The 56924-nt window shown below is 73.4% G+C and carries 51 protein-coding genes (2 of these 51 cut by a window edge); 17 read left to right on the top strand and 34 right to left on the bottom strand.

Annotation, left to right across the window (positions count from 1 at the left end; genetic code table 11):
• The 3 genes from M1P99_RS03715 to M1P99_RS03705 all read right to left on the bottom strand — a co-directional run.
• Window positions 1-374: the 5' portion of a CHAT domain-containing protein gene (locus M1P99_RS03715; RefSeq protein WP_304451275.1), read on the bottom strand. Its footprint begins 2008 nt before the window's first position; the window shows 374 of its 2382 coding nt (coding positions 1-374); the start codon lies at window positions 372-374; its stop codon lies beyond the left edge, outside the window.
• 252 nt (window positions 375-626) lie between these two features.
• A complete protein-coding gene (locus M1P99_RS03710; protein ID WP_304451274.1) occupies window positions 627-1061 on the bottom strand; it encodes a hypothetical protein in 435 nt (144 codons plus the stop codon).
• Window positions 1058-1636 (bottom strand): RNA polymerase sigma factor, encoded by a 579-nt coding sequence (locus M1P99_RS03705; protein WP_304451273.1) that lies wholly within the window; start codon window positions 1634-1636, stop codon window positions 1058-1060. The genes M1P99_RS03710 and M1P99_RS03705 overlap by 4 nt, the downstream gene beginning before the upstream one ends.
• A 312-nt stretch (window positions 1637-1948) precedes the next feature.
• Between M1P99_RS03705 and M1P99_RS03700 the strand changes: the two genes are divergently transcribed.
• Window positions 1949-2443: a DUF3145 domain-containing protein gene (locus tag M1P99_RS03700; protein WP_304451272.1), complete on the top strand. Its 495-nt coding sequence runs from the start codon at window positions 1949-1951 to the stop codon at window positions 2441-2443.
• 103 nt (window positions 2444-2546) lie between these two features.
• Here M1P99_RS03700 and M1P99_RS03695 read toward each other — a convergent pair whose 3' ends face one another.
• The 4 genes from M1P99_RS03695 to M1P99_RS03680 all read right to left on the bottom strand — a co-directional run bounded on the left by M1P99_RS03695 (window position 2547) and on the right by M1P99_RS03680 (window position 5762).
• Window positions 2547-3023: a DUF1707 domain-containing protein gene (locus M1P99_RS03695; RefSeq protein ID WP_304451271.1), complete on the bottom strand. Its 477-nt coding sequence runs from the start codon at window positions 3021-3023 to the stop codon at window positions 2547-2549.
• A gap of 89 nt (window positions 3024-3112) precedes the next feature.
• On the bottom strand, window positions 3113-3901 hold the full coding sequence (locus M1P99_RS03690) for a 3'(2'),5'-bisphosphate nucleotidase CysQ (protein WP_304451270.1): 789 nt from the start codon (window positions 3899-3901) through the stop codon (window positions 3113-3115).
• Complete coding sequence (locus tag M1P99_RS03685) at window positions 3898-4962, bottom strand: ATP-grasp domain-containing protein (protein ID WP_304451269.1); 1065 nt, start codon at window positions 4960-4962, stop codon at window positions 3898-3900. Before M1P99_RS03685 ends, M1P99_RS03690 begins: the two co-directional genes overlap by 4 nt.
• 269 nt (window positions 4963-5231) lie before the next feature.
• On the bottom strand, window positions 5232-5762 hold the full coding sequence (locus M1P99_RS03680) for a YbhB/YbcL family Raf kinase inhibitor-like protein (protein ID WP_304451268.1): 531 nt from the start codon (window positions 5760-5762) through the stop codon (window positions 5232-5234).
• A gap of 188 nt (window positions 5763-5950) precedes the next feature.
• On the opposite strand from M1P99_RS03680, the gene M1P99_RS03675 reads away from it, so the two are divergent.
• Window positions 5951-6916, top strand: a complete 966-nt coding sequence (locus M1P99_RS03675; protein ID WP_304451267.1) for an LLM class F420-dependent oxidoreductase — start codon at window positions 5951-5953, stop codon at window positions 6914-6916.
• Between the two features lie 110 nt (window positions 6917-7026).
• On the opposite strand, the gene M1P99_RS03670 is transcribed toward M1P99_RS03675, so the two are convergent.
• Window positions 7027-7842: an SAM-dependent methyltransferase gene (locus M1P99_RS03670; RefSeq protein ID WP_304451266.1), complete on the bottom strand. Its 816-nt coding sequence runs from the start codon at window positions 7840-7842 to the stop codon at window positions 7027-7029.
• Between the two features lie 112 nt (window positions 7843-7954).
• Entirely contained in the window at window positions 7955-8851 is an 897-nt protein-coding gene (locus M1P99_RS03665) for a LysR family transcriptional regulator ArgP (protein WP_304451265.1), read from the bottom strand.
• Between the two features lie 72 nt (window positions 8852-8923).
• Between M1P99_RS03665 and M1P99_RS03660 the strand changes: the two genes are divergently transcribed.
• The gene (locus M1P99_RS03660) at window positions 8924-9547 is read left to right on the top strand and encodes a LysE/ArgO family amino acid transporter (protein ID WP_304451264.1); all 624 of its coding nucleotides are present in this window, start codon (window positions 8924-8926) and stop codon (window positions 9545-9547) included.
• Between the two features lie 165 nt (window positions 9548-9712).
• Here M1P99_RS03660 and M1P99_RS03655 read toward each other — a convergent pair whose 3' ends face one another.
• From M1P99_RS03655 to M1P99_RS03625, 7 genes are all read right to left on the bottom strand, one after another.
• Complete coding sequence (locus M1P99_RS03655) at window positions 9713-10675, bottom strand: PDR/VanB family oxidoreductase (RefSeq protein ID WP_304451263.1); 963 nt, start codon at window positions 10673-10675, stop codon at window positions 9713-9715.
• On the bottom strand, window positions 10672-11460 hold the full coding sequence (locus M1P99_RS03650; protein WP_304451262.1) for an MOSC domain-containing protein: 789 nt from the start codon (window positions 11458-11460) through the stop codon (window positions 10672-10674). Before M1P99_RS03650 ends, M1P99_RS03655 begins: the two co-directional genes overlap by 4 nt.
• 156 nt (window positions 11461-11616) lie before the next feature.
• Complete coding sequence (gene rpsN, locus M1P99_RS03645) at window positions 11617-11922, bottom strand: 30S ribosomal protein S14 (RefSeq protein ID WP_304451261.1); 306 nt, start codon at window positions 11920-11922, stop codon at window positions 11617-11619.
• A gap of 1 nt (window position 11923) precedes the next feature.
• Entirely contained in the window at window positions 11924-12160 is a 237-nt protein-coding gene (gene rpmB / locus M1P99_RS03640; protein ID WP_053617711.1) for a 50S ribosomal protein L28, read from the bottom strand.
• A 31-nt stretch (window positions 12161-12191) separates the two neighbouring features.
• Window positions 12192-12449: a 30S ribosomal protein S18 gene (gene rpsR / locus M1P99_RS03635; RefSeq protein WP_304451260.1), complete on the bottom strand. Its 258-nt coding sequence runs from the start codon at window positions 12447-12449 to the stop codon at window positions 12192-12194.
• A gap of 11 nt (window positions 12450-12460) precedes the next feature.
• Window positions 12461-13555: a GTP-binding protein gene (locus M1P99_RS03630; RefSeq protein ID WP_304455560.1), complete on the bottom strand. Its 1095-nt coding sequence runs from the start codon at window positions 13553-13555 to the stop codon at window positions 12461-12463.
• A 140-nt stretch (window positions 13556-13695) separates the two neighbouring features.
• The gene (locus M1P99_RS03625) at window positions 13696-16053 is read right to left on the bottom strand and encodes a rhamnogalacturonan lyase (RefSeq protein WP_304451259.1); all 2358 of its coding nucleotides are present in this window, start codon (window positions 16051-16053) and stop codon (window positions 13696-13698) included.
• Between the two features lie 90 nt (window positions 16054-16143).
• Here M1P99_RS03625 and M1P99_RS03620 point away from each other — a divergent pair, with 90 nt between their 5' ends.
• The 4 genes from M1P99_RS03620 to M1P99_RS03605 all read left to right on the top strand — a co-directional run bounded on the left by M1P99_RS03620 (window position 16144) and on the right by M1P99_RS03605 (window position 19540).
• Window positions 16144-16338: a cyclophilin-like family protein gene (locus M1P99_RS03620; RefSeq protein ID WP_304451258.1), complete on the top strand. Its 195-nt coding sequence runs from the start codon at window positions 16144-16146 to the stop codon at window positions 16336-16338.
• 164 nt (window positions 16339-16502) lie between these two features.
• The gene (locus tag M1P99_RS03615; protein WP_304451257.1) at window positions 16503-17390 is read left to right on the top strand and encodes a hypothetical protein; all 888 of its coding nucleotides are present in this window, start codon (window positions 16503-16505) and stop codon (window positions 17388-17390) included.
• Between the two features lie 157 nt (window positions 17391-17547).
• Complete coding sequence (locus M1P99_RS03610) at window positions 17548-19203, top strand: glycoside hydrolase family 13 protein (RefSeq protein ID WP_304451256.1); 1656 nt, start codon at window positions 17548-17550, stop codon at window positions 19201-19203.
• A 130-nt stretch (window positions 19204-19333) separates the two neighbouring features.
• Entirely contained in the window at window positions 19334-19540 is a 207-nt protein-coding gene (locus M1P99_RS03605; RefSeq protein ID WP_304451255.1) for a DUF5988 family protein, read from the top strand.
• 190 nt (window positions 19541-19730) lie between these two features.
• Here M1P99_RS03605 and M1P99_RS03600 read toward each other — a convergent pair whose 3' ends face one another.
• Window positions 19731-20591 carry a PhzF family phenazine biosynthesis isomerase gene (locus M1P99_RS03600; protein WP_304451254.1) on the bottom strand — a complete coding sequence of 287 codons (861 nt, stop codon included), beginning with the start codon at window positions 20589-20591 and terminating at the stop codon, window positions 19731-19733.
• A gap of 92 nt (window positions 20592-20683) precedes the next feature.
• Between M1P99_RS03600 and M1P99_RS03595 the strand changes: the two genes are divergently transcribed.
• Window positions 20684-21607 carry a LysR family transcriptional regulator gene (locus M1P99_RS03595; protein ID WP_304451253.1) on the top strand — a complete coding sequence of 308 codons (924 nt, stop codon included), beginning with the start codon at window positions 20684-20686 and terminating at the stop codon, window positions 21605-21607.
• On the opposite strand, the gene M1P99_RS03590 is transcribed toward M1P99_RS03595, so the two are convergent.
• The 5 genes from M1P99_RS03590 to M1P99_RS03570 form a co-directional block, all read right to left on the bottom strand.
• Complete coding sequence (locus tag M1P99_RS03590; RefSeq protein WP_304451252.1) at window positions 21594-22607, bottom strand: NADP-dependent oxidoreductase; 1014 nt, start codon at window positions 22605-22607, stop codon at window positions 21594-21596. The genes M1P99_RS03595 and M1P99_RS03590 overlap by 14 nt on opposite strands.
• A 95-nt stretch (window positions 22608-22702) precedes the next feature.
• A complete protein-coding gene (locus tag M1P99_RS03585; RefSeq protein WP_304451251.1) occupies window positions 22703-23263 on the bottom strand; it encodes a TetR/AcrR family transcriptional regulator in 561 nt (186 codons plus the stop codon).
• Window positions 23264-23265: 2 nt separating this feature from the next.
• Window positions 23266-23961: a type 1 glutamine amidotransferase domain-containing protein gene (locus M1P99_RS03580; RefSeq protein ID WP_304451250.1), complete on the bottom strand. Its 696-nt coding sequence runs from the start codon at window positions 23959-23961 to the stop codon at window positions 23266-23268.
• 294 nt (window positions 23962-24255) lie between these two features.
• Complete coding sequence (locus M1P99_RS03575; RefSeq protein WP_304451249.1) at window positions 24256-24543, bottom strand: MerR family transcriptional regulator; 288 nt, start codon at window positions 24541-24543, stop codon at window positions 24256-24258.
• A complete protein-coding gene (locus tag M1P99_RS03570; protein WP_304451248.1) occupies window positions 24540-25337 on the bottom strand; it encodes a DnaJ C-terminal domain-containing protein in 798 nt (265 codons plus the stop codon). The genes M1P99_RS03575 and M1P99_RS03570 overlap by 4 nt, the downstream gene beginning before the upstream one ends.
• Before the next feature lie 121 nt (window positions 25338-25458).
• On the opposite strand from M1P99_RS03570, the gene M1P99_RS03565 reads away from it, so the two are divergent.
• Both M1P99_RS03565 and M1P99_RS03560 read left to right on the top strand, forming a co-directional pair.
• Window positions 25459-25887 (top strand): Hsp20/alpha crystallin family protein, encoded by a 429-nt coding sequence (locus tag M1P99_RS03565; RefSeq protein ID WP_304451247.1) that lies wholly within the window; start codon window positions 25459-25461, stop codon window positions 25885-25887.
• A 139-nt stretch (window positions 25888-26026) separates the two neighbouring features.
• The gene (locus tag M1P99_RS03560) at window positions 26027-26338 is read left to right on the top strand and encodes a hypothetical protein (RefSeq protein WP_304451246.1); all 312 of its coding nucleotides are present in this window, start codon (window positions 26027-26029) and stop codon (window positions 26336-26338) included.
• A 121-nt stretch (window positions 26339-26459) separates the two neighbouring features.
• On the opposite strand, the gene M1P99_RS03555 is transcribed toward M1P99_RS03560, so the two are convergent.
• Together M1P99_RS03555 and M1P99_RS03550 are read right to left on the bottom strand one after the other, a co-directional pair.
• Entirely contained in the window at window positions 26460-28091 is a 1632-nt protein-coding gene (locus M1P99_RS03555) for a right-handed parallel beta-helix repeat-containing protein (RefSeq protein ID WP_304451245.1), read from the bottom strand.
• A gap of 164 nt (window positions 28092-28255) precedes the next feature.
• Entirely contained in the window at window positions 28256-29902 is a 1647-nt protein-coding gene (locus M1P99_RS03550) for a right-handed parallel beta-helix repeat-containing protein (protein WP_304451244.1), read from the bottom strand.
• A gap of 391 nt (window positions 29903-30293) precedes the next feature.
• On the opposite strand from M1P99_RS03550, the gene ctaD reads away from it, so the two are divergent.
• Window positions 30294-31958, top strand: a complete 1665-nt coding sequence (ctaD, locus tag M1P99_RS03545; RefSeq protein WP_304451243.1) for a cytochrome c oxidase subunit I — start codon at window positions 30294-30296, stop codon at window positions 31956-31958.
• Window positions 31959-31981: 23 nt separating this feature from the next.
• Here ctaD and M1P99_RS03540 read toward each other — a convergent pair whose 3' ends face one another.
• The 6 genes from M1P99_RS03540 to M1P99_RS03515 form a co-directional block, all read right to left on the bottom strand.
• A complete protein-coding gene (locus M1P99_RS03540) occupies window positions 31982-33148 on the bottom strand; it encodes an AI-2E family transporter (RefSeq protein ID WP_304455559.1) in 1167 nt (388 codons plus the stop codon).
• Window positions 33149-33382: 234 nt separating this feature from the next.
• Window positions 33383-34165, bottom strand: coding sequence for an ABC transporter ATP-binding protein (locus M1P99_RS03535; RefSeq protein ID WP_304451242.1), 783 nt, complete (start codon window positions 34163-34165; stop codon window positions 33383-33385).
• Complete coding sequence (locus M1P99_RS03530; RefSeq protein WP_304455558.1) at window positions 34162-35169, bottom strand: iron ABC transporter permease; 1008 nt, start codon at window positions 35167-35169, stop codon at window positions 34162-34164. The genes M1P99_RS03535 and M1P99_RS03530 overlap by 4 nt, the downstream gene beginning before the upstream one ends.
• Before the next feature lie 83 nt (window positions 35170-35252).
• The gene (locus tag M1P99_RS03525; protein WP_304451241.1) at window positions 35253-36299 is read right to left on the bottom strand and encodes an ABC transporter substrate-binding protein; all 1047 of its coding nucleotides are present in this window, start codon (window positions 36297-36299) and stop codon (window positions 35253-35255) included.
• 195 nt (window positions 36300-36494) lie between these two features.
• Entirely contained in the window at window positions 36495-37328 is an 834-nt protein-coding gene (locus M1P99_RS03520; RefSeq protein ID WP_304451240.1) for an ABC transporter permease, read from the bottom strand.
• The gene (locus M1P99_RS03515) at window positions 37325-38332 is read right to left on the bottom strand and encodes an ATP-binding cassette domain-containing protein (protein WP_304451239.1); all 1008 of its coding nucleotides are present in this window, start codon (window positions 38330-38332) and stop codon (window positions 37325-37327) included. The genes M1P99_RS03520 and M1P99_RS03515 overlap by 4 nt, the downstream gene beginning before the upstream one ends.
• 227 nt (window positions 38333-38559) lie before the next feature.
• Between M1P99_RS03515 and M1P99_RS03510 the strand changes: the two genes are divergently transcribed.
• On the top strand, window positions 38560-41673 hold the full coding sequence (locus tag M1P99_RS03510) for a BTAD domain-containing putative transcriptional regulator (protein ID WP_304451238.1): 3114 nt from the start codon (window positions 38560-38562) through the stop codon (window positions 41671-41673).
• Here M1P99_RS03510 and M1P99_RS03505 read toward each other — a convergent pair.
• The gene (locus M1P99_RS03505) at window positions 41631-42299 is read right to left on the bottom strand and encodes a response regulator transcription factor (protein WP_304451237.1); all 669 of its coding nucleotides are present in this window, start codon (window positions 42297-42299) and stop codon (window positions 41631-41633) included. The genes M1P99_RS03510 and M1P99_RS03505 overlap by 43 nt on opposite strands.
• Entirely contained in the window at window positions 42287-43504 is a 1218-nt protein-coding gene (locus M1P99_RS03500) for a sensor histidine kinase (protein WP_304451236.1), read from the bottom strand. Before M1P99_RS03500 ends, M1P99_RS03505 begins: the two co-directional genes overlap by 13 nt.
• 174 nt (window positions 43505-43678) lie before the next feature.
• Here M1P99_RS03500 and M1P99_RS03495 point away from each other — a divergent pair, with 174 nt between their 5' ends.
• From M1P99_RS03495 to M1P99_RS03475, 5 genes are all read left to right on the top strand, one after another.
• Window positions 43679-44389 carry an ABC transporter ATP-binding protein gene (locus tag M1P99_RS03495; protein ID WP_304451235.1) on the top strand — a complete coding sequence of 237 codons (711 nt, stop codon included), beginning with the start codon at window positions 43679-43681 and terminating at the stop codon, window positions 44387-44389.
• Window positions 44389-46935, top strand: a complete 2547-nt coding sequence (locus M1P99_RS03490) for an ABC transporter permease (RefSeq protein ID WP_304451234.1) — start codon at window positions 44389-44391, stop codon at window positions 46933-46935. The genes M1P99_RS03495 and M1P99_RS03490 overlap by 1 nt, the downstream gene beginning before the upstream one ends.
• A gap of 96 nt (window positions 46936-47031) precedes the next feature.
• On the top strand, window positions 47032-47997 hold the full coding sequence (locus tag M1P99_RS03485; RefSeq protein WP_304451233.1) for an ATP-binding cassette domain-containing protein: 966 nt from the start codon (window positions 47032-47034) through the stop codon (window positions 47995-47997).
• Window positions 47994-48821, top strand: coding sequence for an ABC transporter permease (locus tag M1P99_RS03480; RefSeq protein WP_304451232.1), 828 nt, complete (start codon window positions 47994-47996; stop codon window positions 48819-48821). Before M1P99_RS03485 ends, M1P99_RS03480 begins: the two co-directional genes overlap by 4 nt.
• A 48-nt stretch (window positions 48822-48869) precedes the next feature.
• The gene (locus M1P99_RS03475) at window positions 48870-49820 is read left to right on the top strand and encodes a helix-turn-helix domain-containing protein (protein ID WP_304451231.1); all 951 of its coding nucleotides are present in this window, start codon (window positions 48870-48872) and stop codon (window positions 49818-49820) included.
• Window positions 49821-49912: 92 nt separating this feature from the next.
• Here M1P99_RS03475 and M1P99_RS03470 read toward each other — a convergent pair whose 3' ends face one another.
• The gene (locus M1P99_RS03470; protein WP_304451230.1) at window positions 49913-50125 is read right to left on the bottom strand and encodes an MbtH family protein; all 213 of its coding nucleotides are present in this window, start codon (window positions 50123-50125) and stop codon (window positions 49913-49915) included.
• Window positions 50126-50185: 60 nt separating this feature from the next.
• Window positions 50186-56924: the 3' portion of a non-ribosomal peptide synthetase gene (locus M1P99_RS03465; RefSeq protein ID WP_304451229.1), read on the bottom strand. Its footprint extends 1097 nt past the window's final position; only the last 6739 of its 7836 coding nucleotides appear in the window; its start codon lies beyond the right edge, outside the window — the gene reads right to left on this strand; it ends in the stop codon at window positions 50186-50188.

The following is a 56924-nucleotide window of genomic DNA, read 5'->3' as shown; positions in this document are numbered from 1 at the left end:
CCCTGGTTCTGCCGGACGACCAGGTCCATGAGCGGCAGGCGTCGCTCCTGGGCCAGGGCGCGCGCCTCGCTCAGGTGGTCGTCGGCCGGTCCGTAGTGCCCGCACAGGGTCTGGGCCAGGCCGAGGTTGGCCAGCACGCCGGGCACGACCGGGGCCGACGCGGCGACGGGGTGGCCGCGGAGCCGGGCACGCGCGTCGGTGAGCAGTGAGACGGTCTCCTCGAACCGGCCGTACTGGGCGAGTCGGACGCCGCGGATCACCCGGCGCATCAGGACGTGTCCCGATCCCGTGTCGGGGCCGGGACGTGCGGAGCGGTGGACGGGGCGCCCGCGGGTGCGGGGCGCCGGGGAGCCGGGCTGGGGGGTGGGTGGCACGTCCGGCGGCCTTTCGGAGGTGGGTCGGTCCTCGGCGGGCTCCGGTGGGCGCTCCGCGCCTGGGAGCGGCTCCCACCGGCCAGATCCCAGTGAACAGCAGTGACCGGGGCCGGCGGCAGCGTCGAGCACGGATTCGGGTCCGATCCGTGGGCACGAAGCGGGGCGAAACCCGGCAAAGCCGGGTGGGCGCGACCGGGTTCGGGGAGGACCCGAATACGCGATGGGCACAGCCGCATCTGTGACTCGGACGGATCAGACCGTGAACCACGCAGTGATGACCGGGGCGCGGCCCGGTCGGCGCACCTCCAGGCTGAGCGGGCCCCGGCCGAGGCCCGTGACCACGAAGCGCCCGTCGGGCCCCACGCGCACGCCGAACGAGCGGCCGGGCCGCCGCACCCGCAGGTCGGCCTCGTCCACGTGGCCGGTCAGCTGGCCGTGCACGCTGCGGGCCGCCGCACCCTCCGGGCCGCGCGCGGGCGCGAGGACGCGCACGGCCAGCCCGAGGTCGTCGTGTTCGAAGCGCAGGGACGCCGTGACCGGCTCGTCGTCCGCGCGGGGCACGGCGGCCCGGGCAGGAGCGTGCTCGGTGAGACCGGCCAGGTCGGCACCGTCGTCGCGGCGGTCGAAGGCCGCCAGGGCGGCGGCTCTGCCGTCGGTGTCCCTCGGGGAGTCGGTGCGGTCCTTCACTCGGTGCCCTTCATGATGCGGCGGAGGCTGCGGATGATCCGGCGCCGGTGGTTGGCGGCGGCCCGCGGACCGGCGCCGTGGACCCAGGCCGGTGCGGGCGTCTCGTCCAGGTAGTGCAGGACGGCGACCCGGTCGCGGGTGTCGGTGAGTCGGCGGATCGCGCGGTGGAGTTCCTCGTGCCTCTCGCGTTCCAGGTAGGCGGACTCGGGGTCCGGGCCGTCCGCCGGCGCCAGGTCGGCCAGCAGGTGCGGGTCGACGGTCCGCTGCCGCAGCGCGTGGCGGCGCTGGCGGCCACAGGCGTCGTTGGTGACCCGGCGCAGCCAGGCCCGGAGCCGGTCCGGGGCGCGCAGTCGCGTCAGGTGCTGGTTGAGGGTGAGCCAGACGTTCTGCACCGCGTCCTCCCGGTCCGGGACGGAGAGGCGGTAGGAGCGCGCGATCGCGTTCACGAGCGGTAGGTGGCGGTCGACGATGAGTTCCCAGGCGCGGGCGTCACCCGCGCACGCGCGCCGGACGAGTTCGGCGTCACCGGGTTCGGGGCCATCAGAATGCGGGCCGGTTGTGGCCGAAATCGGCAAGAGATCGGGCGATTGATGCCCGTTTTGAGAAGGAAGTACGGTTTCTGGGGAGGGGATGACCGTGTGGATGGTCTCGTGTGACTGGTCTGGCAATCCCGCCCCCACTATGATCGGACTCCCTGTCCGTTCTGGGGCTCACGCTAGTCTCTGGGGGTTCCGGTTACGGGGGGAACGCTGCAAAATACCAGCGTGAACGATGATTCCCGGGGTGTCCTTGGGGCACAATGGGGCAAAAGGTATCCAGGCGGGTATGCAACCTTCTCGTGATACGAGGGCGTCGGGGAAGCGCACTCGTTCGTATCAGGAGGTTCGGTGTCCGCACGTGGCGTCTTGTACGTCCACTCCGCGCCCGCGGCGCTGTGCCCACATGTCGAGTGGGCGGTCGCGGGCGTCGTTGGAGTACCCGTGAAACTCGATTGGGTCGCTCAGCCGGCGGCACCGGGCCATCACCGTGCCGAACTGAACTGGCAGGGCAGGCCCGGAACCTCCGGGGAGATGGCCTCGGCGCTGAACTCGTGGCAGCGCCTGCGCTTCGAGGTGACCGAGGAGGGATCGCCCGGATTCGACGGTGTGCGCTACAGCTACACCCCGGCCCTGGGCATGTTCACCGCCGTCACCAGTGCGGCCGGCGAGGTCCTGGTCCCCGAGGCACGCCTGCGCCGCGCCATGGAGGAGTCGGCCGCGGGCGGCACCGACCTGGCCGAGGAGATCCACCGACTCACGGGGCGCCGCTGGGACGAGGAGCTCGAACCGTTCCGCTACGCGGGTGACGGCGCGCCCGTGCGGTGGCTGCACGCCGTGGGCTGACCCACGCCCGCGGCGCTCCTCCGGGCGCTGGGCCGACCCCGGCCCGCGGTGGCCTCGTCGGGAGCGGCCACGCGCGTGGCCGCGCTCACGCGGACCGGAGCGCTCACCCGGGCGGGGGCTCGCCCTCGCTCGGCCAGATCGCCGAGGCCAGCAGGACCGCCGCCCAGATGCCCAGGGGGACCAGCGGCCAGTACGGCACCAGCTCCCCGCTCATCACGCTGACCACGCCCCACACGGTGGTCAGGACCACCGCGATCCCCGACCACCAGCGCCACTCGTCCGTCCACTCGCTCCAGGACACCGCGATCGCGGGCGCCTGCCACCGCGGCCCGGGGTCGTCCGCCGCTGCGGACGGCTCGGGGACGGGTACGGGGGTGCGCACGGGACGGGCCGGCAGGTCGTCGGTCAGGACCTCCAGATCGCCGACGAAGACCGATCGCAGGGCGAGGCCGACCCGCAGCTCGTACTCGTCGTGCTTCAACCGACCCTCCACGAAGGCCGTGGCCAGGTGCTCCAGGGTCGCCTCGCGTTCGGCGTCCGAGGCGCGTACGCGGTGCAGCGGCAGACGTCCGTCGTTCACGTCCCCACCCCCAAGGCGGCGTCGGTGACCACACGCTACGCCTCACACCACGCGCACGGAAGGGGAACGCGAAACCCGTCGCGCGGCGGTCAGCCTGCCAGCCAGCGGGCCACCGTCCGACCGGTCGCCGGGTCGGCCGCGCCCACCAGACCCGTGTGCTCGTAACCGTCCCGGTACCCGAATCCCGTGCCGTCCAACCGGGTGAGCCGGCCTCCCGCCTCCTCCAGGACGAGCCCGGGGGCGGCCACGTCCCAGTCGCGTACGGGCACGTCCTTGACGAACAGGTGCGCCGAGCCCTCGGCGATCAGGCAGAGCTTGAGGGAGATGCTCCCGCTCTCCAGGTACTCGCCGTAGCCGAAGTGCTCGTACACGCGCCGGGCGATCCCGTCCGGCGCGGGCGTGTTGTCGGTGAGCACGCCCCGCCCGGGCGGGGCCGCCTCGCACACCGGGAGCGCCATCCCGTTCCTGCGCGCGCCCTGTCCGCGCACCGCCGTGTACAGGGTGCCGCTCTCCGGGGCGAAGACCGCCGCCACCTCCGGCCGCCCGCCGATGACCAGTGCGGCCTGGGTCACGTAGCCGGGGAAGCCGTGCACGTAGCTGGCCGTGCCGTCGATGGGGTCGATCAGCCAGTACCGCGTGGGCCGCTCCCGCGTCAACGACCCGGCGTCCTCCTCGCTGATCACGGGGATGTGCCCGTCGATCGCGGCCAACCGCTCCGACAGTGCCCGGTGGGCCATCGCGTCCGCCCGTGCCTTGAACTGGCTGCCCTCCCAGACGCCGCTGCGCGCGCCGGCGCTGGGCCGCCACTCGCGCAGCAGGCCGCCGACCTCGATGACCGCCTCGGCCACCGCGTCACGCAGGGGGTGCGCGCGGCTCATTGGACACGCACCGCGACACCGGACGCCGGATCCGTGGAGCCGACCGGCTCGCCGGGGTCCTTGCCCCGCGTGGCCAGCGGTACCGCCGGGGCGGGGGTGAGTCCGTGGGAGGTGAACTCCTCCTCGCTGATGAACTCGTCGGCCCACCGCCGCACCATCGCCACGCCCTCGCGCCAGGCGTCGGTGAGGCGGGGGCCGTCGGCCACCGCCTGCCGGAGCAGCCCGGCCACCTCGTCGACTCCGGCCGCCACGGTCAGTGCGGCGGTGGAGGAGAAACGCGGGTTGATCTCGAAGACGCGCGGACGACCCTCCGCGTCCAGGCACAGCTGCACGTTGAAGGGCCCGTCGGCGCGCAGCGCCGACTGCACAGCGCGGCAGGTGTGCTCGACCTCCGCATGGCGCCGGGTCACGGCGTACTTGGTGACGCCCTGCTTGAGCAGGACCTCCTTGGGGACCACGGTCTGGACCCGGCCGTCCCGCCAGACGACGACCGAGACCGTGAACTCCGGTCCGGTGACGCGTTCCTGGACGATCAGTTCGTCGGTGGGGTAGCCGCTCGCTGCCACCGCGGCGGGCACGTCCGCCAGGTGTGCGGCGAACTGGACGCCGCGGCTGCCGCGCCCGCTGCGCGGCTTGACCACGAACCCGCCGGTGTCCTCGGCCACGAGGTCGGCCGGTGGGGGCTCCGTGGCCCGCCAGGTCCGAGGGGTCCCGATCCCCGCGGCGTCCAGCTCGCGCATGAGGACGTACTTGTCCAGACAGGAGGCGACGAAGCCCGGCCGGGGGAGCATGACGCTCAGTCCGTCCCGGGCCAGATCGCCCACCGGCACCAGTTCCTCGTCCACCAGCGGGACGATCGCGACGGCGCCCTCGCTCGCGCACAGGGCGCGCATCCGGGGTGCGAACGCCTCGCTGTCACCGGCGGGCACGAGGTACCCGCGGTCCGCGAGGTACAGGCCGGGGGCGGCGGGGTCGATGTCCGTGGCCACGACACGGAATCCCTGCTCGCGCAGGTGCAGGATGATGCCGGGGGTAGGAGCCGAACCCGCCGTCGTCACCACTACGGTCGGTTTCCTCGCAGGCTGATGTGACACCAGTGAACCCTTCCAGACGGGGGAGCGGGCCGGTTCGGTCGTATGGACCGAGCCTAGACGCCGATGCGCCGCCACGCTGGGTCTTGGCCGATTCCGGCTGCCCGGTGAACCGGATGGTGGTGCCACGCGTGGGGTTCGGGCCTGCGCTCGTGCCTCGCTCTGGATGGCCGACCCGACGGGGCGGGCAGGACTGGAGGGGGCGGCCCCCGGGGCGGGCGCCCCAGGGGCCGGAACGGCTACTTCTGCTCGTGCAGGCCGGTGATGACGGCGCGGCCCAGCGCGTGCTGGAACAGGTTGAAGCCCAGGAAGGCCGGGCTCGCCGAGGCGTCGATGCCCAGGCTGGGGACGTCGACGGCGTGCACCGCGAACATGTAGCGGTGCGGGCCGTGCCCGGGCGGCGGGGCGGCGCCGACGTAGCGGTGGCCCCCGGCGTCGTTGCGCAGAGTGACGGCGGACGCGGGCAGGCCGGAACCGTCGCCGGCGCCCGACGGCAGCGAGGTCACGTCCGCGGGGATGTCGGCCACCGCCCAGTGCCAGAACCCGCTGGCGGTCGGGGCGTCCGGGTCGAAGCAGGTGACCGCGAAGCTGCGCGTGCCCTCGGGGAAGCCCGACCAGGACAGCTGCGGGGAGACGTCCTGGCCGCCGGCGCCCATGATCCCGCTGACCTGGGGGGTGGGAAGGGCCTGGCCGTCGGTCAGGTCGTCGCTGGTCACGGTGAACGACGCGACCTCGGGCAGGAAGTCGTAGGGGGAGGGTGGCGTGGCCACGGAAGGGCCCTCCTTCGTGTGTCGGATGTGCACTGCCCTACGAACATATGCCGCTGTGGCCCCGTGTGTCTCGCAGGCACGGCCCGGATCGGGACGCACCCGTGGGCACGGAGAGGCCGGGACGGTACGGTCGTGCCGACAGCGAACACGAACCGGATTCGGTATCCGGGCCGACGACAGGAGCCGACATGACCACGCGCTGGGGTATCACCATCCCGCTGGACGGCGTTCCGCTCTCCGAACAGAGGCCGCTCATCGAGAGCCTTCCCGATCTCGGCTACACCGACGCCTGGTCGGCCGAGGCCAACGGGACCGACGCCTTCACCCCGCTCGCCCTGGCCAGTGTGTGGGCGCCGAGCCTGCGCCTGGGCACCGCGATCGTCCCCGTCTACACGCGGGGGCCCGCGACCCTGGCGATGTGCGCGGCCACCCTGGCCGCCGCCGCCCCGGGCCGCTTCAGCCTGGGTGTGGGCACCTCGTCCAACGTCATCGTCGAGCGCTGGAACTCCATCCCCTTCGAGGAACCCTTCAAGCGCACGCGCGACACGGTGCGCTTCCTGCGCGAGGCGCTCACCGGGGCCAAGGTCAAGGCCGACTACGACACCTTCTCCGTGCAGGGCTTCACCCTCGGGGCCGTGCCCGAGCAGGCCCCGCCGCTGTTCGTGGCGGCGCTGCGCCCGGGCATGCTGCGCCTGGCCGGGCGCGAGGGGGACGGCGCGATCATCAACTGGCTCTCCTCCGAGGACGTGCGCACGGTCGCGCCCATCGTCCGCGAGTTCGGCGAGGACAAGGAGATCGTGGCGCGCATCTTCGCCCTGCCCGACACCGACGCGGAGACGGCCCGGGGGATCGGCCGGTGGGCGATCTCGGCCTACATGAACGTGCCCGTCTACCGGGCCTTCCACGAGTGGCTGGGCCGGGACGAGCTGACCCCGATGTGGAAGGCCTGGGACGAGGGCGACCGCAAGGGCGCGGTCGCGGCGATCCCGGACTCGGTGGTCGACGACCTGATCATTCACGGCCCCGCCGAGTACTGCCGCGAGCGGATCCGCGCCTACGCGGAGGCGGGGGTGACCACGCCCGTGCTCGCCCCGCTGCCGCGGCCCGGACAGAACCCCGCCGACGTCGTGCGCGCGCTGGCACCGAAGGGCTGATCCGTCCCGGGCGGCCCCGGATCGTTGCGCACCCAACATCCCGACCGTCCGGTATGTGCCGTCGAGTCGTGGCGGCCCCGGCCCCGCGACGGGGCCAGGGCCGCCGGGCGTCAGGGCTTGTGGGCCACGGCGCCGTACTCGTCCATCGCGCGCGGTGCGCCGATCCGGCCCTCGTCGGGCCGCCACAGGGTGATGGAGACCACGCCCGGGTCCACGGGTTCGAGCCCGTCCAGGAACCGCGCGAACTGCTCGGGCGTGCGCAGCGAGATCGGGGCGGAGGAGGCCGCGTTCCACTGCCGGACCGCCTCGTCCATGGCCTCGCCCGTCACGGCGTTCGTGGCGTGCGTGACCACCAGGTGGCTGCCCCGTGGCAGCGCGCCCATGAGCCGGGCGACGATCCCGTAGGCGGAGTCGTCGGGGATGTGGAAGAGCACCCCCAACAGGATCAGGGCCACCGGCCGGTCGAAGTCCAGGGTCCGGCGCGCCTCGCGCAGGATGGTGTCCGGGTCGCGCAGGTCGGCGTCGACGTAGTCGGTCCGGCCCTCGGGTGTGCTGGTCAGCAGAGCCCTGGCGTGGGTGAGCACCAGAGGGTCGTTGTCGACGTAGACGATCCGGGAGTCCGGCGCCGCCGCCTGGGCGACCTCGTGGGTGTTGTTCGCGGTCGGCAGCCCCGTGCCCACGTCCAGGAACTGGCGGATGCCGCGTTCGGCGGCCAGGTAGTGGACCGTGCGGCGCAGGAAGGCCCGGTTCTGTACGGCCATCTCGCCGATCATCGGCAGGACGGAGAGGATCTGCTCGCCCATGGCGCGGTCGGCGGGGTAGTGGTCCTTCCCGCCCAGCCAGTAGTCGTAGACGCGGGCGGAGTGGGGCTCGCCCGTGTCGAGGAGGCGGTCGAGCTCGGAGGGGTCCTGGGGAGTCGTCGGCATGATCGCCTCTCTGGAGGGATGAGGGGGCACCAGCATAGGGGGCGGGAATCCCCCCAGTGGCAGGGGTTCCGGCTCCGACCGGCGGTTCCTGGTCGAGAATCCGCGGAACGCGCTAGAGCGGGCGCAGCCGGTCCGCCGCCGCCGCGCGCAGCCCTGACGTGAGCCCGTCCAGCAGCGGCGAGCGCAGGTTCCACCGCTGCCAGTACAGCCGGACGTCGACGGGGCGTTGCGGGGCCAGGCTGACCAGCGCGCCCCGTTCGATCTCGGCCAGGCACTGCTCCTCGGGGACCATGCCCCACCCGAAGCCCAACAGGATGGTCTTGGCGAAGTCCGACGAGGCCGGGATGTAGTGCCGGGGCGCCTGTGGCTCCCTGCCGGTGACCGAGCGCACGAAGGTGTTCTGCAGATCGTCCTTGCGGTCGAAGTTGACGACGGGCGCGCGGTCCAGGTGTGCCAGGCCGGCCCGGCCGCCCATGTGCCTGTCGGCGAAGCCGGGGCTGCACACCGCGAGGTAGCGCATGGTGCCCAGGCCCTCGACCACGCACCCCTGTACGGCCTCCGGCGTGGACGTGACCGCCGCCATCACCGTCCCCGAGCGCAGCAGGGACGTGGTGTGCTCCTCGTCCTCGCGGTGGATCTCGTAGACCGCGCCGAGGTCGTCGGGCAGCTCCGCCAACGCCTCCAGGAACCAGGTCGAGAGGCTGTCGGCGTTGACCGCGAGCGGGAGCGCGACCCGCCCGCCGTCGCCGTCCCCGCGCCGGAGCTCGGCCGCGGCGTCCTCGTCGAGCAGCAGTACCTGGCGCGCCAGGCGCAGCACCACGTCCCCGGCCGCGGTGGGGACGACGGGATTGGTGCGCTGGACCAGCACCTTGCCGGCGGACTGCTCCATCGTGCGGATCCGCTGGGAGACCGCCGAGGCGGTCACGTGCAGGCGCCGCGCGGCGGCGTCGAAGGTCCCCTCGTCCACGAGGGCGGTCAGTGTGCGCAGGTGGTCGAACTGGAAGGCCATATTAAGCCCTGCTTCATAGATCTTAGAAACTTTAGCTTTACTGTAAATGCTGCCGCTCCTAGTGTTCTGGGCGTGAACGACTCCCTCCTGCCCGCGCTGCTCGGCCTCGGAACGGGCCTCGCCCTCATCGTGGCCATCGGCTCCCAGAACGCCTTCCTGCTCCGCCTGGGCATCGACGGCCGCCCGCGCACCGTCCTGGCGGTGGTGATGGTCTGCGCACTGTCCGACGCGGTGCTGATCGGGGCGGGTGTGCTGGGGGTCGGCGCGGTCATCGAGGCGGCGCCCGCCGCCGTGACCGCGGTCCGGTTCCTGGGCGCCGGCTTCCTCGTCGTCTACGGACTGTTCGCCGCGCAGCGCGCGCTGCGGCCGGGGAGCATGACCGTCGAGGGCGGCGGCCAGGGGATCGGCACCAAGGCGGCCGTCGCCACCGCCGTCGCCCTGACCTGGCTCAACCCGCACGTGTACCTGGACACCGTGGTCTTCCTCGGCTCCGTGGCCAACCAGCAGGACGGCGACGCGCGCTGGTGGTGGGTGCGGGGCGCCGTGACGGCGAGCTTCCTGTGGTTCTTCGCCCTGGGCTTCGGAGCGCGTCTGCTGCGCCCGCTGTTCGCGCGTCCCGGCGCCTGGCGGGTTCTGGACGCGTGCATCGCCGCCGTCATGCTGGGCCTGGGCGCGCGCCTGGCGCTCGGCCGCTGAGCCCCGGCTACGCCGTGCGGCGTCCCCGGACGCGACCGCGGGCGTAGACGGGGGAGCGCGCGGGGCCGCGCTGGTCAGCAGCCTGGTCACGGGCACGGTCGTCGGCGCGCTGAGCGGCCTGGCCGCCCTGGCCCTGGACCGGGCCGCCCGGCCCGGGACCAGCGTTCAGGGCCGCTGCCCGGGGACCTCCTCCACCGGGCCCACGGTGACCGTGTCGGACTCGGCACGGGACACGCACGGCATGACGAACGAGGCGCGCTCGTCCTCGGACAGGTACAGGTCCCGGTGCTGGGCGGTCCCCGACACCAGGCGCAGCCGGCAGGTGCCGCAGGTTCCGCTGCGGCACGAGCTGGGGACGTCGGCGCCCTGGGCGCGCAGCGCGTCGAGCAGGGTCTCTCCGGCGCCCACCTCCACGGTCCGCCCGGTCGGAGCCCACGTGGCGCGGAACGGACGGGCGTTCCTCGTGGCGTCCACGCCGGCGAAGTCCTCGAAGTGGATCCGGCTCGGGCGCCAGTGCATCGTCAGGGCCCGGACCTCCTCCATGAGCGGACGCGAACCGCAGCAGTACACCCGGGCGCCGTCGTCCGGCTCGGCCAGGTACGGCCACAGGTCCAGGCGCCCGGCCGCCGCGCTGTGGTGCAGCACGACCTGGTCGGCCAGCTCCGGGGAACCCAGCTCGGAGAGGTAGGCGGTCTCCTCCTCGGTGCGGGTCAGGTAGAGCAGCCGAACGGACCCGCCCTCGGCCCGCAGGCGGTGGAACATGGCGCGCATCGGCGTGATCCCGATACCGCCCGCGATCAGCAGGTGGCGCTTGGCCGGGAGCAGCGCGAAGTCGTTGCGGGGCGCACTGACGGTGAGCGTGTCGCCCACCGCGGTGCCGTCCACCAGGGCGACCGACCCGCCGCGTCCGGCGGGGTCGCGGGCGACGCTGATGGCGTAGACGTGCTCGTCGCCGTCGGTCAGTGAGTAGCTCCGGACGGTGCCGCCGGGCCCGCGGACGTTGACGTGCGCGCCGGGCGTGAACGGCGGCAGCGCGCCGCCGTCGGCCGGGCACAGCTCGAAACGGCAGATCGACGGCGTGAGCATCTCCTTGGCGCGGATCCGCACGGCCAGGTCGGTTCGGCTCATCGCGACTCCTCCGGAATCGTCACGGTGTCTCCGGGCCGGATGGTGCCGCCCGCCACGACCTCGGCGTACACGCCCATCTCCGAGTGCCCGTACTCGGCCATCAGCAGGCGGGGGACGCTCAGGTCGCGCCGGGCGTGCGCCGGGTCGACCTCGGTGGCCGCGCAGCGCTTGGTGCGCAGGACGCCGCGCAGCCGGACCCCGCCGACCGTGAACTCCCGGCCGACCAGGTCGCGCTCGGCGAACGGTGCCAGGCCGTCCACGTACAGGTTCGCGCGGAACCGCCGGGGGTCGACCTCGGCGCCGACGCGCTCGCCCAGGTCGCGCACCGAGGCCAGGTTGATCAGCGACACCGCGTTCATCATCGCGTCGGAGGACACCGACACGTCGGTGAACCGGCGCCCCTCCTCCCGGGCCAGCACCGGCCGGGTCCCCTCGGGCAGGTCCAGGACACGGGCGAAGAACGCCGTGGCGTCGGCCACCCCCTCCGGCTCGCCCAGGTCCGCGGCCAGCACCTCGTGGCCGCGCACGCTCACCCGCAGCACCCCGGTCGCGGTGTCCAGCCGGGTCTCCAGACCCGCCAGCCGCTCGTCGACGGCCAGCATGTAGAAGCGGTCCTTGGGCAGGGGTGTGCGCAGGCCCGGCGTGTACCCGCCCTCCGGGCGGGCCAGCGCGAGGACGCGGTCGTGGGGGAACCCGTGTCCGGCCGTCAGCACGACCTCGTCCAGGGGCTGCGCGCTCAGTCCCTTGACGGGATGGACGTCCAGTCCGGTGACGTGTCCGGGCACCGTGCCTCCTCGGGCTGCCGTTCGACCGGTGGGGTGTCCAAAGCGCCCACCGCGGGGATCGAGCCTACCGAGGCCGCGGGCGGCCCCTCCCGCGCGGGGTGGGGACCGGGGTGCGCGGCCGACCGCGGACCCCGGCCCCGCCGACGGGGCGGGCCGCTACCAGCTGGACTTGGTCACACCCGGCAGCTCGCCGCGGTGCGCCATCTCCCGGAAGCGGATCCGGGACAGCCCGAAGCGGCGCAGGTGGCCGCGGGGCCGGCCGTCGACCGCGTCCCGGTTGCGCAGGCGCGTCGCGCTGGCGTCCCGGGGCTGGCGGCGCAGCTCGGCGGTGGCGGCGTCGCGCTCCTCGTCGCCGGTGTGCGGACTCCTGATGATCCGCTTGAGCTCGGCTCGGCGCTCGGCGTAGCGGGCCACCACGGCCCGCCGCTGACGGTCGCGCGCGATCTTGCTCTTCTTCGCCATGTCAGACCTTCTCTCCACGGGCACGGATCTCGGCGACGACGCGTTCGATGCCGCGGGCGTCGATGACGCGCATGCCCTTGGTGCTCAGCTTGAGCCGGACGAAGCGGTTCTCGCTGGGCAGCCAGTAGCGCTTCGACTGGATGTTGGGATCGAACCGGCGGCGCGTCCTGCGGTGGGAGTGCGAGACCGCGTTCCCGAAGGACGGGGCCTTGCCCGTCACCTGGCAGACACGGGACACGTGTTCCTCCTTCTCGGTGGTGTGGCCTCGGTCAGGGTTTCCTGGACGAGGCGGTGGACGGGTAGGGGAGCAGGGCCATCTCGCGGGCGTTCTTGACGGCCTCGGCGATCAGCCGCTGCTGCCGTGCGGTGACCCGGGTGACCCGGCGGCTGCGGATCTTGCCCTTCTCGGAGATGAACTTGCGGAGCAGGGCGATGTCCTTGTAGTCGACGTGGTCGGCGTCGCCCAAGGGGTTGGCGAACGTGCGCGGTGCCGAGCGCTTGCTCGCGCGGCGGGGTGCGGCGGACATGGCGGAACCTCTCAGAGTGCGTCGGCGAACGGGTCGGAGTGCAGGGGCTCACCGGCTTCGTCGTCGGTGAGCAGGCACGAGTCCAGGAGGGCGACCAGGCGTTCCGCGTCCAGGTCGACCCCGGTGAAGGCCAGGTGCTGGCGGCGGTCGCCGACGGCGGGGTCCCAGTCGAGCTGCGCGCACGCGCGGCGCGACTCCGAGACCATCTCCATGGCGGCCTCCGGCAGGGCGTCCAGCCACGGGCCGCCGCTCTCCAACAGGAGGGCGTCGTTGTAGGCGTCCCACACCAGCAGGGTGTCGGCCCGGCCGGCGAGCCAGATCCGGCCGCGGCTGCGCAGTCCGGCCGCGACGATGTGCTCCAGGGCCTCGTGGAAGCGTGCGGGGTGGAGGGGCCGCTTGCGGGTCCAGGTGAGCGTGCGCACCCGGGCGTCGTGGCGGTCGGAGTACTGGGCCCAGGCCGGGTTGAGGCGGTTGGCGGCGTGCTCGGGGTCGAAGCGGCCGCGGGTGAGGTCGGCCAGTCCCGCGTCGGGGAAGGCGACCAGCGCGGCGGGGTTGAGGTGCTCAAGCAGGGAACGGGCCTCGTCCCGGTAGAGATCCCCGTGCAGGGCGAGCACCGTGGGGTACTCGATCTGGTGCGCCAGGACCTCGGCGACGGTGCGCTCGTCCTCGACCGCGATGTCCAGCCCCCGGTCGCACAGGTCGTCGTGCCCGGCCAGGTCGGGCAGGAGGCGCTCCGAGTCCACGGCCGTGATGACCGAGGCGAGGCGGAGCGCGGGCTCGGAGGCGACGGCGTCGGCGACCGACCGGGGCTCGACGCCCTCCCAGGTCTCCACCACGCACAGCGTGTGCTCGCCCGACTCGGTCAGGCGCAGCAGGGTCGGCACCAGGTCCTCCCGCAGGGTGCAGGAGGCGCACAGGTGGTCGAGCTCGACCTGGCTGTGGTCGACGGGACCCCACCGGTCCCGGGTGAGGCGGTGGACGACGCCCTCACCGATGCGGTCGAAGTCGTGGTGGACCGCCACCGATCCCGGTACCGCCGTGATCAGTTCGTTCACCGTGCGGGCGCGTGCGGCGCGGTGCAGTCCGGAGACCACGACCACGCGCATGGAGCTCGGCGGTTCCATCGGCCATCCTCCCAAGATCGAAAACGATAATCATTATCGTAACCCATGTGAGGAGGTCCCCCGGAACGGCGGCGGCCCGCCCCCTCGGAGGGGAGCGGGCCGCGTGCGGGCGTGGGTGCCGGTCAGCGCCTGGGGTAGCGCGGCCTCGGCACCTCCACGGTCGACCAGTCGGTGTCCGACCCCAGGTAGAAGCCGGGGTAGGCCGGCTGGTTGTACGCCGTCTGCTGCCAGGCGACGCCGGTCCGGTACTGCGGGTCGTGCATGAGGGTGTGCAGCTTGCGGTCGGTGACCTCGGTCGAGGAGTACATCCGCAGCGCCGAGCCGTCCTCGGTGCGTACCAGCAGCTCCTCGCGCCAGTCGCCGAAGACGTCGGCGACCAGGGCGGGGTTGCCCTTGGTCCAGTTGTTGGTCCGCGTGCCCTCGGCGGTCAGCAGCGTTCCGCGCCGCCGGTCGTCGATGGTCGGGGTGGTCGGGTCGGTGGCGTCGGACCCGTTGACGATCTGGGTGGTCATGTCGGCCGCCCAGCGGATGCTCATGTTCGTGCCCGGGGTGTCGGTGCCCAGGTACCGTCCGTCGGCGGTCCACAGCCCCGCCTCGACGTCGTCACCGGGCGGCATCGAGGACCACACCTCGTAGCCGGGGTGGTCCGGGTCGATGTCGCCGACCATGCCGCGCCCGGTGTCCACGCCGGTGTACCCGCCGAAGAGCACCTCGCCGGTGGCGGCGTCGCGCATCGCGAACCCGTACGGGGCCCACGCGCCGCCCTCGTGCACCGACCAGATCTGCGTGCCCTCGCGGCTGGGGTCGAACACGCCCACGTGCAGGGCGTCGCCGTGGCCGAGCTTGGCCCGGTCCCCGGGTGCGGCGCTGCCCGGAGGCAGTTCGTCGTAGGACGAGTACAGCAGCGAGCCGTCGTGGTCCAGCGTCGCGCCGCCGTAGACGATCTCCTGGCGGCCGTCCCCGTCGACGTCGGCCGTGCTCAGGGAGTGGAAGCCCTGCGTGGTGAGCGTGCCGTACTCGGGGTCGGTGCCCTCCACTCCGTGCGGCGCGTCGTTGAACGGGTTGTCCATGGGCGCGTGCCCGCTGTCGGCCGTCCAGCGCTCGGTGATCCTGCGGCCGTTGAAGTCGTAGGCCACCACGGCCGCGCGGGTGTAGTAGCCGCGGGCGAAGACGGCGGAGGGTCTGCGGCCGTCCAGGTAGGCCACACCCGCCAGGAAGCGGTCGACGCGGTTGCCCGGCTCGATGCGGCTCATGGCGTAGTCGCCCCACAGGAGGCCGTCGTCGCCGCGTGCGGGCGTGTAGCGGACGGTGTCCAACTCGGCGCCGGTGGCCCCGTCGAACACGGTCAGGTACTCGGGGCCGTCCACGACGAAGCCCTCGAACTCGCGCAGCCGGTTGCGCCCGCTGCGGCCGGGGGCGTACTCGTCCATGAAGTGGTCGGCGAGGGCCTCGGCGTCGGCGCGAGAGAGGGGGTAGTCGTAGGCGGGTTCGAGGCCGAAGGCCTCCTCCAGGGTCGCGGGCCAGTTCCCGGCGCTCACCTCGGGGTGCTCGTGCCACTCCTGGAACATTCCGACCACGTGCTCGTAGTAGTCGTCGGCGCTCATCCGGAAGTCGTCCTGGTGCGTGTACCCGGCCCGGACGTCCCCCCTGGGCATGGTCACGTACTCCTCGGAGACGACCTCGCCGTCGGGGCCGTAGGTCATGGAGCGCGTGCCGGGCGCGGTCTTGAACATCAGCTCCGACCGCCCGTCGCCGTCGAGGTCGTAGACGAGGAACTGCGTGTAGTGGGCACCCGAGCGGATGTTGACGCCCAGGTCGATCCGGTGGAGCAGCGTGCCGTCGAGGGCGTAGGTGTCGACGTAGGTGTTGCCGGTGTAGCCGACCTGGGAGACGTCCTTGGAGTTGGTCGGGTCCCACTTGACGACGTACTCGTAGGAGCCGTCACCGGTGACGTCGCCGACGGAGACGTCGTTGGCGCGGTACTCGTACTCCTCGCCCGCGGGGGTCGTGCCGCCCTCGGGTTTGCTGAGCGGCAGGTCGAGGTGGCCCTCCGCCCAGGGGGAGGCCGCGGCCGAGGGCTCCCGCTCGTTCCCGTCCACGACCGCCGCGACCCGGTACTCGGAGTCGGCGCCGCCGTCGGGGTCGAGCATGTTGGTGCTGTCGGTGACGGTCGCGACGCGGGTGCCGTCGCGGTAGACGTGGAAGTCCGGGCCGTCCAGGCCGGTGGCGGTGTGGCCGGTGACCTCGTGGGCGAGAAGGCGCCAGCTGAGGAAGACGCCGTCCTCGGCCGCGACGGCGATCAGGCCGCGGTCGAGCTCCTCGAGCTGGACTCCGGGCCCGCCGCGGCCCGGGGCGGTCGGGGCGGTCGCCGCCGAGGCGGAGGTGGTGGCGCCGGTGAGGATCAAAACGATCGAAGCGACAGCCGCGGCGACGGGTGTGGCGAACGAGGTCTGACGATGGGTCGAAGTGCGGGGGGTCAACGTTCAACCTCCTGTATCAGGGGAGACAAACCTGACATGGCAAGCGCTTTCCGTCAAGGTAAAACGTTCGCATTGAGTGGGGCCCGCTCCATGGTGAGGTGGCGAGAGCGGCACTACTGGCTGGCCGGGGCCGCCCTCGCCCTGCCCTTCGGAGCCACACCGCTGTCCCGAGGGGCGGAGAGCAGGCTGGCCAGCGCCGCCAACGTGCTCGGGCGGGTGGTCGGCGACCACCGCGCGCTGGCCGCCGTCCGCGACGGCGACACCGTCCGGGTGGACCGCGCCTAGGGTGCGGGTTCCCGCGGAGCTTCGGGCCCGCGGTCGAAGGCCGTCCGAACACTCGTCCCAGGTCCGGGCCGGCCATGGCCGGGCGCGACATTGACGCCGTACCTGCCGGTCGGTAACTTCGGGGGGCGCGAACCCCCGTCCGCGCTGAGAGGAAGGGTCTGCCCATGCCCCGGATCGACACGGTCCATGACGAGGTCACCCCCGCCGCCGCCCGCCGGGCGTGGGCACACGTCGAGCCCTATCACAGCATGATCTACTTCGCCCCGGAGGCGTCCGAGGCCTACGCGGACCTGGGGCTGAAGGGCTGGGCGCACTACTTCGCGCCCCGCGCCGCGGCCCTGGGGGCGGCCTCGGCCGAGGTCGTCACCGCCGCCTTCTTCAACTTCAACCCCGACGCGGTCCGCGCCGCCCTCCCCGGTGCCTGGGAGGTGGCCACCCCCGAACAGGTGCTGGCCGCGCGCCTGTCCGCCGCCGACGCGGCCCTGCGCCGGATCCTGGGCGCGGCCGTGGAGTCGCCCGAGGTCGAGCGCGCCGCCGGGCTGGCCCGCCGCGCCGCCGAGGCGGTCGGCGACGATCTCGGCGGGCGTCCGCTCTACGCGGCGCACGCGGCCCTGCCCTGGCCCGAGGAGCCCCACCTCGTGCTGTGGCACGCCCAGACCCTGCTGCGCGAGTACCGCGGGGACGGTCACGTCGCGGCGCTGCTCACCGCCGGACTGAGCGGGCTCGACGCGCTGGTCACGCACGCGGCGGCGGGCGAGGGCATGCCCGCCGACAAGCTCCGCACGACCCGCAAGTGGTCGCAGGAGGAGTGGGACGCGGCCGCGGACGGACTGCGGGAACGCGGGTGGCTGGCCGAGGGGCCCGATCTGGCCCTGACCTCCGTGGGCGCCCAGCGCCGTGCCCGGATCGAGGAGATCACCGACGACCTGGCGCTGGCCCCCTACACCGCGCTGGGGACCGAGGGCTGCGCCGAACTGGCCGAACTGGGCCGCCCGCTGTCGAAGCCGCTGGTCCAGGAACTGATGCCGTGGGCGGCCAGGCGGCTGAAGTAGCTCCGGGCCGGGGAACCGGGGCGCGCCGGCCCCCACCGCGGTGCGGCGGTCGGGTTCGGCGGCCCGCGCGGGTCGACAGCGTGCCCATCCCGGGTAGACCACGGTGTGCGCCGTCGCGGTCGGGTGACCGCACGGGACCCCACGAAACGGAGCTTCGATGACCCACAGCACCGCGTCCCCGGGCGGGGAGTGGTGGCGCAACGCCGCCGTGTACCAGATCTACATCCGCAGCTTCGCCGACGGGAACGGTGACGGTGTCGGCGACGTCGCGGGCCTGCGCGCCCGCCTGCCCTACCTGCGCGACCTGGGCGTGGACGCGGTGTGGATCAACCCGTGGTACGAGTCGCCCATGGCCGACGGCGGGTACGACGTCGCCGACTTCCGCCGTGTCGATCCCGTCCTGGGAACCCTGGAGGAGGGCACCGCGTTCGTCGCCGAGGCGCACGAGCACGGCATCCGCGTCATCCTCGACATCGTGCCCAACCACGTCTCGGACCGGCACGCCTGGTTCCGGGCGGCACTCGCGGCGGGCCCCGGCTCGCCCGAGCGGGAGCGGTTCCTGTTCCGCGACGGCCGGGGGCCGGGGGGCGACGAACCGCCCAACGACTGGCGCGCGGCCTTCGGCGGCCCGGCCTGGACCCGCACGACCGACCCCGACGGCACGCCCGGCCAGTGGTACCTGCACCTGTTCGCGCCCGAACAGCCGGACCTGAACTGGGACCACCCCGGGGTGCGCGCCGAGTTCGAGTCCATCCTGCGGTTCTGGTTCGACCGGGGAGTGGACGGCTTCCGCATCGACGTCGCGCACGGCCTGGTCAAGCACCCGGACCTGCCCGACTTCGCGGTCCACGAGCACGACCAGCACCTGACCGCGGACGGCGGCGAGCACCCGCACGCCGACCGCGAAGGGGTGCACGACATCTACCGGGCCTGGCGCGCGATCGCCGACGAGTACGACGGGGACAGGGTGTTCGCGGCCGAGGCGTGGGTGTCCGACCCCGGCCGCCTGGCGCGCTACCTGCGCTCCGACGAGCTGCACACGGCGTTCAACTTCCACTACCTGGAGGCGCCCTGGAAGGCCAAGGCCATGCGCGAGGCCATCGACGACTCCTTCACGGCGCTGGGGCCGATCGGCGCCCCGGTGACGTGGGTGCTGTCCAACCACGACGTCGTACGCCACGTCTCGCGCTTCGGCCGCCCGGGGCACGCCCAGAGCAAGAGCCTGGGGATGGTCCGGGACGTTCCGGTCGACCTGGAGCTCGGCACCCGGCGGGCGCGGGCGTCGGCGCTACTCACCCTGGGCCTGCCCGGCAGTGCGTACCTGTACCAGGGGGAGGAACTGGGACTGTGGGAAGTGGAGGACCTGCCGCCGGAGGTGTTGAGGGACCCCACGTGGGAGCGGTCCGGCCACACCGACCCGGGCCGTGACGGCTGCCGGGTGCCGCTGCCGTGGTCGGGGCAGGAACCCCCGTTCGGGTTCGGCGGGGACCGGCCGTGGCTGCCGCAGCCGGCCGCCTGGCGGGACCTGACCGTGGAGCACGAGGCCGCACGGCCGGACTCGATGCTGAACCTGTACCGTGAGGCGCTGCGCATCCGGAGGACCGAGCCGGGTCTGGCCGGCGCGGAGATGTCCTGGGTGGACACCCCGGAGGGCGTGCTCGCCTTCGACCGTGGCGACGGACTCCGATGCGTGGTCAACTTCGCCGGCGACCCGCATCCGCTGCCGGAGGGCGCCGAGGTGCTGTTGTCCAGTGCGCCGATCCAGGACGGCCGCCTGCCCGCGGACGCCGCGGTGTGGCTGCGTCGGCGGTGAGGGCGCGCTCCCGGTGACCGGGCGGTGGCGGGGCGCGGGGCGTCCCGCCACCGCCCGGGCACCGTGTCCCGTCGTCCACAGTCGGTCATCCCCCCTGGCCAGGGGCGTCCCATCGTGAGAACCTGCGGATATGGGTACCGAAGGCAAGGCACTGCTGGAGGGCGGACCCGAGGAGCTCCACGAGCGGATCGTGTCCGTCGAACGCCCCGGGGACGAGCTCAAGCTGCCGTTCCACAACGGGTACGAGCACTTCGTTCCGACACCGAGACAGGCTCACACGTCCGAGGGACGGGTGCCCGTCTACGAATGGACGGCGCGCACGGAGATGGCGAGCTGACTCCGGTCGTCCGCGGCTGACGGCCGGAACGGATCCAGCGCCGCGGGGGCGAGGGGCCGCGCGTTCGCGCGCCTCGGTCGCCGGGGCGGGCGGCCGGGGAGGCCGTGCGCCTTCGTCGGCATGCCGTGACGACGACCCGCCCCGGCCGCGGTGATGGCAGGCGCGGGAGGCGCAGGCGGCGCGGGGGCGGTCAGGCCGGGAGGGGGACCGCGTGGCCGGAGACCCGTACCCGGGCGTCGTCGGGGCCGACCGCCACCGTCAGCGCGCTGGGTCGGCCCATGTCCTCGCCCTGGCGGACCGCGACCACCGTCGGCTCGGAGACCAGGCCCAGGTCGCGCAGGTAGCCGCCGAGCGCGGCCGCCGCCGCGCCGGTCGCCGGGTCCTCCACCACGCCGCCCACGGGGAAGGGGTCGCGGGCGTGGAACAGGTCGGGGCTCTCGCGCCACACCAGCTGCACCGTCGTCCACCCGGCCCGCCGCATGACCTCGGCCAGCGCGTCGAAGTCGTAGTCCAGGTCGGCCAGGCGGCCGCGGGTCGCGGCGGCCAGGACGAGGTGGTGCACACCGCCGAAGGCGACCCGGGGCGGCAGAGCGGGGTCGAGGTCCTCGTGGCGCCAGCCCAGCGCGGCCAGGGCCGTGTCCAGTTCGACCGCCTCGGCCGGTCGCGAGCTGGTCGGGACGCTGGTCAGCGTCGCGACCACCGCCCCGTCGGCGCCGGCTCCGGTGTCCACGGGCACTTCTCCGACCGGGGTGTCGAACACCAGCGGGCCCGCGCCCAGGCCCTCGGCCAGCGCCACCGCCGCGGCCACGGTCGCGTGTCCGCAGAAGGGCACCTCGGCCAGCGGGCTGAAGTAGCGCACCGTGAAACGCCGCCGCCGCTCGTCGCGCGCGGTGACGAAGGCGGTCTCGGAGTAGCCCAGGTCCGCGGCGATGGTCAGCATCGCGTCGTCGTCGAGCTCCGCGGCGTCCAGGACGACACCGGCGGGGTTGCCGCCGGACGGGTCCGTGGTGAAAGCGGTGTAGCGCAGAATCTGTGTCGTGCTGGTGTCCATGCCTCCACCCTGGCACCGGACGGCTATGAAGAGAAACGATGATGTGTCATCGCGGCGATCGAGGATTCCGATGAGTCGGCTACGGTCGGGGTATGGACACCCGGCTGCTGCGTACCTTCGCCACCCTGGCCCGCACCGCGAACTTCACCGGCGCGGCCGAGGAACTCCATCTGGCCCAGTCCACGGTCACCGTGCACATCCGCGACCTGGAGAAGGAGCTGGGCACCCGGCTCTTCGACCGCCTGCCGCGCGGCGCCCGCCTCACCTCGCACGGGCACCGGCTGCTGGCCCGGGCCGAGGAGGTGCTCGACGCGGAGGCGCGGCTGCGGGCCGCCGTCGACGACGCCTCGCCGCTCAGCGGGCGGATCGTCGTCGCCGCCGGGGAGACGCTGTGCGCGTCGCTGCTGCCCGGGGTGGTCGCCGAACTGCGGGCCGCCGAACCGGGCATCGACGTCCGGATCCACGCGGCGGGCACGGTCGAGGCCGTCGAGGGGCTGCGCTCGGGGCGCGTGGACGTGGCACTGCTGCTGGAGGAGGAGGCGGGCGCGGCGGACGTGACCGCCCGCGTCGTGGCCCGGCTGCCCCTGGTGCTGGTGGCCGCGCCCGGGCATCCGCTGGCCGTCCTCGACCGCCCGGCACGGCCGGCGGACCTGGCCGGGACCGAGGTCTTCCTGCTGGAGGAGGGCTGCTCCTACAGCGACGCCCTCGCACGCGAACTGGCCGCGCTTCCGGGGGACAGGCCCCGGACCACCCGGTTCGGCAGCGCCGAGGCGGCCCGGACGTGTGTGGAGGCCGGGCTCGGCGTCGCCCTGCTGCCGAGGGTCGGTGTCGACCAGGCACTGGCCGACGGCCGCCTGACCGTCCTGGAGGGTCCAGGGGCCCCCGACGTCGCGGTGCTGCTCGCCCGCCATCGCGCGCGGTGGGCCTCCCCGGCGGCGCACGCCGTCACCGACGCGCTGGAGCGTCGGCTGCTCCGCGGATCCGCCGGGGTGGGCCCCGCGCTCACTCCTGGGTGAGGCGGACCAGCATCTTGCCGGTGTTGGCGCCGCGCATCATCGCGGTGAAGGCCTCGAAGGCGTTCTCGATGCCGTCCACCACGGTCTCCTCGGTGCGCAGGGAGCCGTCGGCCAGCCAGGCCGCGGCCCGGCCGACGTACTCGGGCACCAGGTGGTAGTGGTCGGCCACGTTCATGCCGCGCAGGGTGATGCGTTTGCCGATGGCCAGCGGCAGCGTGCGCGGCCCGGCGGGCGCCTCGGTGGCGTTGTAGACCGAGATCGCCCCGACCATGCCCACGCGCCCGCGCAGGTTCATCACGCCCAGCACGGCCTCCAGGTGGTCGCCGCCGACGTTGTCGAGGTAGACGTCGATGCCCTCGGGTGCGGCCTTGGCGAGCTGCCCGGGCAGGTCGCCCTCGCGGTAGTCGATCGCGGTGTCGAAGCCGAAGTCCTCGACGAGCCGCCGAGCCTTCTCCGGGCCGCCGGCGGAACCGATGACCTTGGCCGCGCCGAGGTGGCGGGCGATCTGCCCGGCCACCGAGCCCACCGCTCCGGCCGCGCCGGACACGAACACGACGTCGCCCTCACGGACGGGGGAGACCTCCACCAGCGTGGCGTAGGCGGTCAGCCCCGTGGTGCCCAGGACGCCCAGATAGGCCTGGGCGGGGGCCAGGCCGGTGTCCACGACCTGGAGACCCTCGGCGTTCAGCAGGGCGTACTCGCGCCAGCCCTGGAAGTGGCTGACGGTCGTGCCGACGGGCACGTCGTCGGACCCGGAGGCGACGACGGTGCCCACGGCGCTGCCGGTCATCGCCTCGCCGAGCTCGAACGGCGGGATGTAGGACTCCCCCTCGTTCATCCGCCCGCGCATGTACGGGTCGACCGACAGCCAGTCGTTGCGGACCAGGACCTGCCCCGCGGCGGGGTCGGGCACCGTGGCCTCGGTGAACCTGACGTCGCTGTCGCGGGGCTCGCCGACGGGGCGGGCGGCCAGCTGCCATTCGCGGCTGGTGACGGGCATGGTGGACCTCCGTGTGGATGGTTGGTGTGCGGGTGGATGGTTGGTGTGCGGGCGGCGGTGCGGCGGGTGTGCCGGCGCCGGAGAACGTGGATGGATCAGGGGCGGGCGCCGGGCGGGGCGAGCAGTGCCTCGGCGAGCACCCGGACGGCCGGACGCAGCAGGTCTTCGCCGCCGGGGGCCGACTCCAGCCCCTTGACCAGGGCGAGGCAGATATCGGCCGCCTCGCCGGGGTCCAGGCCCGGCCGCGTCCCGGCCTCGGCGAACACGCCGCTGAGCAGGGCGCGCAGGTCGGCGGTGAAGGCCCGGCAGATGCCGCCGAACAGCCGGGCGCGCTCGTCGACCAGTTCGGCGGTGTGCGGCGAGCCTTCGGCCAGCGACCGCTCCAGGTCGTACTTGGCGGCGGCGATCCCCTCGACCCGGCGCGCCGGCGGCAGGTCGACGGAGGCCGCCCGGCCCGCCCGGTCGAGTGCCCGTGTGTGCAGGCGCTCGGCCAGGAGCCGGAAGGCGTCGTCCTTGTTGCGGACGTACTGGTAGACCGCCGACCGGGACACCCCCATGGACGAGGCGATGTCGTCCATGGTCGTGCGTCGGGTTCCGTACCGCGCCAGGCACTCGTAGGCGGCGTCCAGCACGTCGGTGAGCCGGTCGGAGCCCATCGTCAGCCCAGGAGCCGGAGCAGTTCGTCGGCCAGCGGGCCCGAGGAGGCCGGGTTCTGTCCGGTGGCGAGGTTGCGGTCGACGACGACGTGCGGCTTCCAGGGCTCGCCCTCGACGAAGTCGGTGCCGATCCCGACCAGCCGGTCCTGGAGCAGCCACTTCGCCCGGTCGGCCAGCCCCGCCTGGGCCTCCTCGGCGTTGGTGAAACCCGTCACCCGGTAGCCCGCGAACGGCGAGCCGCCGTCGCCGTCGTCGGCGGCCAGGAGTGCGGCCGGGGCGTGGCAGACCACGCCCAGCGGCTTGCCGGAGGCCAGGGCGGCGGTGAGCAGCGCCCCGGAGCCGGCGTCGACGGCGAGGTCCTCCATCGGTCCGTGGCCGCCCGGGTAGAAGACCGCCGCGTAGTCGTCCAGGTCGACGTCCTCCAGGCGGACGGGACGGCGGAGCTCCTCCATCGACTCCAGCGCGGCGGAGACCTCCTTGGCCCCCTCCTCCCCGCCGTTGGCGTCAGGGGAGAGGCTGCCCTGGTCCACCGGCGGCACGACGCCGCCGGGGGTGGCCACGGTGATCTCGTGCCCTGCCGCGGTGAGCTTGCGGTACGGGGCGACGGCCTCCTCGGCCCAGAAACCGGTGGGGTGCGGGGTGCCGTCGGCCAGCGTCCAGTGGTCGGCGCCGGTCATGATGAACAGGATCTTGGCCATGGTGTCCTCCGGGAGTCACGGGCCTCGCGGCCTGATGGTTCACACGACCTGACGTTGTCCGTGCGGTCCGTCAGGTCGTCGACGCTCTCGAACGTAGGGCTCCTGGCATCGAATGACCAATAGGCATGCCACGATCCGACATAGAGACTTTGATGGATGGCGTCGGTGCGGACGGCGCGGGGGGCGCCGGGCCCGGCCGGGGCGGGCCTGTGGGCGCCGAACACGCCGGTTCCCGCCCGCCGGGGCGGGTGCGCCGGTGACCGGTCTCTCCCGGGGGAGTGACGCCGGGAACCGTCAGTCCCCCGCGGCGTCCGTGCGGCGCAGGCGGCTGTTCTCGTCCTGGAGGTGGAGGATCTGCTCGATGCCGGTGAGGTTGACACCCTGCCCGAGGAGTTCGCTGATCCGCCGCAGGCGCGCGATGTCGTTGTCGCTGTACAGGCGGGTCCCGCCCCGAGTGCGGGTCGGGGAGAGCAGCCCGCGCTGTTCGTACAGGCGCAGGGACTGCACGGAGACGCCGGCGAGCCCGGCGGCCACGGAGATGGTGTACAGGCCCTGGTCGGGCCGGGGGCGGGCGTCGGTCATCGGCGTGGTTCCTTCCGGGGTGCGGGCAGCGCGGCGCCGAGGTGTTCCAGTGCCGCGCGCTGGTCGGCCGAGAGGGGGCCGGCGGGGACGTCGATCGCGACGGCGAGGACCAGTGCCCCCGTGCCGCCGCGGCCGGGAACGCCCTGGCCCGGAAGGGTGATGGTAGCGCCCTGCGCCGTACCGGGTGGAACGGGCACACGGAGCACCCGGCCGTCCAGCGCGGTGATCGCGGCCTCCGTCCCCAGGACGGCTTCGGCGTAGCCGAGCGGGAGCGTGGCGCGCAGGTCGCGGCCGACTCTGCGGAAGACGGGGTGGTCCGCCACCAGCACCGTCACGACCAGGTCTCCGGGCGCCCCGCCGTGTGCGCCGGGGGCGCCGCGACCCGGGAGGCGGAGCCTGGCGCGGTGCTCGGTGCCGGGCGGCACGGCCACGGTCAGCGTGTCGCCGCCACCGAGGTCCAGGTCGGCGGTACCACCGTGCACCGCCAGGGGCAGGCCGACGCGCAGCGGAGCCGTGAGGTCGGCGCCGCGGCGCGGTCGGGCACGGCGGACGCGCACGGGAATGGGCACGCCCCGGCGCGGCGGGGCGGCGCGCTCGGCGCCGGGACCCGCTCGCGCGCGAGACCCGGCGAGGGCCTCGTAGGCGTGGCGGACGCGCGCGTAGGCGGCCCGGTCCCCGCCGGGCGCGTCGGGGTGGTGGCGCAGGGCCAGCGCCCGGAAGGCCCGGTCCACCTGCTCGCGCGTCGCGCCCGGCCGCAGGCCGAGGACGGCGTGGGGGTCGTCCGGATCCTTCATCTTTCCTCCCTTGTCCAACATGGATGATCCCCGTCACTTGGCATGTTTATTCTCTGCTATCTGTGGTAGAAAACATGCGTGAGGTCGCATCAGGTCTTGTGATCGAGCACAGGAGGTGACCATGATGCTGATGCGTACGGACCCCTTCCGAGAATTCGACCGGATCACCCAGCGCCTTCTCGGCGACACGGTCCGCCCGGGCGCCATGCCGATGGACGCCTACCGCGAGGACGACACGTTCGTCGTCAGCTTCGACCTGCCGGGAGTGCGGCCCGACTCCATCGACCTGGAGATCGAGCGCAACGTCCTGACGGTCCGAGCCGAGCGCGCCGCGACCGCCTCGAAGGGGCGCGAGATGGTCATCGCCGAACGCCCCTCGGGGACGTTCTCCCGCGAACTCTTCCTCGGCGAGTCCCTCGACGGGGACAACATCACCGCGGACTACGCGGACGGAGTCCTCACCCTGCGCGTGCCGGTGGCCGAGCAGGCCAAGCCGCGCAAGATCAGCATCAGTGAGGGCGACGGCCAGGCGCGGGAGATCAGAGCCTGAGCGGGACGGCACGGGGGGACGGCGCCATCCGCCGACACGTGGAGGAGGGCCGGGCACGCCCCGGTCCTCCACCGCGGGGCGGCCGCACCGCCCTCCCCACGCGGATACGTATCGGTCGCGGAGTGAAGGGACGGCACGGATGAACACGATGCGCAGGAGCCGGGCGGCGGCCGAACACGGGCTGCGCCGGTCCCCGGACGAGCACACGCACCTGCGGTGGGTCGGACTCTTCCAGGCGCTGCGCGCCTACGAGGAGGCGCTGTCCGCCGGTCCGGCCGCCGTCGGCGAGCGCCTCGCCCGGGTCCGGGCCGTCGTCGAGGACCTGATCGGCACCGACGCGGACGTGTTGTCGGGGCTGTCCGCCGTGACCCCCGCCCGGGCCGTGGACCAGGCCCTGGCCGACGCCCTGTGGCGGAGCCTGGGCGCGCGGCCCGTTCTGGCACTGACCTGAGGCCGTTCGGCGCCGCCGGGGACCCGCTGGTTCCCGGCGGCGCCGAACGGTCGGCCGCGCGCGGCGGCGTCACCCGCCCGTGTTCTTCGGCCGGTTCGCCGGAGTGCCCGGTCGCGGCCGCTCAGGCCCCGCCCGGTGAGAGTTCCAGGTAGTCGATGTTGGGCAGGCCCTCGGAGCCGGTGGCCACGAGCCGGACGCCCGTGTCGCCGGAGCCCACGGGCACCGTGACCGTCGTCGTCGCCCAGTTCCCCCACGCGCCCGTCGCGGCGAACGGGATCGACTCCACGGTGGAGCCGTCCACCACCACCTCCGCCGGCCGGTGGCCCGAACCGCCGTTGGCGTACCCGATCACCAGAGTCGCGGCCGGGCCGTCGGTGTCCACCGTGAACCGCGCCGACGCACCGGAGGCGTTGTCGGTGTTGCAGAATCCGCTGCCGGAGTATCCGGGGTGATCGGCGTCGATGGTGCCGTCGCAGGTGGCCGGGGCGTGCTCCGCCTCATAGCGCCCGGACACCGGTACGCCCCCACCGGTGCCGTCACCGAAGTCGGCGCCGAGGTTCGCGTGGTCACGTGGGCGCAGGAAGTCCGTGGCCGGGATCGAGCCGTCCGCGGCGCGCGGTCCCGTGATGACCGAGGCCGAGGTGCCGACCAGGTCGGCGTCGCTCCAGCGGTCCTTGAGGTCCCACGAGTTGCCGTCGCCGCCCGAGGAGCCGAGGTCGACTCCGGCCCCGTTGGCCACCGACAGGTTCCGGTGCAGCGCCGAGGCCGACCGGTCGAAGACGAACCCGCTGCCGCCGTTGGCCCAGGCGGTGTTGTCCTCCAGGCGCAGCGAGCCGGTGTTGCCGTTGTCGATGAACCCGCCCGCGGCGTTGTCGAAGGCGATGCTGTTGCTGACGGTGTGGTTCGCCGCGCCGCGTCCGAGTTTGAAGCCGTTGCCGTCGCCCTCCCAATCGGGGAAGCCCCAGCGGTCGACCCCGTTGCCCCAGGCGACGGAGTCCTCGACGCGGATCGGGGTGAGGAAGTCCCAGGAGTCGAAGCCGTCGTCGGCGTTGTTCCACATCCTGGCGCCGATCACGACGTTGCCCGAGCCGGACCCCTGCTTGATGGCCAGGCCGTCGGCGCTCTCGCCGTTCTTGCGCGGGTCGCGGTTGCCGTGGCTGTCGAGGTTGACGACCTGGTTGTCACTGGAGTCGAGCACGAGGTGCAGCCCGGTCTCATAGTTGTCGCGGGTGACCAGGTCCTCGTAGACGTTGTGGCTGGACTCGATGGCGAAGATCCCATAGGGGCCGTTGGTGATCTCCAGGTCCTCGAAGCGCCACCAGTCGCCGCTGACGTGGATCGCGCCGCGCTCGATGCGCGGGTAGGACTCGCCGACCGGTGCGGGGGTGTTGGGCATGTTCTCGCCGTCGATGACGACCTGCTCGCCGTCGTAGGCGCGCATGGTGATCGGCTGCGAGGACGTGCCGCTCTTCTCGATCCGGATGTTGACGCCCGGGGCGTAGGTGCCGCCGCGTATCCGGATCACGGTGCCGGGCTCGGCCAGGTCGACGGCGCGTTGGATGGTGCGCAAGGGGGCCGCGACGGTGCCGGGGGCCGAGTCGCTGCCGTCGGTCGCGACGGTGAGCGTACGGTCCCGGGCGGTGGCGGGCGGCGTCGGCGCGACCGCCGTGAGTGGAACGAGTACCGCCACCGCCAGGGCGAGGCGCAGCGCCCGCGACGGTGCGCCTCGGGCGGGAAGACTGCTGGACCGCATGGTCGATGACACCTTTCTCGAGACCGATGGGGGAGCGAACCGCGGCCGCGGCGGAGATCGGCGGCGCGGCCCGGGTGCCGATACCCGGAGTGGTCGGCCCGCCCGGGTCGTTCGGACGGGCCGGCCGGCGTATCAGTCGGCTCCGGCTCGTGCGGCCGGATCGGTCACAGGTCGACCTCGCTGCCGCCGATGGTCACCACGAGGCGGCCGCTGGAGTCGAAGCTCCAGTCCAGGGACCCGGAGTACTGGGAGCAGCGGGAACCGTTGGAACCGTCCCAGAACTGGTTCGAGCCGTCGGCGTCGCCCCTGTACCGGTCGCTCGACCCGCTGTCGCACGAGGTGTTGCCGCGGAACACCGAGTCGCCGCCGTCGAACTGGAAGTTGCGCTCCGCGTTGCCGATGCTCAGGTTGTTCGAGACCGTCATGGTGCCGGGGTTGGAGTTGTAGGTGAACCCGTGCTTGCCGTTCTCGTAGGCGATGTTGTGGTGGATGTGGTGGTCCACCGCGATGCCCGATCCGCCGAGCTTGTATCCGTTGCGGTCACCGTTCGAATGCTGGGAGCCGTCCGAGAGCGAGCCGTTGCCGTACACCAGCGAGTGCTCGATGGTCACCTCGCCGATCGGCCCGGTGTCCGACTTGGTGTACAGGTCGTAGCCGTCGTCGATGTTGTTGTACGCCACGGTGTAGCGGAACACGTTCCCTTCCCCGACGGTGAGCTTCGGGGCGAACCCGTCGGCGTCCTCACCGTCGGAGTCGGCGTTGTCGTGGGAGACCGAGCTGACGATCAGGTTGTTCGAGGGCCACTCCGTCCGGGGAGCCCCGGCGGTGTACCGCGACAGCTGCAGCCCGGTGTCGCGGTTGTGCCGGGTGGTCACCCGCTCGATGATGTTGTTGTCACCGCCCAGCAGGATGCCGTTGTCGCCCGCGCGCTCGACGACGATGCCGTTGACGTGCCACCAGTCGCCGCCGATGGCGAGTCCCCGGTTGGACGAGTCCTCGCTCTGGGCGGAGAAGTTCAGCACCGGGGTCTCACCGGGGTAGGCGAACAGTTCGTTGCGGTCGCCCGACAGCCCGTCGTTCCCCGGCTCGACGCGCACCGTCTCGGAGAAGTCGTAGGTGCCTCCGCGCATGTAGATCGACCCGCCGGGCTCGATCCGGTCGATCGCCGAAGTGAGTGTGGTCGGGTCGGACTCGGTACCGGAGGCGCCGGCGCTGCCGCCCGGGGCCACGAACAGTTCGTCGCCGTCCGGGGGCGGGGTGTCCCCGCCACCGCCGTCCGGGGGCGGGGTGTCGCCGCCCCCGTCGTCCGGGGGCGAGCCGGCGTAGGTCTCGAACTCGGCGACGCGGGGCGTACCGTTCGAGCTGGTGACCTCGAAGTCGATCTTGCGCAGCGACGTCGGGGCGAAGGTGATGACACCCGCTCCGCTGCCGCTGGTCAGGACGTCCCCGGAATCGTGGTCGACGACCCGCCAGGAACCGATGTTGCCCTCGGCCCCGGCCGCCTCACGGATGTTGATCGAGGACACCGTGGTGTCGGAACCCCACTTGACCGAGATGCGGCCGGTCGAGCCGGTCGGCGACCAGTAGGAGCCCATGTCACCGTCGACGACGTTCCCGTAGCTGGTCCCGCTCGCCTTGCTCGAACCGTCGGCACCGGCCCCGGCACTGAGGTTCGTGCCGTCGTTCTGAGCGGCGATACCCGTGGGAGCCCCGGCCTGCGCCGATGCCGTGGACACCGGCACGGCGAGGGCCGCCACCAGGGTCGCGGCGGCCAGCGTCGGCACGAGTCGACGCGTGATCGTTCGTCTCACAGTTGACCCTCCTTGGGGGATGAGCATGTGGGGTGGCTCACTCCCGAGCGTAGAGAAAGCGCTTTCCCTGTCAAGGGGGGTTAATGCAACCGTTTGTAGGAGCTTCGAGTGTCTCCGTTGTCCATCACGCTCTCCACCTGCGACATCACGGCATCGGGTATCGGTTTCGGGATTCGGCTCGTCGAAGGATGCAACCGCTTGAACCGCTCATCGCCGATGCGGCGATCCGGACGCGGGGGCCGCCGCGCCGGTCGGGCCGGAGACCCCTGTCGCGCGGGCGTTCGGTGGCCGATGGCGCGAAACGCTGCTGACGTCGTGTTCTGCCGCGTTCCGCTGGTATAGCGTCGCATCCGCCCCGGAGATCAGGTCCGCCGCTACGCCTGGAGCCCCGATGACGCAGACCAGTCACCAGAGCGCGGCCGACGCTCCGACGGCCGTGCGCAGGGGCCGTGCCGCCGTCGGCTGGCTCTCCGCCACCGACCACAAGGTCGTCGGCCACCTCTACCTCGTCACGTCCTTCGGCTTCTTCCTCGCCGGGGGCGTCATGGCCATGCTCATCCGCGCCGAACTGCTCTGGCCCGGCATGCAGACGCTCTCGCCGGAGGCGTTCAACGCCCTGTTCACCATGCACGGCACGGTGATGATGTTCCTCTTCGCGACCCCGCTCTTCGCCGGGTTCGCCAACGTCATCATGCCGCTGCAGATCGGTGCGCCCGACGTCGCCTTCCCCCGGCTCAACATGATCGGGTACTGGCTGTTCCTCTTCGGCGGGCTCATCGTCATGGGCGGGTTCCTGACGCAGGAGGGCGCGGCGAGCTTCGGCTGGTTCGCCTACATCCCGCTCTCGGATGCGGTGCGCTCGCCGGGACTGGGCGGCGACCTGTGGGTGATGGGCCTGATGGTGGCGGGCCTGGGCACGATCCTCGGCTCGGTCAACTTCATCACCACGATCATCGGCATGCGGGCCCCGGGCATGACCGCGTTCCGCATGCCGATCTTCACCTGGAACGTCCTGTTCACCTCGATCATGGTGCTGATGGCCTTCCCCGTGCTCACGGGCGCGCTGGCCGCCCTGGCGGCCGACCGGATGCTGGGAGCCCACGTCTTCGACGCCGCGCACGGCGGCGCGATCCTGTGGCAGCACCTGTTCTGGTTCTTCGGCCACCCCGAGGTCTACATCGTGGCGCTGCCGTTCTTCGGCATCATCACCGAGGTCATCCCGGTGTTCTCCCGCAAACCGCTGTTCGGCTACAAGGGCATGGTCGCGGCGACGATCGCCATCACCGGCCTGTCCATGACGGTGTGGGCGCACCACATGTTCGCCACCGGAGCCGTACTGCTCCCCTTCTTCTCGTTCCTGTCGTTCCTCATCGCCGTGCCCACCGGCATCAAGTTCTTCAACTGGATCGGGACGATGTGGCGCGGCCAGCTCACCTTCCCCACGCCGATGCTGTTCGCACTGGGCTTCCTCGCCACGTTCCTCTTCGGCGGGCTCACCGGCGTCATCCTGGCCTCGCCGCCGCTGGACTTCCACGTCACCGACACCTACTTCGTGGTCGGCCACTTCCACTACGTGCTCTTCGGCACCGTGGTCTTCGCGATGTTCGCGGGCTTCTACTTCTGGTGGCCCAAGTTCACCGGGAAGATGCTCGACGAGACCCTCGGCAGGTGGCACTTCGTGACGCTGTTCGTCAGCTTCCACGCGGCGTTCGGGATCCAGCACTACCTGGGTGTGCGGGGCATGCCCCGCCGCTACGCCGACTACCTGCCCTCCGACGGGTTCACGTGGATGCACCAGGTGTCCAGCGTCGGGTCGTTCGTGCTGGGCGCGTCGACGCTGCTGTTCCTCTACAACGTGTGGCGCACCGCGCAGCACGGCGAGCGCGTGGAGGTCGACGACCCCTGGGGCTACGCCTGCTCCCTGGAGTGGGCGACCTCGTGCCCGCCGCCCCGGCACAACTTCACCTCGCTGCCCCGCATCCGCGGGGAGCGCCCCGCCTTCGACCTGCACCATCCCGAGGCCGCCGACTCCCGCGCCGAGACGGAGCGGAGCTGACCCCGGAGCCGCCGCACGCGGCCTCAGCAGGGATCGGGGCGCTCCGGGCCGGTGCGCCCCTCGTCGGACGGGGCGCTCTCCTGATCCGGGGTGCCGTCGTCCGCGTCGGGATCGGCGGCGGAATCGGCCCCGGCCGCGGGCCCGCTCAGGAGCGGGTGCTCCGCGACCTCGTAGCGCCGGATGTAGGTGCCGATGAAGGCCTGCAGGCTCGCGCCCATCGGCAGCGCGAGCAGCGCACCCGGCGCGCCGAGGATCGCGACGCCCGCCAGGACCGAGCCGAACGCCACCGCCGGGTGCATGTCCAGGGTCCTGGCGGTGATCCGGGGCTGGAGCAGGTAGTTCTCGAACTGTTGGTAGACGATGACGAACACCAGCACCCACACCGCGGCCCAGGGGCCCTGCAACAGGGCCACGAGGACGGGGACGGCACCGCCGATGTAGGTGCCGGCGGTGGGGATGAACTGTGACAGCACACCGACCCACAGCGCCAGCGCGACCGCGTAGGGGATGTCCAGCGCGACCAGCAGTACCCAGTGCGCGACCGCGCAGACCAGTGCCATCAGTGCCCGCGAGTACAGGTAGCCGCCGGTCTTGTCGATCGCGATCTCCCACGCGCGCAGCACCTCGCGCTGTGTGCGCGGCGGCAGGACCGAGCAGATCACCCGGCGGAAGCGCGGTCCGTCCGCGCACAGGTAGAAGGTGAACAGCGCGATCGTCAGCCCGTTGAAGAGCAGCGCCAGAACGGTCGTCCCCGCCCCCAGGACGTTGTTGGCGATGCTCGACGCGTACTGCTCGACCACACCGGTGGCGCTGGACACCTGGTCGATGAGGTTGGTGGGGGAGTAGTCCGTGCCGAAGGACGTGTTGAACCAGTCCAGTCCGGCGCGGAGCATCGCGGGCACCTCGGCGGCGAAGGCCAGCACCTGCCCGATCAGCATGGACCCGAGCAGGCTCAGGAAGGCCCCTGTCAGCACCAGGACCAGCAGCATGACGGTGCTCGTGGCGAGACCGCGCGGCCAGTGGTGCCGGTGCAGCCAGTTCACCGCCGGTTCCAGCGCGAGTGCGAGGAACAGGGAGATCAGCAGGAGCACGATGAGGCCCTGCAGCTGGAGGAACAGCCACAGCACGACGCCGAACGCCGTGATGATCCACATGGCCAGCATCATCGCGCGGGGCAGCCACGGAGGCATGCCGCCGTGGCGGTCGGCGCGCTGGGCGGGGCGGGGTGTGGCACTCGTGGGCACGTCGGGTCTTCCCTCTCCGTTCAGCCCACAGGTGTCTTTCGCCGCGAGCCCGGGACTCCTCCCGTTCTACCGGACGACAACGGTTCTCGTGGCCCGTCGGTTCCGGTCGAGGTACCGGTTCCCGTGACCGGGGCGGTCCGGACCACCGTCACGGGCGGCTCACGCCGCCCCACCCGCCGGTCAGGGCGGCGCCGGTACGCGGCCCGGGTGGAAGGTGATCGCCGGGCGGTTCGTCGTGTCGTCGATCCGCACGGTGGCGTCGACCTCGTAGACGCGCGCGATGAGTTCCGGGGTCAGGACGTCGGCCGGCGTGCCCGCCGCGACGGCGCGGCCGTCCTTGAGGACCAGGACGGTGTCACAGAACATCGCCGCCAGGTTGAGGTCGTGCAGGGCCACGACCGTGGTCAGCGGCAGTGCGCTGACGAGCTGGAGCAGGTCGAGCTGGTAGCGGATGTCCAGGTGGTTCGTGGGTTCGTCCAGGAGCAGTTCCCTCGGCTCCTGTGCGAGCGCGCGGGCGATGTGCACGCGCTGCTGTTCCCCGCCGGAGAGCCGGTGCCACAGCTCGCCCGCCTTGGAGGTGAGCCCGGTCCGGTCCAGGGCCTCGGACACCGCGCGCGCGTCCGCCTCGCGGTCGCCGCCGAACGTGCTCCGGTGCGGGATACGGCCGAGGGCGACGATGTCGTACACGGTGATGTCCACGACCGTGTCGGCGTGCTGCGTGACGACGGCGAGCGCCCGTGCCGTCTCCCGCCGGGACAGGCCGGCGAGCGGTGTCCCGTCCAGTGTGACCGCGCCCGCGGTGGGCCGTACCGCACCGGCGAGCAGCTTGATCAGCGAGGACTTGCCCGACCCGTTGGGTCCGAGCAGCCCCACGGTCTCTCCGGTCCGCGGGGTCAGGGACACCCCGTCCACGACGAGCCGACCGCCCCGGTTCCACGTGACCTCTCGGGTCCTGAGTGTCACAGGGTCCTCCTGCGGCGGAGCATGATGGCGATGAAGACCGGCACGCCCACCAGGGCGGTGCCGACGCCGACGGGCAGGGGCGAGGGGGAGAAGACCACCCGGGAGAGCGCGTCCACCCACACCATGAAGACCGCGCCGATCAGCGCGGTCACCGGGACCAGGCGGGTGTGGCGGGGCCCGGTGAGGAACCGGGCCGCGTGCGGGAGCACGAGGCCGACGAATCCGATGGCGCCGGCCACGCTGACCAGCACCGCTGTGAGCAGCGCTGTGGCGATCATGAACATCGCGCGGGCCCGCCGTACGGAGACGCCCAGCGAGGAGGCGACGTCGTCACCGAAGGCGAACGCGTCCAGGACCGGGGCGCGCACGAGGCAGAGGACCGCTCCGGCGACGACGGCGAGCCCGCACAGCCAGACGTCGTTCCACCGCACGCCCTCCAGCGACCCGAGCAGCCAGAACATCACCCCGCGGGCCTCGTCGGAGTCGGCGAAGGCGAAGACGACGAACGAGGTGAGCGCGGAGAAGAGCTGTGTCACCGCGATCCCGGCCAGGATCACCTTGTCGTTGCCGCCGCCGGCCATCCGTGCGATGAGCAGGACGACGGCGAAGGCGGCGGCGGAGCCGAGGAACGCACCCCCGGAGAGACCGATCACGGATCCGCCCACGCCCAGGACGCCGACGACGACGGCGCCGGTCGAGGCGCCGGAGGAGATCCCGAGGACGTAGGGGTCGGCCAGGGGGTTGCGCAGCAGCGACTGCAGGATCACCCCGCACAGGCCGAGCCCCGCGCCGCAGGCCGCGGCCACCAGTGCCCGGGGCAGGCGGTCGTCCCACACGATGGCGTTCTTGGACACGCGGACCGGGATGTCGGTGATCCCGAGGTGGTTGAGGACGATGTCGCGCACGTTGACCAGCGACACGTCGGCCGGACCGAGCGTGATGGCCACGCCGACCGAGACGAGGAGCAGCGCGAGCGAGCCCGTACCGATGCCCAGGAACCGCAGCCGCGATCCGCCCGGCGGGGTGTGGGCGGGCGCGGGCGCCGTCCGGACGGGGCCCGCGCCCGGGTCGGCGGTGGGCGTGGGCCTCACTCGGTCGCCTCGAACGAGCGCAGCCCGTCGGCCAGGGCCTCCAGCCCGTCGATCGTGCGGATCGACGGGTTCATCTCGGCGCCGTGCAGGGAGACGAACCGCTCCTCGCGCACCGCTGTGAGGTCCCTGGTGACGGGGTCGGTGCTGAGGAAGTCGATCTTCTCCTGCAGTTGGTCGCCGGGCCAGCGCTCACGGCTGAGGTCGCCCAGGACGAGGACGTCGGGTTCCCGGTCGACGAAGCTCTCCCACGTCGTGGCGGGCCAGTCGTCGTCGAGGTCGGCGAACACGTTGGTGGCGCCGACCTCGGTGGCCAGCAGGTTCGCCGATCCCTTCCCGCCTGCGACGTAGGGCGTCCGCAGGTCCGCGAACCAGAAGGCGATGCTGGAGCCCGAGGAGTCGACGTCGGCGAGGGCCGCCTGGCGGCGGTCCTCCAGCTCCGCGACCAGTTCCTCACCGCGCTCGGAGACGTCGAAGATCCGCGCGAGTTCGCGGATCTCCTGGTACAGGGAGTCGATGGTCAGCGGTTCGGTGCGGGTGCCGCCGCCGTTGATGCTCGTTCCGCCGTCGCAGTCGGTCGGCGACAGGTAGGTCTCGATCCCGGTCTCGGCGAACCGGTCGCGTTCGGCCACGCCGCCCTGGGCGAAGTGGCGGCCGAACGACGCCGTCACGAAGTCGGGGTCGGTGTCCAGGGCCACCTCGTAGGTCGGGGCCTCGTCCGCCAGCCTGGGCACCTCGTCGTTGGCTCGCGCGAGGTCCTCCAGGACGGGGTCGGTCCAGGACGCCGTGCCGACCATGCGCTCCTCCAGCCCGAGGGACAACAGGATCTCGGTCGACCCCTGGTCCAGGGACACGACCCGCTGCGGCGCGGCGTCGAAGGTCACCTCCTGGCCGCAGTTGTCCACGGTGAGCGGGTACTGCGTCGCGCCCTCCCCGGTGACGGCGGTCTGCTCCGGAACGGGCTCCGAGGCCCCGCAGCCGGTCAGGGCGGCCACGATGAGCGCGGCGCTCACCGTGGCCAGGGGGTCGCGTAGGGTCACTGTCACTGATCCGTCCTTTTCCTCCGAAGCCAGGGGTCCGGGCACGACCGCCGTGGACTGGGGTTACGTTAGCCTAACCTTGCTTTCCCGGGAAGAAGTTTCCGGGGGTAACAGGTGAGGGACAGGACACACGGCGCGGGTCCCGGCACCGGGCGCTGCGCGGGGAGCGCCGCCCGGAGGCGGGGGCGGAGAAAGGGCCGGTCAGTTCCGGTTGCGGTACAGGTACATCGTCACCGGGCCGAACAGCGCCACCATCACGGCCGACGCCACCAGCACCCACCCGATCTGGGCGGTGGTGACACCCCCGTGCATCAGGCCGCGGATCGCGGTCACCAGGTGGCTGACCGGGTTGACGTCCACGAACGCCTGGAGCCAGCCGGGCATGGTCCGCGGGTCGACGAAGATGTTGCTCAGGAAGGTGCCCGGGAACATGACCACCATGCTGACGGTCATGACGGAGTTCGGTGTGCGCAGCACCAGTCCGAGCAGGGTCCATATCCAGGACAGGCTGTAGCAGAACACGATGAGCAGCAGCACCGACAGCACCACGCCCGCGACACCGTTCTCGGGACGGAAGCCCAGGGCCAGCCCCAGCACGATGACCACCAGCGAGGCCATCGAATAGCGCACGGCGTCGCCCAGCAGCGCGCCGACGAGGGGGGAGGGCCGCCAGATCGGTAGGGAGCGGAAGCGGTCGAAGACGCCCTTGGTGATGTCGGTGTTCAGGGTGACGCCCGTGTACAGGGTGATCATCACGACCGTCATCACCAGGATCCCCGGCAGGACCCACTGCAGGTACTCCTCCGTGGACCCCACGATCGCCCCGCCGAACAGGTAGGTGAACATCAGCAGGAACAGGACGGGGAACAGGGTGACGTCGAAGAGCTGCTCCGGGACATGCTTGATCTTCAGCAGGGCCCGCCAGCCGAAGGTGAACGAGGCGGACAGGGCGCTCGGCCGCGGCGGCCGGGTGCCCGAGGCGAGGACCCCGCGCAGGTGCTGCTGGTCGGGTACGCCGGTCCGTGTGGTGGTCATGCCGTTCCCTCCTCGGTCGCCGGACCGGTGTCCGGGCCGGCGTCGTCCTCCGGGGCGGCCGGGCGTCCGGTGAGCGCCAGGAAGACCTCGTCGAGGCTGGGACGGCCCAGGGCGAAGTGCGTCACGTTGACTCCGTCGTCCGAGAGCGCGCCCAGCGCGTGCGCGACGCGGTCGGGGTCGAAGACGCGGGCGGAGAGGGCGGCGGGATCGCCCTCGCGCCGGACGGGCACCTCCAGCAGGCGTTCGAGCAGCCGCGCGGCGACCTCGCGCTGCTCGGGCCGGCGCACCCGGACGTGCAGCGAGCCCGTGCCCACCGCGGCCTTGAGCTCGTCCGGGGTTCCCTCGGCGATGACGGTGCCGTGGTCGATCACCGCCATCCGCCCGGTGAGCCGGTCGGCCTCGTCGAGGTACTGCGTGGTCAGCAGGACCGTCGTCCCCGCGTCCACGAGCGCGCGCACGATGTCCCAGACCTGGTTGCGGCTGCGGGGGTCCAGCCCGGTCGTGGGCTCGTCCAGGAACATCAGTTCGGGCGTGACCACGAGGCTCGCCGCGATGTCGAGCCGGCGCCGCATCCCGCCGGAGTAGTTCTTCACCGGGCGGTCGGCGGCCTCGGCCAGCCCGAACGCGTCGAGCAGGTCGTCGGCCCGCCGCCGTGCCCGGGCACGGCCGTAGCCGTAGAGGCGGCCCAGCAGGACGAGGTTCTCCACGCCGGTGAGGTCGTCGTCCACGGACGCGAACTGCCCGGTCAGGCCGACCCGGGCGCGGACGGCGTCGGCCTCGCGCACGACGTCGTGGCCGAGCACGCTGGCCCGGCCGCCGTCGGGCCGCACCAGGGTGGCCAGCATGCGCATCGTGGTGGTCTTCCCGGCGCCGTTGGGGCCCAGGAAGCCGTACACGAGTCCGGTGGGCACGGACAGGTCGACCCCGTCCACGGCGCGGGTCCGGCCGAAGTCCTTGACCAGGCCGGAGGCTTCGATGGCGAGTTCGGGCACGTGTGCGGTCACGTCGCCTCCCCCGGGACGGCACCCGCCCGCGACGGCGGGCTCGGCGGATCCGTGGACAGGCCAACGCCCCCGCGCGGCGGGTCATTCCCGGTCCGGGAAGGGCGGCACCCCGACACTGCCCGACCGTGACGGCCCCGCGCCGGGCGGGTCCACCACGCGCACACCTCCCGGAGTGCCGGGGAAGGTGGGGATTTGTCGGTGTCCGGCCGCTCTGGCAGATTGGCGGGGTGCGTGTCTCGATGCTGGGTCCCTTCCAGGTCCGGGACGGGAGGGGCCGCGCCCTGCCGCTCGGAGGGCGGCGCATGTCCGTCCTGCTCGCCCGGCTGGCCCTGGCGCCGGGTCTGGTGGTCTCCGCCGACGCGCTCATGGACGACCTGTGGGACGGCGGACCGCCCGAAGGCGGAGCGGACACCCTGCGGCGCCTGGTCTCGCGCGCCCGTACCAGGCTGCGCGAGCACGGACTGGAGATCGGGCCCGTCGCGCACGGCGGCGGGTACCGCTTGGACGTGCCGCCCGACGAGGTCGACGCCCACGCCTTCGAGCGGCTCGTGGCCGACGGGGCCCGGCTGCTGCGGGAGCACGCCCCGGATCGGGCGGCGCAGGCCCTGGGCGAAGCGCTGGAGCTGTGGCGCGGTACCCCCCTCGGCGGGGTGGACGCCGACTTCGCCCGGCGTGCGGCCTCACGTCTGGAGGAACTGCGGCTCGCCGCCGAGGAGGACCGGATCGAGGCCCTGTCCCGCACCGGCGACCCCGCCGGGCTCCTGCCGGAACTGCGCGCCCTGTGCGCCGCCCACCCCGCCCGGGAGCGCTGCAACGGCCTGCTCATGCGGCTCCTGCACGAGACCGGGCAGAGCGGTGCCGCGCTGACCGTCCACGAGGACCTGCGGCGGGCCCTGTCCGAGGAGCTGGGCGCCGACCCCTCCCCGTGGATCGGCCGGCTGCACGCGGACATCCTGCGCGAGGGGGCCCCGGCCCCCTCGCGCGAGTGGAGCAACCCCTACCGGACCCGCTTCTTCGGGCGCCGCGACGAGCTCGCCGCCATCGGCGCGCTCATGGACCGCACGCGCCTGGTGACCCTGCTCGGTCCCGGCGGGGTCGGCAAGACCCGCCTGGCCGCGGAGTACGCCGCCGGAACCGCCCCGCGCCCGCGGGTGTGCTTCGTCGAACTCGGGCCCCTGCGCGAGGAGGACAGCCTGGTCGAGGCGGTCGCCGCGACCCTCGGCACGGGCAGCGCGCCCCTGGCCGCCCCGGGACGCGCCCGCTCCACCCGGTTGGCGTCCGCCCTGTCGGCCGTGCCCACCCTCCTGGTCCTGGACAACTGCGAGCACCTCGTGGACGCCGCCGCCGACCTGGCCGTCGGCCTGCTCGCCCAGTGCCCGGACCTGCGTGTCCTGGCCACCAGCCGCGAACCACTGGCAGCGGGGGGCGAGGCCCTCGTGCGCGTCGAACCCCTGGCGGTCCCCGACGAGGAGGGCGGCGAGGCCGTCGCGATGTTCGCCGACCTCGCCTCCCTGGCGCGGCCCGGGTTCACCGTCGACGCCGACAACGCCGAGGCGGTCACCGAGATCTGCCGCCGCCTGGACGGGCTTCCGCTGGGCATCGAACTGGCGGCGGCGCGCACCCGCTCGATGCCCGTGCGGCAGATCGCCCGCCACCTCGACGAGCGCTTCCGACTGCTGTCCGGGACCCGGCGCTCCGGAAACGCCCGCCACCGGACGCTGCGCGCCGTCCTGGACTGGACCTGGAACCTGCTGACCGACCACGAACGGCTGCTGGCGCGCCGGCTGTCGGTCCTGCCGGGCGGGGCCACCGACGACGCCGCCCGTGCGGTCTGCGCCGACAGCGGCGTGCCCGCGGAGGAGGTGCCGTTCCTGCTGGCCTCCCTCACCGACAAGTCCCTGCTGCTGGCCACGGAGTCGGCCTGGGGAGAACCCCGCCACCGCCTCATGGAGACCCCGCGCGTCTACCTGCAGGAGCGCTTGCGCGAGGCGGGGGAACAGCAGCGGGTGCGCGACGCGGCCGTCCGCCATGTCGCCGACCTCACCGAGCACGCCTTCACGATGCTCCTCGGCCGCGACCAGCCCCGCGGGCTGGCGGTCCTGGACGCCGAGCACGAGAACATCCTGGAGGGCGTGCGGCACGCCTGGCGGGACGGGGACGCGGCGCGGGCGGTGCGGACCGTCACGGCGCTGAGCTGGTACTGGATCATCCGGGGCCGCTACGAGGAGGCCGACCGGTGGTTCGGTGAGCTGGACCGCCGCCCCGAGGCGCTCACTCCCACGGCGCGCGCGGTCTCCGCGGCGGTCCGCTCCATCCTGCCCCGCGCGGAGGCCGCCGAGGAACCCGGCGCCGACGCCCGTGTCGGACCCGGCGCGGCCGACGCCGCGGCCCTGGCCGAGCACCCCCCGCTGGCGATGATCACCCCCAAGCACCGTCTCCTGGCCGGTGACCACGAGGGCGTGCGCACGGACGCCGCGGCCGCGCTGGACCACGACCACCCCTGGGTGCGCGCCGCCGGCCTGGCCACCTCGGCGCTGGCCGCCGAGGCCGTCGGGGACGCGGCCGGGGCCGAACAGGACACCGAGGCGGCCGCCGCGGCCTTCTGGGACCTGGGCGACCTGTGGACGACCGCCCAACTGGTCGCGGCCCTGGCCGGCTTCCAGTCCTCGCGCGGCGACGTCGACAGCGCGGTCGCCAGTCTGCGGCGGGCCCTGGAACTGGAGCGGTCGCTGGGGGCCTCGGAACGGTTCACGCCCATCCTCATCCGATTGGGCGGGGAACTGGTCCGGGCCGAACGGCACGCCGAGGCCGAGGCGGTCTTCCAGGACGCCCTGGACGCGACCGAGGCCCCGACCGCGGAGCACCGCATCCTTTGCCTGCTCGGGCTGGCCGACCTGGCACTGCTCCGGAACCGGCCCTCCGAGGCCCGCGACCTGCTCGTCCGGGCCCGGCGCCCGCTCGCCGGAGACGGATCCCTGGCCGACACCGACTACCTGCGCGTGGCCGTCCTGTGCCGGGAGAGCGCGCTCGCCCTGGCCGAGGACGACCCTGGACGGGCCCACGAGACCGCCCTGCGCGCCTGGGGGGCCGCCGGGCTCCTCGGTGTCGCGGCCGTCCGCGCGGAGACGGCCGAACTGGTCGCCGACGCCCTGTGGTCCCTGGGGGAGCCCGAGGGGGCGGCCCGCGCGCTCGGCACCGCCTCCTGGATCCGGGGGCGGCGGGACGACGGCAGCCCGCGGGTGCGCTCCCTGGTGCGCGCGCTGACCGGGGCGCTGGGGCACGAGGGGTTCGGGCGCGCCTACGCCGAGGGCGCCTCCGGGCGCGTGCCGCTCCTGAGGTAGGCCAGGACCGCCTGGACCCGGCGGTGGCCGCTGCCCTCCTGGGTGAGTCCGAGCTTGGCGAAGATCGAGCCGATGTGCTTGCCCACCGCCGGAGCCGACAGCCCCAGCAGCTCGCGGATCCGCGTGTTGCCGTGGCCCTCGGCCATGAGCCCGAGCACCTGAGTCTCGCGGGGCGAGAGCGAGCCCAGCGGATCGTCCCGCGACGGGCCGGCCAACAGGTGGGACACCACCTCCGGGTCCAGGGCGACCCCGCCCCGGGCCACGCGGCCCAGCGCGTCGGCGAACTCGGCCACGTCGCCGATCCGGTCCTTGAGCAGGTACCCGATGCCCTGGCTGTCGGCCAGCAGCTCGGCCGCGTACCCGTCCTCGACGTGGGCGGACAGCACCAGCACGGGGAAGCCGGGGATCTCCGCGCGCAGCCGGGTCGCCGCCTCCAGCCCCTCGCGGCGGAATCCGGGCGGCAGCCGGACGTCGAGGACGGCGACGTCGGGCCGCCGCTGCCGGAAGAGCGTCCAGAACTCGTCGATGTCCCGGGCCGCCCCCGCGACCTCGAAGCCCTCCGTCTCCAGGAGCAGCACCAGGCCCTGGCGCAGGAGGACGTCGTCCTCGGCGATCAGAACGCGCACGGCAGTCTCACCTCTATCGTGGTCGGCCCGCCGGGCGGGCTGGAGATCCGGGCCCGCCCCTCGAAGGACGCCACCCGCTGGCGGATCCCGGACAGACCGCTCCCCCCGCGCTCGTCGGCACCGCCCCGGCCGTCGTCGGTCACCTCGACGGTGAGTTCGCCGCCGTGTTCGCGCACGGTCACGCGCGCGCTCGTGGCACCGGAGTGCTTGGTGACGTTGGTCAGCGCCTCGGTGACGACGAAGTAGGCGGCGGTCTCCACCGCGGCCGGGACGCGGGGCAGGCCCTCCACGTTCACCGAGCAGGGGACCGCCGACCGCGAGGCCAGCGAGGTCACCGCCGTGGCCAGCCCCTGGTCGGCGAGGATGGGCGGGTAGATGCTGCGCACGACGCCGCGCAGCTCCCCGAGCGCCTCCTCCGCGGCGCCCTTGGCCACGGTGATGAGCTCCCGGGTGCGCTCGGGGTCCTCGGTGAGCAGGCGTTCGATCAGGCCCAGGTGCATCCGGACCGCGACCAGGCGGTTCTGGGTCCCGTCGTGCAGGTCGCGCTCGATCCGGCGCAGCTCCATCCCGTGCGCCTCCAGGGCCGTCTGGCGCAGCGCGGTGACCTCCGCGATGCGGGTCCGCAGACGGACCCGGTCGGGTACGCGCAGCATCCGGCGGGCCAGCAGTGCGTGGCCGTCGGCCAGCCGCGGCACGCAGTACACGAACAGGCCGAGGTAGACCAGTCCGACGAAGGGCGTGAGCAGCGCCGCGGGCCACGAGTCCACCGGATAGCCGCCCGGGCTGACCTGGAGCTCCGGCGGCAGCGTCCACCACCACAGCGGACAGGTCAGGGAGACGGCCACTCCCACGGCCAGGACGAATGCCGTGAACATGCAGGCCAGGCCGAACAGGCTGTTGACGGCGCACCAGGAAATCGAGTTCCAGAATTCCGTTCGCGGAGGCGGTCCGCCGTCCGATCCGGTGTCCTGGCCCAGGTGCGCGCGGGCCATCCGGATATCCCTTTCCGCGCTGCGCTCCAGCCGCACGGTCAGCCGCCTGAGCAGTGGTGCGCCGACCAGGAGCGCCGTCAGCGCGTGGGTGAACAAGAACGCGCCCAGCAGCAGCCAGGACCGCAGCGCCGAGGCCCCGGCCGCCGTGGTGTAGCGGGCGCCGCGCAGGGTCCGCTCCCGTGCCGCCCGGTGGCGGACCGGGCGTTCACCCACGTGCGCCAAAGGAGAACCCCCGGTGGATGGAAAAGGAAAAGAAGGCCATTCCCGTGCGATGGTAGCATTCGCCGGAGAATCGACAAAGGAGTCCCCGTGTTCGGACGAAGAGCAGCTGATCAGAGAGTCGATTTCGGGTCGCCCGGAACTCCCGAAACAACGTCCGCATTAAGAATGGGAGAAGTTTACCGGACCTACGACTCCAGTGCTGGAAAGGTCACCGCTCTTCAGGGTATTTCCGTAGAGCTTGCGAAAGGAAGCTTCACTGCGGTAATGGGGCCGTCCGGGTCGGGCAAGAGCACGTTCCTGCACTGCGCCGCCGGCCTCGACCGGCCCACCAGCGGCGAGGTGTGGCTGGGCGGGACGAGACTCTCGGGGATGTCGGAGCACCGGCTCACCCGCCTGCGCCGCGCACGCGTCGGCTTCGTCTTCCAGGCCTACAACCTGCTGTCCGCGCTGACCGTCCAGGACAACATCACGATGCCGCTGCGGCTGAACGGCACCGCCGTGGACGGGGACTGGGCCGCACAGGTGGTGGACCGGGTCGGGATGGCCGAACGCCTGCACCACCGCCCCGCCGAGCTGTCCGGCGGACAACAGCAGCGGGTGGCCATCGCCCGCGCGCTCATCACCCGCCCCGACCTGGTGATGGCGGACGAGCCCACCGGCGCCCTGGACTCCCGCACCGGCGCGCAGGTGCTGTCCCTGCTGCGGGACACGGTCGCCGCCCTGGGACAGACGGTCCTCATGGTCACCCACGATCCGGTGGCCGCCTCCTACGCCCAGCGCGTGCTCTTCCTCGCGGACGGACGGCTCGTGGACGCCCTGGACGCCCCGACCCCCGCCGCCGTGGCCGAGCGGATGACCCGGCTCGGTGAGCGGTGATGCTCGACATCGCCTGGAAGACCCTGCGCGCCCGCAAGGGGGCCTTCGCCGGGGCCTTCGTCGCCCTGCTGTGCGCCACGGCCCTCATCGCCGCCTCCGGCATCCTCGCCGAGTCCGGCCTGCGCTCGTCCGTGGACCCCTACCGCTACGCGGCCGCGGACGCGGTCGTGGCCGGCGATCGGACGCTGCGGTTGCCCGGCGGTGACCTCACCGTCGGCGAACGCCTGCCCGAGGCCGTCCGGCTGCCCGCGGAGCTGGTCGAGGAGCTGGAGGCCCTGGAGGAGGTGGACACGGCCGTCGGCGACCGCCGGCTGCCCCTCGCGATCGACGCCATGGACGGAACCGCGCCGTCGCCCGTGTCCGGCCACGGCTGGGACACCGCGCCCCTGGGCCCGTTCGACACGATGGAGGGCCGTGCCCCGCAGCAGGCGGGTGACGCGGTGCTGACCGCCGGCCTGGCGGCCTCCCTCGGGGTCGGCCCCGGGGACACGGTACGGATCACCAGCGCGGCCCGGCCCGCCGAGTACCGGGTCAGCGGCATCGCCTCCCACCAGGGCACGGGGACCGCACGGGACGGCGCGGTGTTCCTGCACTCCGACGACACCGACCGCCTGGCCGCCGGGGCCGCGTCGGTCGACGCGATCGGGGTCGTCGCCGCCCCGGGCGTGGACGAGGAGGCGCTCACCGCCGCTCTGCGAGCCGCCGCGGGCGCAACGCCCGTCACGGTCCACACCGGCGGGTCCGTCGCACAGGTCGAGTACACCGACGTCGGCGAGGCCCGCGGCCTCCTCCTGATGATCTCCGGCTCCTTCGGCGGGCTGGCGGTGCTCATCGCCCTGTTCGTGGTGTCGGGAACGCTGGCGCTGTCCATCAACACCCGCCGCCGCGAGATCGCGGTGCTGCGCGCCATCGGCTCCACCCCCGTCCAGGTGCTGCGCATGGTCGGCGCCGAAGCCCTGCTGCTGGCCCTGCTCGCCGGGGTCCTGGGCTGCCTGCCCGGGATCCTGGTCGCCCGCGCCATGCACGGGGCCTTCGCGCGCCTGGGCGTGCTCCCCGCCGACCTGCCGCTCGTGGTCGGTCCGCTCCCCTTGGTCGCCGCGGTGCTGCTGACCACGCTGACCGCCCTCGCCGGGGGCCTGTTCGCCGCCCTGCGCCCGGCCTGGACCAATCCGGTGGAGGCGATGCGAGAGTCCACCGCGGCCCCCCGCGCACCGGCGCGCTGGCGGGGCACCGCCGGGATGGCGTGCCTGGTGCTCGGCCTCAGTTCCGCGATGACCCCGATCGCCCTGCGCAACGACGCCGGGGCCGCCGGGACGGGTAGCGCGGCCCTGCTGCTGGTGATCGCGGTGGCCCTGCTCGGCCCGGTGCTGCTGCGCCCCCTGGTCGCGGTCGTCGTGCGTCCGCTGCGCCGCATCCGGGTCAGCGGATTCCTCGCCGCGGAGGCCACCGGCGCCGACCTGCGCCGGCTGGGGAGCGTCCTGACCCCGCTGGTGCTCGCCGTGGGCTTCACGCTGACCATGGTCTACACCCAGTCCGTGCTGGCCGGGGCGGTCGCGGCCCAGGTGGAGGCGGGGGTCACCGCGGACGCCGTGGTGACCGACGCGGGGTCGGGCGGAGTGGACGCGGACATCGTCCAGGAGATCGCCGCGCTGCCCGAGACGGGGGCGGTCACGCCGTTGGGCGAGACCCGCGTGTTCGTGCCCTACTCCGTGTTCGGCGACCCCGATCTCGCCTCCTTCCCGGCTCGCGGGGTCGGTCCCCAGGGGCTGGGGGATAACCTGGACCCCGGCGTCGTGGACGGCGATCTGGGCGACCTGGCCGGCGCGACGATCGCGATGGAGCGCTCCGGCGCGGACCTGCTGGGCGCGGACGTCGGGGACGAGCTGGACGTACGCCTGGGTGACGGTACGGCGGTCGCGCTGCGGTTGGCCGCCACCTACGAGCGCGGGCTGGGGCTGGGCGGGGCGATCGTGCCCCAGGAGGTGCTGGACGGGCACGCCGGGCCGCCCTCGCGGGTGCTGGCGGGCGCGGCCGAGGGCACCTCGCCCGAGGAGCTGACCGCCGCGCTGACGGCGTTCACCGAGCGCTACCCGACGCTGCTGCTCACCGACAGGGACGGGTTCGCCGACGGAGCCCGGGCCGAAGCGGACCTGTCCGCGTGGGTCAACCTGGTCGGCCTGGCGGTCATCCTGGGCTACATCGCGATCTCCGTGGTCAACAGCCTGGTGATGTCCACGGCCGCCCGATCGCGCGAGTTCGCCCTGCTGCGGCTCATCGGCACGACCCGCGGACAGGTGCTGCGGGCCCTGCGCTGGGAGGCGTGGGTGATCGTCGTCCTGGCGGTCCTGCTGGGGACGCTGGTGGCCATGGTCCCCCTGGTGGTGTTGAGCCTGGCCTTCCTCGGTAGCCCCGTCCCGGCGGGCACGCCGCTGGTCTACCTCGGGATCGCGGCCGCCACGGCGGTGCTGGGCGTCGGCTCGGTCATGGCACCGGTGCGCCTGGCCCTGCGCACCCCCGCGGTGGAGGGCATCGGCGTCCGCGAGTGACGCCGGTGTCCGCCGCCGTCCGCCTCTGTCCGCCCGCTGTCCCGCCGGTGTCCGGTCGCGCCGGAAGGGTGGTGGGCGACACGAGGAGGAAGTGCGATGGACACCTGTATCCGGGCCACCGGCCTGGTCAAGCGGTTCGGTGAGACGACCGCCCTGGACGGGGTGGACCTGGAGGTCCCGACCGGCTCGATCCTGGGCGTTCTGGGCCCCAACGGGGCGGGCAAGACCACGGCCGTGCGCATCCTGGCGACGCTGTCCAGACCCGACGAGGGAAGCGTGCACGTCGCCGGGTACGACGCCCTGCGCGACCCCGTGGCGGTCCGGAGCCGCATCGGCCTCACCGGCCAGTACGCCTCGGTGGACGAGGAGCTCACCGGTCGGGAGAACCTCGAACTCATCGGGCAGCTGCTGCGGATGCCCTCCCGGGAGTGGAAGGCGCGGGCCCGCGAGCTCGTGAAGCGCTTCGACCTGGTCGAGGCGGGGGGACGCCCGGTCAAGACCTACTCGGGAGGCATGCGGCGCCGGATCGACCTGGCGTCCAGCCTGGTCGGCCGGCCCCGCGTGCTCTACCTGGACGAGCCGACCACCGGTCTGGACCCCCGCAGCCGCGGCGACCTGTGGCGGATCGTGCGCGAGCTCGCCGACGACGGCACGACCGTCCTGCTCACCACGCAGTACCTGGAGGAGGCCGACGAGCTCGCCGACCGCATCACCGTGATCGACCACGGCCGGGTGGTGGCCGAGGGATCGCCCCAGGAACTCAAGCGCACGACCGGCTCCCAGACCCTGCACGTGCGCACGGTCGAACCCGCCGACACCGACCGCGTGGTGGGCCTGCTCGCCGACCTGCTCGGGACCACGCCCGTCCTGAGCTCGGACGGCACGACCATCACCGCCCCGACCGACGACCCCGTCCTGCTGTCGGCCCTGGTCCGCCGCCTGGACCAGGAGGCGATCGCCACCGACGAGCTGGCGCTGCGCGTGCCCAGCCTCGACGACGTGTTCTTCTCCCTGACCGGCCGCCCCCTGCCCGACCACACCGCCGAGGAGACCCCCGCATGAGCGCCCCGACCCTGGACACCCCGGCGCCCGCCCTGCACCCCGAGGCCCGACGGCGGATCGGCGTCATGGAGGGAGTCGCGCACAGCCTGACCCTGGCCAAGCGCAACCTGCGCTACGTCATGCGCACGCCCACGACCCTGATCGACACGGTCATCCAGCCCGTCCTCTTCCTGCTGGTGTTCGTCTTCCTGTTCGGCGGGGCGATCGCCGGCGGCTGGCAGGACTACCTGCAGTCCCTGGTCCCCGGGCTGATGGTGCAGATCACCATGTACGCGAGCATGGGCACCGGAATGGCCCTCAACACCGACATCTCCAAGGGGGTCTTCGACCGGTTCCGGAGCCTGCCGATCGCGCGCTCGGCCCCGCTGGTCGGCGCCGTGCTGGGCGACGTCATCCGCTACGTCGTGGCGGTGACCGTCCTGCTGCTGCTGGCGTTCGTCCTGGGCTTCCGCATCCAGACCGACCCGCTGTCGGCCCTGCTGGCGTGCGTCCTGGTCGTCGTGTTCGGCCTGACCCTGTGCTGGCTCTCGGTGCTCGTCGGCATGGTCGTCGCCAGCCCCCAGGCCGTGCCGGGAATCGCCACGGCGGTCATCCTGCCGCTGACCTTCGGCAGCAACATCTTCGCCGACCCGCAGACCATGCCCCGCTGGTTGGAGGTCTGGACCGGCATCAACCCGGTCAGCTACTTCGTCGACACCGTGCGCGGGCTGATGATCGGCGGCCCCGTGACGGAGCCGCTGCTGGTGAGCCTGGCCGCCGTGGTCGCCTGCCACGCGGTCCTCATGCCGATCGCGATCCGCGCCTACCTGCGCAGGGTCCGGTGACCCGGTGACCGGCGCCCGTGTCCCTTCGTCCGGGAAAGGATGTCCCACATGACCAGAGTCCACCTGACGCTGCGGGACGCGGCGCGGATCCGCGTCCAGGCGCGGCTGTCCACACTGGTCGAGGCCGCCCACGCCCTGGAGGCGGTGCTGGCCGGTCCGGCGCGCCCCGGGGCCTCCGGGTGGACGCGCCGGGCCCGGGGCCGACTGTCGGCGCTGCCGCTCGTGCGGGCGGAGCTCGTCGAGGCGCGCGGCCTGGTGCCCGGCGTGCTGCCCCTCGTGCAGACACCGGACGGGACCGCGTCCTCCGGAGCCGACACGTCCGAACGCGTGTGGCGCGCGGTGCGGACCCTGGGCCGCGTCGCCCGGGTCGTCGTCGCCCCCGACCAGACGCGGGTGCGGGCGCTCCAGACGCTGGCCGCCGACCGGGTCGCCTCCCGGGCGGCCCACGACGGCGCCGCGGCCGCGGTGGAGTCCCTGGGGGAGGGCTGCCGGTGGACCGACACGGCGCTGGAGGTCGCCGACGGCCGGGACAGGGAACTGGACCCCCGAGGGCACGGGTTGGAGCTGCTGCCCTCGGTGTTCCTCGGCTCCGGCCCCCGGGTGGAGCAGTGGACCGACCCGGAGTCGGGGCGGATCCGCACGCTGCTGCTGTTCCCGGCTCTGGGCCCCCAGGACTCGCTCGACCTCCTGCTCCGGGAGCCGGACGGCTCCCCGGAGGCGCTGGGCCGCCTGCTGGGACGGACCCGCTCCGCCGTCCTGGGGCGGCTGGTCGCCCCGGCCTCCACGGGTGAGCTGGCCAAGGGGCTGCACGTGTCGCCCACCTCGATCAGCGAACACACCGCGGTGCTGCGGGACACGGGGCTGATCACCACGACCCGCGAGGGCAACCACGTCCGCCACCTGGTCACCGACCTCGGCCTGGCCGTCCTGGACCACTGCGGCGCGGGCGGCGCGGAGCACCGGCCGCGGGGCTGGACGCGCCTGGCCGAGACGGCCTGAGAACCGCCCGGCACCGACCGCTCACACGGGGGAGGGCCCCGGCACCGTGCCGGGGCCCTCCCTCCCGTCTGTCCGCCGACCCGGCGGCCCGGCTACTCGCCCAGGGCGTCCACCAGGCTCTTCGGGCGCATGTCCGTCCAGTTCTCCTCCACGTACGCCAGCGCCTCCTCACGGGAGGTCTCCTCCAGGGCGATGTCCCAGCCCTCGGGGATCTCGGCGAAGGACGGCCACAGGGAGTGCTGCCCCTCGGCGTTGACCAGGACCAGGTAGGTGGCGTCGTCGTTCTCGAAGGGGTTGCCGCTCATGTCTCTTCCTCGCTTCTCTCGTGATCTCTCGTGACGGAGCCGGATGCTCCGGGCCACAGGTCAGCTCCGGCGGCCGGACCGTGCCGGGACCGCCGCGGCCAGCTCTCGCAGGGCATCGGTGAAGGACCGGGCGAGCCGTTCCACGGTCGTGTCGTGGTGCCGGTTCGCCGAGTAGGTCCAGGAGAACGCCAACCGCCCGCCGGTGACCGAGCCGGTGACGTCGAGCAGGTTGGTGCGCTCCTCGTCCGGGGCGTGGTCCGGCCCCGGGACCGGCGCGAAGCCGCGGACGAGACCGCCCGCGCGGCCCTCGCCCTCACCGAAGCGGCCCAGGTAGTTGAAGGAGACCGCGGGGTCGGGCATCGCGCGCAGCGGTTCGGTGCCCTCGCCCTCCGTCAGGTACCGCAGCGCGCCGAACCCGATCCCGCGCGGAGCCCTCCGTGACTGGCGCTTGACGGCGGCCACCGTCCGCGGCCAGTCGGCCCCCTCGGGCAGCTCCAGCAGGACGGGGTGGATGGTGGTGAACCAGCCGACGGTGCGGGACAGGTCCACGTCCTCGAACAGGTCCTCGCGCCCGTGCCCCTCCTTCTCGACCAGGATCCGCCCCGAACCGCTCCACCCGGCCAGGACCCGGCCGAGCGCGGCCAGGAGCACGTCGTCGATCCGGCACCGGAAGGCCCCCGGCACCCGTGAGAGCAGGGCCCCGGTCTCCTCCTCCGACAGCTCCGAAGCGGCCACGCGCTGGGAGGCCACGTCGTTGGCGCCCTCCGTCAGGTCCACGGGCAGGGACGCGGCCGCGGCGCCGGCGGAGGCGATCGCGGTCCAGGCGGGCAGGTCGTCGTCGAACCCGCCCTCCCGGGTGAGCGTGGTCAGCCGCTCCGCCCACACCGGGAACGGGGTGGTCTTCGCGCCCAGGGACACCGGTCGCCCGTCGCGAAGCTGCTCGTAGGCGGTGGCCAGGTCCTCCAGGACCACCCGCCAGGACACCCCGTCCACCACCATGTGGTGGGCCGACAGCAGCAGCCGGTGGCGGCCGGCCTCTCCGGTGTCCACGACCACCGCCTCGAACAGCGGCCCCTCGGCCAAGCGCGTCGCGGGCCGCTCCCGGCCGGCCTCGCGGACCAGCAGTTCCTCGACGCGGGACTCCGGCGACCCGGCCGCGTCCACGACCCGGACGGCCCCGGGGGCGGCCTCCGCGTCCAGGTGCTGGCGCACGCCCTCCCCGGTCCGTTCGACCCGGAGCCGGAGCATGTCGTGGTGGGACAGGACGTGCTCGGCGGCACGGGCGACCAGGTGCGGGTCGCTGCCCGGCGCGGTCTCCGCCAGCAGGGACATGTCGAAGTGCTCGGGAGAGCGCGGATGCGTGTCGAGGAACCAGCGCTGCACTGGAGTGAGGGCGACCGCACCGGTGACCGGCCCGGTCGCGCCGCCCTCCCGGTCCGGACCCGCGTCGTCCCGTGCGTCCATGGCCGCCGCCAGCGCGTCCACGGTCTGGTGCACGAAGACGTCCTTCGAGGTCAGTTCCCGCCCGGCGGCACGCACCCGCGACACCAGCTGGATGCTCAGGATCGAGTCGCCGCCCAGGTCGAAGAAGTTGTCGTGGGCGCCCACCTTCTCGATGCCCAGCAGCTCGCCCCAGGCCCGCGCCAGCAGGACCTGGGTCGAACCGGTCGGCGGGACGTACCCGGCGGTCTCGAAGGCGTCGTCGGAGGGCGCGGGCAGCGCCCGGCGGTCGGTCTTGCCGTTGGTGTTGAGCGGGATGTCCGCCAGGACGACCACGGCGGTCGGCACCATGTAGTCGGGCAGGCGCCGGGCGGCTCCCTCCCGGACGGCCGCGGCGTCCACGCCCGAGGAACCCCTCTCCGGTGCGACGTAGCCGACCAGCCGCCGGACGCCGGGCCGGTCCTCCCGGACCACGACGGCCGCCGAGCGGACGCCCGGCAGCGCCGCCAGCACCGACTCGACCTCGCCGAGCTCGATCCGGAACCCCCGGATCTTGACCTGGTCGTCGTCGCGGCCCAGGAACTCCAGTTCGAGGCCGGCGGTCCAGCGGACGACGTCCCCGGTCCGGTAGAGCCGTTCCCCCGTGCCCGAGGGGTCGGCGACGAAGCGCTCGGCGGTCGCCCCGGGAGCGCCGGCGTATCCCGGGGCCAGCGACGGCCCCGCCAGGTAGAGCTCGCCGCGCACACCCGGGGGTACGGGTCGCAGCCAGGAGTCGAGGACCACGGCGCGGGTCCCGGCGACCGGTCGGCCGATCAGCGGGCGCTCACCCGGGCGAACGCGCCAGACCGTGCTGTTCACGGTGTTCTCGGTCGGCCCGTAGAAGTTGTACACGGCACCGACCCCCGCCGACGCGAGCCGCTCGGCCAGGACCGCGTCCAGCGCCTCGGCACCCACGGTCAGTACGGCGAGCGGGTGCCGCCCCTCCGCCAGCAGTCCGGCGGAGACCAGCTGGGCCAGATAGGACGGGGTGGTGTCGAGGTAGTCCACCCGGTGCTCGTCCAGGTACTCGCACAGCGCCTCGGCGTCGGTGCGGGTGCGCTCGTCGACCACGTGCAGGTGGTGGCCGGCCGACAGCCAGACGAACGGGTCCCAGGAGGCGTCGAAGGTCCACGAGGCCAGGTGCGCGGCCGTGAGCCGTCGGCCGTCGGCCTCGGGCCCGTCGAGCACCGCGGCCCGGTAGGCGGCGGCCATGGCGCACAGGTTGGCGTGGGTGACCACGACCCCCTTGGGTGTCCCGGTCGAGCCGGACGTGAACATCACGTAGGCCGGGTCGTCGCCGTGCAGGGGGCGTGTGCGCTCGGCGTCGCTGAACGGCGCGGCCGGTGCCCCCGCGGCCTCGACCGGCTCCGCGTCCACCACCGTGACCGGCACGTCCCCGCCCAGGGCCCGCCGGGCGGACTCCTCGGTGTCCCGCGTGGTGAGGATCCGTCCGGCGCGCGCGTGCTCCAGGACGGTGCGCGCCCGCTGGGCCGGGGCGGCCGGGTCGATCGGGACGTAGGCCGCACCGGCACGCAGCACCGCGAAGAGGCCGACCACCGCCTCGGCGGTGCGGGGCAGCACCGTGGCCACCCGGTCGCCGGGGCCGACACCCGCACCGGCCAGGCGCCGGGCCAGGTGGTCGACGCGCTCGTTCAGCGCGCCGAAGGACAGGGTGTCGGGACCGGCGGTCAGCGCCGGCAGGTCGGCCCCGTGCGCGTACAGCCCGTCCAGGACGTGGCCTGTGCCGACCGGGCCGGCCCCGGCGGCCGGTGCCTGCGCCCCGGGCGCTCGCCCGGCGGGCAGGAGGGCGGCGCGCTCGGCCGCCGACATCAGGTCCACCTGGTACACCGGCGCGTCGGGGGCCGTCGCGAGACCTTCGAGCAGGAGGCGCACGTGCTCGGTGAAGCGGTCGACGGTCTCCGGATCGAACAGGTCCGTGTCGTACTCCACCGAGCCGCGCAGCCGCCCGCCGTCCTCGTAGAAGTCCACGCTGAGGTCGAACAGGGAGCTGTGCCTGGTCAGTGGCTGCTCGGCCACGGTCAGCCCGTCGATCTCCCAGGTCTGCCCCGGGGCGTTCTGCAGCGCGACCACGGCCTGGACCAGCGTGGGGCGGGAGGGGTCGCGGCGCGGGGCGACGGCGTCCACCACCGTGTCGAAGGGGACGTCGCCGTTCTGGAAGGCGGTGAGGAGGGTCTCGCGCACGGTCGCGAGCAGTGCGCGGCCGGTGAGCCCCTCGTCCACCGTCATCCGCAGCGCGAGCGTGTTGACGAAGAACCCCACCACGTCCTCCAGCTCGGCCCGGTCCCGGCCGGAGGTGACCGTCCCCAGGACGATGTCGCGCTGCCCGGTGTAGCGGGACAGGACGACCTGCACGGCGGCGGTCAGCACCATGAAGAGGGTGGCGCCGGCGGTGGCCTCCAGTTCCCGGACCGCCGCCAGGGTCTCCTCCGGGATCTCGAAGGTGCGCGTCGCGCCCCGGCCCCGGCGCACCGGGGGCCGCGGGCGGTCCGTGGGCAGGTCGAGGGGCTCGGCGCCGGCCAACAGCTCCCGCCAGTGGTCGATCCGCTCCTGGAAGGGCTCGGAGTCCATGTAGGAGTCCTGCCACGCCGCGAAGTCGGCGTACTGCAGGCGGGGCGGGCGCAGCCCGGCCCGCTCGGCGAGCGCCCGCGGCCCGGTGCCGGACCCGTCCCGCACGGCGGTCCGGTAGAGCGCGCCGAGCTCCCGGGTCAGGACCGACAGCGACCAGGCGTCCACGACGATGTGGTGGATGCCCAGGGCGAGCACGTGCTCGGAGGGGCCCAGGGTGACCAGCAGGGACCGGAAGAGCGGACCCCGTGCCAGGTCGAAGGGCCGGTGCACGAACTCGGCGAGCACCGCGTCGAGGGCGGCCTCCCGGTCCGGTTCCGGAACGGTTTCCAGGTCGGCGGTCTCCGGGGCGGGGGCGCCCGCGGGGTCGCCGATGACCTGGACCGGCTGACCGTCGTGTTCGGTGAACGTGGTGCGCAGCGACTCGTGCCGGTGGACGAGGGCGTCCAGGGCGCGGGTCAGGGCGGCCGCGTCCAGGGGACCGGAGAGCCGCAGCGCGCCACCGGAGTTGTACTCCGCGCCGCCGGGTTCGTACCGGTCGAGGAACCACAGGCGGCGCTGGGCGGCCGACAGCGGCAGGTCGGGCCCGCGCGGCACGGGTACGGGGCCGGAGGCCGCCCCGTCGCCGCCGGCCGTGCCGTCGTCTCCGGCGGACAGCATCGCGGCCAGCTCGGCGACGGTCGGGTGGTCGAAGACCGTGCGCACCGGCAGCCGCGTGCCGAAGGCGTCCGCGGCGCGGGCCACCATCCTGACCACCCCGACGGAGTCCCCGCCGATCCGGAAGAAGTCGTCGTGCACCCCGACGCGCTCCAACCCGAGCAGGTCGCACCACAGCGCGGCGAGTCCGCGTTCGGCGGGGGTACGCGGCTCGGTGTGGGCGGCCCGGGACTGTCCGGCCCAGTCGACCGGCGGCAGCGCCCGGCGGTCGGTCTTGCCGTTGGCGGTCAGCGGGATGCGGTCCACGGTGACGAACGCGGCGGGGACCATGTACCCGGGCAGCACACCGGCGGCCCGTTCGGCCAGTTCCGCCGGCGAGGGCGCGGCCCCGGCGGCGGGCACCACGTAGGCGGCGAGCCTGCGCCCGGAGCCGCCCGTGTCGACGACGACGACCGCCCGGCCGACCTCGGGCAGGCCGGTGAGCGCGGCCTCCACCTCGCCCGGTTCGATGCGGTGCCCGCGCACCTTGACCTGGTCGTCCGCCCGCCCGAGGAACTCCAGCTCCCCGTCGCGGCGGCGGCGCACCACGTCGCCGGACCGGTACATGCGCGACCCGGGCGGCCCGAAGGGGTCGGCGACGAAGCGCCCGGCGGTCAGTCCGGCCCGGTTCCAGTACCCCTGTGCGAGCCCGTCGCCACTGATGTACAGCTCACCGGGGACGCCGTCGCGCACAGGGCGCAGCCAGCGGTCGAGCACGTGGACCCTGGTCCCGGCGACCGGCGCGCCCATGGGCGGCGTGCCCGGTCCGGACAGCGGGGCGCTCATCGTGGTGCACACCGTGGACTCGGTGGGCCCGTAGGCGTTGTACATCCGACGGCCCCGGGAGAAGCGCTCGACCAGCTCGCCGGGGCAGGACTCGCCCGCCACCAGCAGGTGCTCGACCGGGCCCAGGTCGGCCGGGTCCAGGCTCGGCAGCAGGGCCGGGGGCAGGGTGACGTGGCTGATCCGGTGCCCGCTCAACGCCGCGGGGAGCCCGGACCCGGCCAGGTCCGCGCGGGGGAGCAGGACGGTCGCGGCCCCGTTGAGCAGCGCGACCAGCAGCTCGGCGACGGACGCGTCGAAACTCGGGGAGGCGAACTGCAGCAGCCGGGAGCCCGGAGCGACCTCCATCAGCCGCCCCTGCGTCATGGCCAGAGCCGCCATGCCGTGATGAGGGACGACCACGCCCTTGGGGCGCCCGGTGGACCCGGAGGTGTAGATCATGTACGCCGGGTCGTGCACGGTGACCGCCTCGCGCAGGGGGTCGCCCTCCCGGCCGTCCTCCGGATGCAGCACGCGGACCGATCCGGGCAACCGGTCGGCCGTTCCGGGGGCCGCCAGGACCGCGGACAGCCCGGCGTCGTCGGCCATGTAGGCCAGCCGGTCGACCGGATAGTCCGGGTCCAGCGGCACGTGGACGGCACCGGCGTACACCACGGCCAGGAACAGCACGGCCGACTCCGGCCCGCGCTCCCGGCACACGCCGACCCGGTCGCCCCGCCGCACACCGTGCGCGCGCAGGTACCCCGCGACGCGGGCGGCCCGGTCGTCGAGCTCGGCGAAGGAGACTTCGGTGTCGGACCCGACCAGGGCCGGGGCCTCGGGGCGGGCGGCCACCTGCTCGGCCACCAGCTCGGTCAGAGTGCGCGGACGGGGGCCGGCGGGGCCGGACAGCTCGCCCGCGCCCTCGTGCCCGCCCGGCCGCAGGGCCCGCAGGGGACGGTTGTCACCCGCGCCCTCCAACACGTCGACCAGGTCGGAGACGAACCGGGCGACGGTCGCCTCGTCGAACAGGTCGGTGTTGTACTCGGCGGATCCGGCGACTTCCCCGTCCTGCTCCTGGAACTCCAGGGTCAGGTCGAACACCGCGTGTTCGCGCCGCACCGGGAACGTCCGCACGTCCAGGCCGCCCAGGGACGGCGTCCCGCCGCCCCCGGCGTTCTGCATGATGACCGCGGCCTGCACCAGCGGTGGGACCGCCGGGTCGCGTTCGGTCAGGACCGCGTCCACGACGGCGTCGAAGGGGACCTCGGCGTGG

Source organism: Nocardiopsis sp. YSL2 (genome assembly GCF_030555055.1).
Classification (GTDB): Bacteria; Actinomycetota; Actinomycetes; order Streptosporangiales; family Streptosporangiaceae; genus Nocardiopsis.
This window is presented reverse-complemented; position numbering and strand designations above follow the sequence as displayed.

Coding starts and splice junctions, on each gene's coding strand:
- M1P99_RS03590 (WP_304451252.1), bottom strand. CDS start 22,607: ATGCCCGTCACCAGCCGCGAATGGCAGCTGGCCGCCCGCCCCGTCGGC.
- M1P99_RS03475 (WP_304451231.1), top strand. CDS start 48,870: ATGACCAGAGTCCACCTGACGCTGCGGGACGCGGCGCGGATCCGCGTC.
- M1P99_RS03580 (WP_304451250.1), bottom strand. CDS start 23,961: ATGGCCAAGATCCTGTTCATCATGACCGGCGCCGACCACTGGACGCTG.
- M1P99_RS03605 (WP_304451255.1), top strand. CDS start 19,334: ATGGGTACCGAAGGCAAGGCACTGCTGGAGGGCGGACCCGAGGAGCTC.
- M1P99_RS03565 (WP_304451247.1), top strand. CDS start 25,459: ATGATGCTGATGCGTACGGACCCCTTCCGAGAATTCGACCGGATCACC.
- M1P99_RS03490 (WP_304451234.1), top strand. CDS start 44,389: ATGCTCGACATCGCCTGGAAGACCCTGCGCGCCCGCAAGGGGGCCTTC.
- M1P99_RS03665 (WP_304451265.1), bottom strand. CDS start 8,851: ATGGCCTTCCAGTTCGACCACCTGCGCACACTGACCGCCCTCGTGGAC.
- rpsR (WP_304451260.1), bottom strand. CDS start 12,449: ATGTCCGCCGCACCCCGCCGCGCGAGCAAGCGCTCGGCACCGCGCACG.
- M1P99_RS03495 (WP_304451235.1), top strand. CDS start 43,679: ATGGGAGAAGTTTACCGGACCTACGACTCCAGTGCTGGAAAGGTCACC.
- M1P99_RS03600 (WP_304451254.1), bottom strand. CDS start 20,591: ATGGACACCAGCACGACACAGATTCTGCGCTACACCGCTTTCACCACG.
- M1P99_RS03570 (WP_304451248.1), bottom strand. CDS start 25,337: ATGAAGGATCCGGACGACCCCCACGCCGTCCTCGGCCTGCGGCCGGGC.
- M1P99_RS03615 (WP_304451257.1), top strand. CDS start 16,503: ATGCCCCGGATCGACACGGTCCATGACGAGGTCACCCCCGCCGCCGCC.
- M1P99_RS03595 (WP_304451253.1), top strand. CDS start 20,684: ATGGACACCCGGCTGCTGCGTACCTTCGCCACCCTGGCCCGCACCGCG.
- M1P99_RS03480 (WP_304451232.1), top strand. CDS start 47,994: ATGAGCGCCCCGACCCTGGACACCCCGGCGCCCGCCCTGCACCCCGAG.
- M1P99_RS03540 (WP_304455559.1), bottom strand. CDS start 33,148: ATGCCTCCGTGGCTGCCCCGCGCGATGATGCTGGCCATGTGGATCATC.
- M1P99_RS03560 (WP_304451246.1), top strand. CDS start 26,027: ATGAACACGATGCGCAGGAGCCGGGCGGCGGCCGAACACGGGCTGCGC.
- M1P99_RS03485 (WP_304451233.1), top strand. CDS start 47,032: ATGGACACCTGTATCCGGGCCACCGGCCTGGTCAAGCGGTTCGGTGAG.
- M1P99_RS03620 (WP_304451258.1), top strand. CDS start 16,144: ATGGTGAGGTGGCGAGAGCGGCACTACTGGCTGGCCGGGGCCGCCCTC.
- ctaD (WP_304451243.1), top strand. CDS start 30,294: ATGACGCAGACCAGTCACCAGAGCGCGGCCGACGCTCCGACGGCCGTG.
- M1P99_RS03555 (WP_304451245.1), bottom strand. CDS start 28,091: ATGCGGTCCAGCAGTCTTCCCGCCCGAGGCGCACCGTCGCGGGCGCTG.
- M1P99_RS03520 (WP_304451240.1), bottom strand. CDS start 37,328: ATGACCACCACACGGACCGGCGTACCCGACCAGCAGCACCTGCGCGGG.
- M1P99_RS03670 (WP_304451266.1), bottom strand. CDS start 7,842: ATGCCGACGACTCCCCAGGACCCCTCCGAGCTCGACCGCCTCCTCGAC.
- rpsN (WP_304451261.1), bottom strand. CDS start 11,922: ATGGCGAAGAAGAGCAAGATCGCGCGCGACCGTCAGCGGCGGGCCGTG.
- M1P99_RS03585 (WP_304451251.1), bottom strand. CDS start 23,263: ATGGGCTCCGACCGGCTCACCGACGTGCTGGACGCCGCCTACGAGTGC.
- M1P99_RS03575 (WP_304451249.1), bottom strand. CDS start 24,543: ATGACCGACGCCCGCCCCCGGCCCGACCAGGGCCTGTACACCATCTCC.
- M1P99_RS03610 (WP_304451256.1), top strand. CDS start 17,548: ATGACCCACAGCACCGCGTCCCCGGGCGGGGAGTGGTGGCGCAACGCC.
- M1P99_RS03690 (WP_304451270.1), bottom strand. CDS start 3,901: ATGAGCCGCGCGCACCCCCTGCGTGACGCGGTGGCCGAGGCGGTCATC.
- M1P99_RS03630 (WP_304455560.1), bottom strand. CDS start 13,555: ATGCGCGTGGTCGTGGTCTCCGGACTGCACCGCGCCGCACGCGCCCGC.
- M1P99_RS03655 (WP_304451263.1), bottom strand. CDS start 10,675: ATGAGCCGAACCGACCTGGCCGTGCGGATCCGCGCCAAGGAGATGCTC.
- M1P99_RS03675 (WP_304451267.1), top strand. CDS start 5,951: ATGACCACGCGCTGGGGTATCACCATCCCGCTGGACGGCGTTCCGCTC.
- M1P99_RS03470 (WP_304451230.1), bottom strand. CDS start 50,125: ATGAGCGGCAACCCCTTCGAGAACGACGACGCCACCTACCTGGTCCTG.